Raw genomic sequence first — 57671 nt, forward strand, 5'->3', positions numbered from 1 at the left:
CCAATGGCACCATCGTGATCGACCTGTTTGAGGATGTGGCGCCACAGCACGCCGCGCGCATTGCGGATCTGGCCAGCAAAGGTGAATACGACAATGTGGCGTTTCACCGGGTGATCCAGGGCTTCATGGCGCAGACTGGCGACGTGCAGTTTGGCGATGTCTCTTCTGAAGATTACGACGCGCGCTACTCGGGCCGTGGTGGTTCCGATCAGCCGGATCTGCCAGCGGAGTTTTCCGACCTGAGCTTTGAGCGTGGTGTGGTTGGCATGGCGCGCAGCCAGAGCCCGGACAGTGCAAACAGCCAGTTCTTCATCATGTTTGACGAAGGCACTTTCCTCAATGGGCAGTATACCGTGGTGGGCAAAGTGACCGAAGGTATGGATGTGGTTGACGCAATCAAGCGCGGCCACCGCCAGAGCGGCGCCATCACCGGCGCGCCGGATGTGATGAAAAAGGTCACCGTAACCGAGTGATCTGCGAACAGATCTGCGATGGGGCTATCCGTTGCCGGTTCAGACATGACAACGCCGACCACAGAGGGCTCTGTGGTCGGCGTTTTTGTTGGGTCTGCAGCGGGCTCAGTGCGCGGTGACGGCGCGCATCTCGAGCTGTGGTTGCCAAGCGGTTTGGATGATCGGCTTGTCGCTGTTGTTGACGATGACATGGGGTTGCTCGTGCACGGAGATGCTGAGCTTGGTGGCATCGTGCTGGGCGGTGATGGTCAGGCGAGCCCCCTTGTGGGCGGGCACGGCGCGGTCCAGCAGGAAGGCGGTGCGGCCCCAGTGGCCGTCTGTATCATCGTCGGTGCCAAGCCCGTTGCTCACGGAGATGCCCGGTGCGAGCACCATTTCAAAGCTGAGGCAGACCGCGTGGATTGTGCCGGTGTCCGTGCTGGTGAGCTCGGTGGTCACGCAATCGGGATCAATGCTTGGGTTGGCAAAGTCAAAATGGAAGAGATCGGTGGTAGGGCCAAGAGGGCGCAGGCCGCAGGCGGTGAAGTCATTGGGGGTGACTTGGGCGACGGAGGCAAAATGGTGGAAGGCGCTGAGATCAAAGCCTTCGGCCTCCTGCGGACGCCAGAGGTTGACGAGTTTCTCGCTTTCCACGAGCTGCGCGCGGACGGTGCCGCTTTCGGGGATGGCGCGGGCGCCGGGTTTGGCGAGGGTGGCCATGGCATGGGCCAGTGTGGCCAATGCGCCTTCGCCCAGAAGGTTGCTGTCCACAATCTCAGACAGCACCACATCGGCGCGCTCCGGCATGTCTTCGCCAATGACGATGTTGTGGGACCATTTGGAGATCACGGTGATCTTGTGGCTGAGACCATTGGCGGCAATCACGCGCTTGGCGGCTTCGGCGATCATGGGCTGCTGTTCACAGGCGTAGACATGTTCTGCGCCAGCGCGCGCTGCCAGCATGGCGGTGAGGCCTGCGCCAGAGCCGATGTCGAGCACGATGTCGCCGGGTTTCACCTTGGCGGCGATGGCCTCGGCGTAGGCGGCGTTGCGGGTTTTGTCGGCCATCATGGGGAAATGCCAGCGCGGGACAAACATCTGGTGCAGCTGTTCGCGCAGAAGCTGGGCCTCGTGGTGGTGCGGATCAATCTCAAGCGCTTCAGACAGAAGCTTTGAGGCTGCAAGGCCGCCGTCGCCCAGCGGGGCGTTCTGGGCACGGGCCACAAGCGCGTCGGCCTGTTCTTTGGCAGTGTCCGGGGCGTGGAAGGGGGGCACATTCTGTGCGGTCGGGGCGGGCTGATTTTCCAGCAATTTTAGGATCCCTGATTTTCGTCAAAACTAAATCAAGGCTTAGAGATACGTGGTTAAGGAGAGGTGAAGTGAGGCAGGGCAAATGGCGCGCCAAAACCCTGCTCACAGCGATGTGTCTAAGGCGCTGAAATTTATCTCACCGCAGGTAGGAGTGGGGCGCGGGCCGGTGCGGCGGCGCACGCCACTATTTCACGTTTCGTTAGTCATCCGTGCTGGCGAGTTTCCAGAGCACCGCGCCAATTGCGGCCCCCACCAGCGGGGCCACCCAGAAGAGCCAGAGCTGGGCAAGGGCAGGGCCGTCTGCAAAGAGCGCAACGCCGGTGGAGCGGGCCGGATTGACGGAGGTGTTGGTCACCGGGATGGAGATCAGATGGATCAGGGTCAGGGCCAAGCCAATGGCGATGGGACCAAAGCCGATGGGCGCGCCGTGGGACGTGGCCCCGAGGATGATAAAGAGGAAGGCCGCTGTCATCACAATCTCGGTGATCAGCGCGGAGATCATGGAGTAGCCTTGGGGAGAGGCGTCGCCATAACCGTTAGAGGCAAAACCACCTGCGCCTGCGAAATCCGGTGCGCCGGAGATGATTAGATAGAGCACGAGGGCGGCGGCGATGGCGCCCACCACCTGTGCGATCCAGTAGGGGATCAGGTCTTTGCCCTCAAAGCGGCCCGCAATCATCAGGCCCAAGCTGACCGCGGGATTGAAATGCCCGCCGGAGATATGGCCCACCGCATAGGCCATGGTGAGTACGGTGAGGCCGAAGGCAAGGCTGACACCGAGCCAGCCGATGCCCACATCCGCGACGCCAGCGGCGAGGACCGCGCTGCCGCAGCCCCCAAGAACAAGCCAGAAGGTGCCAATAAATTCTGCAAATAATTTGTTGAACATAACGTACCTCATAAATCACATACGCGTGATGGTAGGAGGCGCGGGCGTTCAAAGGAAGCCTTTTGTCAGAGGCACTTGGGGCGTGAAATTGGTGCAGCGGCACCCGGCGCAAAGAAAAACCGCGGCTATAGGGCTTACGCCAATATTGGGTCGCTAAGAAAAATCGGCGCTCTTGTCTGGGAGGATTTCATATGTGAACAAAACCTCGTCCCGGTCATCTCCCTTGTTTTGGTTCAGAACATTCAAAATTTGTATACAAGCAAAATAGCCATTTTTGTTTTCAATACAGACAATTTCACCTTCTTTCGGTTGAACGTGACTGTTGCTGTAGTCCAGCTTGGCTGCGTCTTTGATTTCTGAAAATGTTCCAGTGTCAGTCGCTATTGCAACCCGCCTAATATTTTCTGGATATGAATAGAAGTGCACTGACTCTTTTCCTGCTTCAGAAAACTTAAGCGTAAATTTTGTGTCACCCTCGCCGATTTCAAAGTCACCGGCGTTCGAATTGTAGTTGAATGTGACACGGCCCTTTATTCGTCTGGAATAGTTTGTTGCTTTGAAAGGCCACCACACCCCTAAGAGGGTCGTTATTCCGCCAACCATGACGACTAAAGGTTCCATTTGGAAAGCGCAGTCTAAATTCTCAAGTATGAGCCAGAGGATAGACAATGCGATAAACAGAAATGCCAAGATAGTGAGGGCTTTTCGTTGATTTCGTTGGTAGCGATATAGGGTGTTGTGCAAGTCTTTCACCTCTGTATTTTGATGGGCGCCTAGTTCAAGCCAACCTTCCTGTGGCGATGAAACAACTTTGTGGAATTATCTGAATTGCAAAGAAAAACCGCCGCAGCCCGGAGGCAACGGCGGTCAATGTTTCCCAATGGGAAGATCTTTACTTGGCGCCTTTGGCGACCGGTGCGGCAGCAGGGGCTGCGGCGGCGACCGGAGCGGCTTTGCCGCCGGTCAGCGGGTCTTCCTGACGCTGCACGGAGCCTTCAAAATGCGCGCCGCTTTCGATGGCGATGGTCTTGTGGATGATGTCGCCTTCCACACGGGCGGTGGAGGTGAGGCGAACTTTCAGACCGCGCACGCGGCCCACGATGCGGCCGTTGATCACCACGTCATCAGCAATCACTTCACCTTTGATGGTGGCGGTTTCGCCAACGGTCAGCAGGTGGGCGCGGATGTCGCCTTCAACGGTGCCTTCGACCTGAATGTCACCGGTGGTTTTCAGATTGCCGGAGATGTGCAGATCAGAGGACAGCACGGAGGCTGGCGGCTTTGCCTTTGGCGCGGATTTGAAATCGCTCGCTTTGGCAGGGGCCGCAGGAATAGCGGATTCGGCAGCGGGGGAGGCCGGAGTGTCAGATTTCGGTGCGGGGTCGTTGATTTTGCTTTTAGAAAACATCTCTTCCAGCCTTGATAAATGTCATCGGGTTCACTGCACGGCCATTGACGCGCACCTCATAGTGTAGATGCGTGCCGGTCGAGCGTCCAGAGTTGCCCATATCACCAATGCGGTCTCCGCGCGAGATTCTTTGACCAACTTTTACGCGGATTTTCGCCAGATGCGCATAACGTGTCTCAATTCCGTGCTCGTGCCTGATTTTTACCAAGCGGCCGTAGCCGGATTGCCAGCCCGCATGCACCACCACGCCATCAGCGGTGGAGTGGATCGGGGTGCCATAGCGGGCGGCGAAATCGGTGCCTTTGTGCATCCGGCCCCAGCGCATGCCAAAACCTGAGGTGTAGCGGAAGGCGGACTTCACAGGGTTGGCAAAAGGCACGGTTTCGGCGGCGATGCGGTACATATTGAGCTGATCAAGCTGTTCTAGCAGCCGGTTGGCGCGCAGGGTTTCTGCGGTCAGCTCGCCACCTTTGGAGGAAAAGCTGAGAGGCAGCAATGGGCCGCCCTGACCGCTATAGCCGCGGCGGACTTCATCCATCAGGCTTTTGGGGTCGAGCCCTGCGGCGGTGAACATCTTATTCAGCGGCTCGACAGAAACGGTCATGGCATCTTCGAGCTGGCGGAAGATCTGGTCGTTCTTCTCTTCCATCAGGAGCAGCTCGCGCTCCATTTCATCTGCCGCTTCAGAGGCGGCGCGGGCGTCGGCCACCAACTGGTCACGCTCGGCCGCGGTTTCGGTCAGCGCGGTGGCGAGCACATCCAGCATGTCGTTGCCCAATGGCGAGGTGCCAATGAGCGCGGTCTGGGTTTCGGCTTCGGCCTGATCGCGGGCCACCACTTCGTCGCGCGCGGCCTCCCGTTCCTGCATGGTGCGGCGCAGGGTGGCCTGAATGACTTCGATGCCGGTTTCCAGCTCGCGGCGGCGGATTTCGGACTCAAGCAGCTGCGACTGCATCATGGAGACCTGCTCCAGCGCGGTGTTAAAACGCTCCTGTGCCGAGAGCGCCTCATCGGTGCGCGCGTCGCGTTCTGCGGAGAGATCATTGAGCCGCTGCTCATAGGTCATCTGATCGCGTTTGGCCTGCTCACGGAAATTGCCGGAGCCGATGCTGTCCATCAGCAGAATCGCGGTGGCGATGATGGTCCAGGCGACAATGGCAGAGGAGCCAAGAAAGGCGATCAGCTGGGTGCTGGGCCGCAGACGGATGAAGCGGGTGTCGTTGTCTGATCTGAGGAAAAGACGTCGTTCCGGAAAAAAGCGTTCAAGCACCGAATGCAATCGGATCGCGAGGCGTGTTCTCACGTTAGTACCCTTCGTATTGTCCCATCCCCGAACGCCTCACCCCCGAGACATTCATGTTCTGACATCTGTTAACCGATATCTTGCGGCAAAGTCTTAACGGCGCGATGGGGGCGCGGCAAGGATTTTGACCTTCTGATACAGGGCACGGCGCATATGCGCGTATTGATCGGCGAATTGTCGCCGAGATCGGAGGTGGCGCGTCCAAGCGTCGCGCCATTAACCATGTTTTCGAAGAGGTTAGCAGATTTGCTAGCGGGCGTAGGCCGGTGGTTCTTCGTCGGCGAGGGGCCAGTAGAAATCCGGCGGCAGACCGGCGTCGGCGCGTTTTTCCTCGTTAAACGGCGGCTTGAGCGCGCCGTGGAAATAGCGCTGCACGAGGGCGTGAAACTGCTCTTTGGGGTCAAGCGCGTGGCGGCCGCAGAGGAAGTTGAACCATTTGGAGCCATAGGCCACATGGCCGACCTCTTCGGCATAGATGATGCGCAGGGCTTCCAGCGTTTGCTCGTCTTTGGCGTTCTCAAAGATCTTGATCATGCCCGGCGTCACATCCAGCCCGCGCGCCTCAAGCACCATGGGCACAACGGCGAGGCGGCCCAGAAGATCATCGGCGGTGTCTTCGGCGGCGCGCCACATGCCCGCGTGAGCGGGCAGCGCCCCATAGAAGCTGTCTTTGGCTTCAAGGCTGTCGCATACCAGGTTGAAATGATTGGATTCTTCGGCGGCAGATTTCACCCAGTCGTCATAAAAGCCAAGCGGCATTTCGGTGTCGGTGAAGCGCGCGATGATGTCCCAATGCAGGTCCACCGCGTTCAGCTCGATATGGGCGACGGCGTGCAGCATGGCAATGCGCCCCTGCGGATTGCCGGGGCGGCGGCGCGGAACGTTACGCGGATCCAGCAGCGCAGGTTCTGCCGGACGGGCGGGTTGCATCGGCGGCGTGGCCTTGCCAATGGGCAGAGGCGCACCGGCCTCACGGGAGGCAAACCAGGTGGCGGCATGTTGTTTGGAAAGGGCCGTTTTGGCACGGCCGTCGGCGGTGGTGAGCACCTCCACCGCCATTTCTGCAAGAGATTGCACCATCAGAGCGCCTTCACCGCCTCAAGCACCTCTTCGGCGTGACCGGGCACTTTGACCTTGGGCCATGTGCGCGAGATCTTGCCGGTGCTGTCAATCAGAACGGTGCTGCGGACAATGCCCATGAAGGTTTTGCCGTACATCTTTTTCTCGGCCCAGACGCCAAAATCCTCGCAAACAGAGCCGTTTTCATCGCTCAAAAGAGGCACGGTAAGCTCTTGTTTGGCAACAAACTTATCGTGACTTGCCATGCTGTCCTTGGAGATGCCAAATACTTTCACCCCAGCGGCTTCAAATTCTGCCAGCAGGCCGGAGAAAGCGACGGCTTCCTTGGTGCAGCCAGAGGTGTTGTCACGGGGGTAGAAAAACAGCACAACCGGCGCAGGGCGCAAGGCAGAGAGAGTGACCTCTGCACCGCCTGTGGACGGCAAGGTGAAATCGGGGGCCATCTCATTGACATCAATCATGGTCACACTCCTTGTTATGGGCCGCCAGGGGGCATGTCTGCCGGGGTTGGGTCAAACAGCGCCAGGCGTTATAGTTTGTTGATACAGGCTTCCGAATATCAGAACACACAGAGGCATCAACCCTGACAAAGATCAGTCTGGATACTTCCCCGGAAGGGGACGCGCCTGTGCAGGCCGATGAGGACGCAGACGCCGCTCACCACGATGAGACCGCTCTGGAGGCGGAGACATCGGAGGATGCGGCGCGCGGACAGGATGCGGATGCGCCGCAAGTGGCTGTGTCTGATGCTGTGCCTGATACTGTGCCGGAAGAGGGCGCGCTGCGTGATCCGGAGACCTCAGCTGCCTCGGTGGAAGCCGATGAGGATGAAGATGAGGGTGAGCCAAAGGGCCGTGTGCGCCGGTTTGGCATTCTCGCGCTTTTGAGCCTTACGGTGCCTGCCCTTTTGATCGCGGCGGCGGCGGTGGTCCTTCTAAGCAGCGGGCCGATCATTGCGCCGGAATGGCTGCGCAGCAAGATTGAGACCGAGTTGAGCCGCCAGCTGGCCTCGATTGACGTGCGGATCGAGGATGTGGCGCTGGAGTTTGAGCAGGACTGGGATCCGAGTATCTTGATGCGCGGGGTGCAGGTTCTGCCGGAAACCGGCGGCGGCGCGGTGAATGTGGAGCGGATCAATGTGCGCCTTGCCTTTGCGCCGCTGATGGACCGGCAGGTCTCGTTCCGCGATGTGCGTGTGTCGGGCGTGACCCTCACCGGTGTGCGGCAGATGGATGGCCGCCTGCGGATTGTCTTGGGGCAGGTGGCTGGGCAGGGCGCGTTGCAGACCGATACAGATGTGTTCACCTTCGGAGAGCAGATAGAAGAGTTTCTGGAATTGCCGACGCTGGCGCATCTGGATGCCTTTGTGATCGAGGATGTCACCTTGCGGCTTGAGGATCTGCGCGCGCGCAAGGCGTGGACCGTGGATGGCGGGCATGTCACCCTGCGGCGTGAGGGCGAGACGGTCGAACTGTCATCGCAAATGACAGTGCTGGGCGGGCGCAGCTACGCCAGCACAATCGAGGCCTCACTGACCACGCGCTATGGCACGTTGGCCACGGATTTCGGGCTGAATTTTCAGGATATTCCAAGCGAGGATTTTGCCTCTCAGGCGGCGGCGCTGCGCTGGTTGCAGATTCTGCGGGCGCCGATTTCGGGCGCGCTGAGAGCGAGCCTTGATGAGCAAGGCAACCTTGGAGACGTCAACGCCACGCTGCAGCTCGACGAAGGGGTCCTGCAGCCCGGTGGTGAGGTGCGGCCGGTGCCGTTTGAGAGCATGCGCAGCTATCTGACCTATGAGCCTGCGCGCAGTGCAATCCGCTTTGACGAGCTGTCGCTGGCCAGCGATCTGGTGCGGGTGTCTGCCTTTGGGGAGGCGTTTTTGCGCGGCCCGGAAGGCAGCGTGCCGGATGAGTTTCTGGTGCAGCTGACGCTAAATGAGTTCCGCGCCAACCCGCGCAATCTGGACGATGACCCGATCGCGCTGGAGCGCAGTTTTGCGGATTTCCGTTTGAAGCTCGATCCGTTTGAGCTCGATCTGGGGCAGCTGGTTGTGCGTCAGTCGGGCAATCAGGTGGTGCTGGATGGGCGACTGGGCGTGGATGGGCCGCACTGGGATTATGCGCTGAATGGCAAGATGGATGAGGTGCAGGCCACCAATGTACTATCGGTCTGGCCCAAGAGTCTGGAGCCAAAGCCGCGCAAATGGGTGGCAGAGAACATCCGGCAGGCGCGGATCAAAAATGTGGATCTGGCGGTGCGGTCTCGCGGGGCGGAGCCACCCGATCTTTACGTCGGCTTCCAGTTTGAGGACGCGGTGGTGCGGGCGGTGAAAACCATGCCGCCGATTGAGGGCGGTGTGGGCTTTGGTATTGTCAAAGACAACAAGTTTCAGGTCGCCGTGGAAGAAGGCTATGTGGAAGCGGATCAGGGTGGCCGGATTGATGTGACCGGATCAAGCTTCACGGTGCTCGATATGCGGCTGAAACCCTCTCCGGGGCGGGCGGATGTGAAGGCCGAGGGGCCGATCACCGCGGTGCTTTCGCTTCTGGATCGCGAGCCGCTGAAGCTCTTTACCAAGGCCAAACTGCCGGTGGATTTTGCCCCCGGTCGTGCGGTGCTGGCCGGGCATGTGGAGATGCTGCTCAAGGATAAGCTGCCGGTTGAGGAAGTGCATTACGACATTTCCGGCGATTTGCTGGATGTGACCAGCACGCATTTCATTCCCGACAAGGAGATGAAGGGCAATTTCACGGTGCATGCGACACCGGAGCGGGTGGATGTGCAGGGAACCGGCACTCTGGCAGAGATCCCTGTCACCGCGCATTGGCATATGTTTGGCGGCAAGGAGAACGAAGGGCGCAGCTGGCTGACGGGGACGGCGGAGCTGAGCGAAGCGGCTCTGGAGGCATTTGAGGTTGGGCTGCCCAAGGGCACGGTGTCACAGGTCGGCACGCTGAATTATGACATGGAGATCATCCGCGATGTGCCGCCCAAGCTGACGTTGACCTCTGATCTGGTGGGCGTGCGCATGTCCGTGCCACCCATCGGCTGGCGCAAAGCGGCCAAGACGCCCGGCAGCCTGGCCATCGAGATGACAGTAAAGGAGCCGCCCACCATCGACAGCGTGCGCTTTGAAGCGCCGGGGCTGGCGGCGGAAGGCGATATCACCATTGCCCCAAGCGGCGGGCTGGGCGTGGCCACATTGGACAAGCTGACTGTTGGGCGCTGGCTGAGTGGCACGGGGCGGCTGCGCGGCCGCGGCACAGCGCCCCCTGCGCTTGAGCTGACCAGTGGTCGACTGGACATGCGCAATATGCACGACACCGGCGGGAGCGGTGCAGGTGGCGCGGCAGGGGCTGCCAATGCCAGCGGGCCGATCACCGCGCAGCTTGATGAGGTGGTGGTGACCGATGGCATCCGGCTTGCGCCGATGTCGGCTGAGCTGAGCACGCAGGGCGGGTTGTCCGGGCGGTTTTCCGGCAATTTCAACGGCGGACCTGCGGTGAGCGGGCTGCTGGCGCCCCACGCCAACGGCACGCAGGTGCAGGTAAAATCCAGTCAGGGCGGGCAGATAGCAGCCTCCATGGGAGTGATCAAAGCCGCCAAGAACGGCGACATGACCCTGGATTTGATCCCGCGCGGGGCCAAGGGCGAATATGATGGCCGGCTGAGCATCAAATCGGTGCGGGTGCAGCAGGTGCCTGCGATTGCGGCATTGCTGAATGCGATCAGCGTGGTGGGGCTGATTGATCAATTGAATGGGCCGGGGCTGTTTTTCTCAGATGTGTTTGCCAAATTCCGCATCACTCCTGCGCAGTTGATTGTGGGGGAAAGCAGTGCGGTTGGCCCCTCAATCGGTCTTTCGGCCAATGGCACCTACAGTTTTGCGCAGCAATGGTTTGATATGCAGGGCACGATTTCGCCGATTTACGCGGTGAATGTGGTGGGGCGGCCTTTTGCGCGGCGCGGGGAGGGGTTGATCGGGTTCAACTACCGGATGCGTGGTCCGGCCTCCGATACATCCATCTCGGTCAATCCACTCTCGGCCTTGACGCCGGGCTTCTTTAGAGAGATTTTCCGCCGTCCGCCTCCGGACCTGAGCAACTGACTCGCCAGCCCCTCCAACTGACACAGCATACGGCGCAAACTCTGATGCAGCTTTCTGATTTTGACTTCGACCTCCCGGAGGCTTTGATTGCCACACGCCCTGCGGAACCGCGCAGTTCGGCGCGGCTGTTGGTGGCCAAGGGTGATGAGATCATCGACGGGGTGGTGACTGACCTGCTGGACTGGCTGCAGCCCGGTGACCGGCTGGTGCTTAATGACACCAAGGTCATTCCGGCGCGCCTGTCAGGTTATCGTGTGCGCAGCGGGCCAGAGGGGGAGACCCAGGCGCGCATGGAGGTGACGCTTCTGGAGCCGCGCGCCGGTGGCGCTTGGGCGGCGCTGATCAAGCCGCTGAAGAAGATCCGCGAGGGCGAAGAGATCATCTTTGCCGCCGGTCTGAAGGGGCGGTTGCTGTCCAAGGAAGACGGGCAGGGCGTGGTGCAATTTGATCTGCAGGGCGATGATTTTGACGCCGCTTTGGAAACGGCGGGCAATATGCCGTTGCCCCCCTATATCGCCGCCAAACGCGCGGCGGATGACAAAGACAAGACAGACTATCAGACCGTTTGGGCAAAACACTCCGGTGCGGTGGCCGCGCCGACGGCCTCGCTGCATTTTGACGAGGCGCTTTTGGCGGTGCTGAAGGCGCGCGGTGTGCGCTTCACCCATGTGACCTTGCATGTGGGGGCGGGGACGTTTTTGCCGGTGAAGGTCGACAACGTCAAAGAGCATAAGATGCACGCAGAATGGGGCCGTGTGACCGAGGCGGCGGCGGCGGAGATTACTGCCACCAAAGCCGCTGGCGGGCGGGTGATCCCGGTGGGCACCACCGCGCTACGTCTGATTGAGAGTGCGGCGGCGGGCGGAGAGATTGCACCATGGGAAGGCAACACGGATATTTTCATCTATCCGGGGTTTGAGTTTCATGTGGCGGATGCGTTGATGACCAATTTCCACCTGCCGAAATCGACCTTGATGATGCTGGTCAGTGCGCTGCTGGGCCAAGACCGGATCCGCAATGTCTATGACCATGCGGTGAAAGAGGGCTATCGGTTCTTCTCTTACGGGGATGCGTCGCTGTTGATCCCCTAAAGAGGGGCGGCGCAGCGCTGATGGTGTAGGGGCCAGCCCCCACACGCAGGTTTAAGTTGGGGCCAGCCCCCACGCCCCCGGGATATTTCGGGAATGAGAAAACGGCTCTGGTGGCAGGGCAGGCGCAGGCGATGATGGTGCTGCGCTGATAAATAATTCAGGCTGCGTGCAAAACGACATCTGTTTGTCGTGATTGACAGCGATAGGGTGCACGCGGCATTTGCAAATGGATGCAAAGGTGAGAAGGTCTCAGAATGGTTGAGTTTTTTAAAGGCGCCTGGGCGTTGCTTCTGGGGATGTTGCTCTTGATGGTGGGCAACGGCATGCACGGCACGCTGCTGGGTATTCGCGGCGAGAGTGCGGGGTTCTCCACCTTTGAGATGTCGATGGTGATGTCGGCCTATTTTGTCGGCTTTCTGGGCGGCAGCCGGATGACCCCGGAGATGATCCGGCGGGTGGGGCATGTGCGGGTCTTTGCGGCGCTTGGCTCGATGATCTCGGCGGTATTGATTCTGTTCCCGACGCTGGAGCATCCGATTGCCTGGATTTTGGGTCGTGTGATCATGGGGTTCTGTTTCTCCGGCGTGTATGTGACCGCGGAAAGCTGGCTCAACAACGCCGCGAGCAATGAGACGCGGGGCAAGGCGCTGTCGCTTTATATGATGGTGCAGATGGTTGGGATTGTGACTGCGCAGGGGCTGATGACCGTGCCGGATGCCACAGGCTTTTTGCTGTTTGTGATCCCCTCGGTGCTGGTTTCGATTTCCTTTGCGCCGATTTTGCTGTCGATTTCGCCGACACCGGCGTTTGAGACCACCAAGCCGATGAGCCTGAAAGAGCTGTTTCACAACTCCCCGCTTGGGGTGGTGGGCATGTTCCTGCTGGGCGGGGTGTTCTCTGCGCAGTTTGGCATGTCGGCGGTATTTGCGACCCGTGCCGGGCTGACCCTGACGGAGCTCAGTGTGTTTATTGCGGCCTTTTATGTGGGGGCGACGATCTTCCAATATCCGCTGGGCTGGCTGAGTGACCGGATGGACCGCCGCCGCCTGATTATGATTGTCTCTGTGATTGGCGCAGCCGGGGGCGCGATCGGTTTTGTGGCGGGTGACAATTACTATCTGCTGTTGATCGCGGCGCTGGTGATTGGCGGGTTTTCCAACCCGCTCTATTCCATGCTGATCGCCCACGCCAATGACTTCCTTGACTATGAGGACATGGCAGCGGCCTCCGGTGGCTTGGTGTTTGTGAATGGGGTTGGTGCGATTGCCGGTCCGATGATCACCGGTACGGCGATGGATCTGGTGGGGCCAAGCGGCTTCTTCATCTATCTGGTGTTCCTGCTTGCCGCCCTTGCGGTTTACGCGCTTTATCGCACCACGCGCCGTCCGGCGGCGGCTGTGGAAGACACCGCCAGCTTCACGGCAGTGATGCCGCATGCCTCGCCGCTGGTTGTTGAGGTGGCACAGGAAGTGGCCATTGAGACCGCTATGGAAGAAGAGCAGGAGGCGGCTGCCGGATAAGGCGAGCGTGGCATTGGGGCACCTGTGTTGCCCCAATCGCGCCCTGTGTCGCACCGTTGCAATTTGTGACTGTTCAGCCCTCAAAGTTTGTGTGTAACGTTTTTATTACGAAGCTCCTTGGGGGGGAGCAATTTGAGAAGGAGTGGGGGCATGGTTCGTCCCGAAGAAGTTCTTTCGTTCTGGCTTGATGAGGTTGGTCCGAAGGGGTGGTATGAGGTCTCTGATGTGTTGGATGAGACCATTCGTAATAGGTTCATGAGCACATGGGAAAAGGCGCGTGATGGCGGGTTAGGGCAATGGCTGACCTATGCCAGCGGTACCTTGGCCTATCTGATTGTCACAGATCAGTTCCCGCGCAATATGTTCCGGGGCAGCGGCACCGCTTTTGCCACGGACCGGAAGGCGCTCTGTGCGGCGAAATCGGCGCTGCACAAGAAGTGGGATCAGAGGATTGACGGCCCCGCGCGGCAGTTTTTCTTTCTGCCGCTGATGCACTCAGAAAACCTGTGTGATCAGGAACAGTGTGTGCGGATGTTTGTGGACCGTATGAAAGACTGCGAGAGCAACCTTTTGCATGCACAGGCCCATCGCGAAGTGATCCGCCAGTTTGGCCGGTTCCCTTATCGCAACGCGGCGCTGGCGCGGCCCTCAACAGAGCTGGAAACCGCTTATGTTGAAAAAGGCGGCTATGGCCACACCGTGCGGCTTTTGCAGGCCGCACAGTAAGCCACAGCAGGCCTTATGAGCCTTCGTTGATCGGCGCGTCGTCGGTTTGCGGCAGGTGGCAGGCGGCAAGCTTGCCCAAGCCCGCGCTTGCCCGCGCCGACAGCTGTTCGACACCTGCGCTCATCAGGCGGTCTGGCGTGTCCGCCAGCGTGCGTAGGTTGCTGTTGATATCCTCCAACTGGGATTGCAGCGCGTTGGCGCGGGCCTGAAGGGCGGCGGAACCCGGCAGGTTTTGCACGGCCCCTTGCTCAGACAGGGCGGCGAGATCGCTGCGCAATCCGCTGACCTCTGCTTGCAGGTTTGCGACACGCTCCTGCATCGGTTTCACAATCTGCAGATTTTGCGCGAAGCTTTCGACCACACGTTCGGCGGTGCCTGACAGCTGCCAGAGCAGAAACAGGCACAGCGCCACAAGAATGAGGGTTGCGTTGAGCAGGGCAAGCAGCAGGTCTTTTATGGTTTTTTTCATGGGAGCGCTCCGGAGATTACGGGGGATTACGGGGAATTGCGGGACTATCTTTTGCGCGCAATGTGCGCCGAAAGCGACGCGATCTCTAGCGGAAATTTGCCCGTCATGCGCGCGGGCGGCTTTGTTGAAGCGGGGTGAGAATCCCAGTAGGCTCCGATCTTGAAGCAAGACTTGGCAGGCGAGGAGCAGCACCATGGCAGAGAAGACCTTTGATATGATCGTCATTGGTGCGGGGCCGGGCGGCTATGTTGCCGCGATCCGGGGCGCGCAGCTGGGGCTGAAAGTCGCCATTGTCGAGCGCGAACACATGGGCGGGATCTGCCTGAACTGGGGCTGTATTCCGACCAAGGCGATGCTGCGCTCAGCAGAAGTGTTTCACCTGATGGAGCGGGCCGCGGATTTTGGCCTGAAGGCCGAGGGCATCGGCTATGACATCGACGCGGTGGTCAAGCGCTCGCGCGGGGTGGCCAAACAACTGAGCAGCGGCGTGGCCTTCCTGATGAAGAAGAACAAGGTTGAGGTCTTTATGGGGGAGGCGACGCTGCCCGCCAAAGGCAAAGTCTCCGTGAAAACCGACAAGGGTGTTGAGGCGCTGAGTGCGAAGAACATCGTGCTGGCCACCGGCGCGCGGGCGCGGGAATTGTCGGGGCTTGAAGGGGATGGCAAGCGGGTCTGGACCTACAAGGACGCGCTGGTGCCGCCGCATATGCCCAAGAAACTGCTGGTGATTGGCTCTGGGGCGATTGGCATCGAGTTTGCGAGTTTTTACAACACGCTGGGCGCGGAGACCACGGTTGTCGAAGTCATGGATCGCGTTTTGCCAGTTGAAGATGCAGAGATAAGTGCCTTTGCCAAAAAGCAATTTGTCAAACAGGGCATGAAGATCCTTGAGAAATCCATGGTCAAGAAGCTGGACCGCGCGAAGGACAAGGTGACCGCGCATATCGAGACCGGTGGCAAACTCACGACGCAGGACTTTGACACGGTGATCTCTGCTGTGGGGATTGTCGGCAATGTGGAGAACCTCGGGCTGGAAGCGCTGGGGGTGAAGATTGACCGGACCCATGTGGTGACCGATCAATATTGCGCCACCGGTGTTGAGGGGCTTTATGCGATTGGCGATATCGCGGGGGCGCCGTGGCTGGCGCACAAGGCGAGCCATGAGGGCGTGATGGTGGCGGAGCTGATTGCAGGCGGCAAACCGCATCCGGTGAAACCTGAAAGCATTGCGGGCTGTACCTATTGCCATCCGCAGGTGGCGAGCGTGGGCTATACCGAGGCCAAGGCCAAAGAGCTTGGCTATGACGTGAAGGTCGGGCGTTTCCCCTTCATCGGCAACGGCAAGGCGATTGCGTTGGGCGAGCCTGAGGGCATGGTGAAGACGGTGTTTGACGCCAAGACCGGCGAGCTTCTGGGGGCCCATATGGTGGGCGCGGAAGTGACCGAGCTCATACAGGGTTATGTTGTCGGACGGCAGCTGGAGACCACGGAGGCGGAGCTGATGGAGACCGTCTTCCCGCATCCGACGCTGAGTGAGATGATGCATGAAAGCGTGCTGGATGCCTATGATCGTGTGATCCACATCTGATTGAAAGAAAAGAGAATTTGAGATGCGCCTCCGCTCTGGCGGAGGTGTTCAAAGGAGTGTTTGGGTGGCCGGAACACAATGGTATTGGCCGGTTGTGGTGATCTGGCTCGCGGGCATTGGCGCGGCGGGGCAGTTTGCCAAGATCAGTGTGACCTTTGATCAGATTGGTTTGCTCTATCCCGAAGCGGGGGCCAGTTTGGGCTTTGCGCTGTCGATCCTTGGAACGGCGGGGATTTTGTTGGGGGTGGTCTCTGGCGTTTTGGCAAGCCGCATCGGCATTCGTCGGACGTTGATTGGCGGTTTGGTGTTGAGCGCGGTGGTGTCTTTGGTGCAGGCCTTGGGATTGTCGTTTGATGCCTTCCTTGTGAGCCGTGTGATCGAAGGGTTGGCGCATCTGGCGATTGTGGTGGCGGCACCGACGTTGATTGCGCGGGTTGCGCCGGAGGAAAAGCGCGCCTTTTCGCTGACGCTGTGGGGCACGTTTTTTGGCGTGGCCTTTGCGCTGTTTGCCTGGGTCGGACGGCCCTTGGTGGCAAGCTATGGCGTGCAGGCGATGTTTCTGGTCCATGCGATCTGGATGGCGGGGAGCGTGGTAGCGGTGAGCCTGCTCAAGCTGCCGGAGGATGCGCCGGGTGCGCCGGGCGGATTGAGCCTTCGCGGGCTGTTGAGGCGACATTGGGAGATTTACCGCTCGCCGTTTTTGAATGCCGCTGCGGTGGGCTGGCTGTTTTACACCTTCTGTTTTGTGAGTCTGCTGACCCTGATCCCGCCCTTTATTGCGCCGGAGTGGCGGACCTTCACCGTGGGGGCGATGCCGTTTATGAGCATGGTGATCTCGATGACGCTGGGCGTGTGGTTGCTGCGCTATCTGTCTGTGTTGCAGGTGATTGTCTGTGGTTTTCTGGCCTCTGCGGGCGCGGCGGCCATATTGCTGATCCTGCCGGGCGCGCCTTTGGTGTGTTTGATCTTTGCCGGGGCGCTTGGCCTGATCCAAGGGGCGAGTTTTGCGCTGGTGCCTGTGCTAAACGAGACTGCCGCTGACCGGGCGGATGCCAATGGGGTGTTTGCGCAGGCGGGCAATCTGGGCAACACGATTGGCACGCCGATCCTTCTGGGTGTTCTGGCAGTTTCGGGTTATGGCGGGATGATTGCGGTGATCCTTGCGGCGCTTTTGGCGGGGGCGTTTGCGCATCTGGGATTGGCGCGCGCCCGTGCGCGAAAAAGCGTCATCCGGTGAGGGGTTCAAAACGTAATCATCCCTGATTATGTGTGGGCCTTGCGAACGGGCTTGGCGAATGGTTTTGTTCTCTGTATGTTCGCGATAACTGAGGGGCAGTGAGTCCGTGGGGCCGCTGTCTGCTGCCGCAGCCGTTGGGGGTATTGATGGCCGAGCTGAAAAATATCGAGGTGCGCGGGGCGCGCGAGCACAATCTGAAATCCATCGACGTGGATATTCCGCGCGATCAGCTGGTGGTGATCACCGGCCTGTCGGGCTCCGGCAAATCCTCGCTGGCCTTTGACACGATCTATGCCGAAGGGCAGCGGCGCTATGTCGAGAGCCTGAGCGCCTATGCGCGCCAGTTCCTTGATATGATGGAAAAGCCGGATGTGGATCACATCAGCGGGCTGTCCCCGGCGATTTCGATTGAGCAGAAGACGACCTCCAAGAACCCGCGCTCGACCGTGGGCACGGTGACGGAGATTTATGACTATCTGCGTCTGCTGTTTGCCCGTGTTGGCACGCCGTATTCGCCGGCCACAGGGCTGCCAATTGAGGCGCAGCAGGTGCAGGATATGGTGGATCGCATCATGGGCCTTGAGGAAGGCACACGCGGCTATCTGCTGGCGCCGATTGTGCGCGACCGCAAAGGCGAATATCGCAAGGAATTCCTTGAGCTGCGCAAGCAGGGCTTTCAGCGGGTGAAAGTGGATGGGGAGTTCTATGAGCTCGACACGCCGCCGACGCTGGATAAGAAATTCCGCCATGACATTGACGTGGTGGTGGACCGTCTGGTCGTGCGCGAGGGCATGGAGACCCGCCTGGCGGACAGCCTGCGCACTGCGCTGGATCTGGCCGATGGCATTGCCGTGCTGGAGACCGCCCCCAAAGAGGGCGATCCGGAGCGGATCACCTTCAGTGAGAAATTTGCCTGTCCGGTCAGTGGGTTCACCATCCCAGAGATTGAGCCGCGGCTGTTTTCCTTCAACGCGCCCTTTGGGGCCTGCCCGGATTGCGACGGGTTGGGCAAGGAGCTGTTCTTTGATGAGCGTCTGGTGGTGCCGGATGTGACGCTGAAGGTCTATGACGGGGCGCTGGCGCCGTGGCGGAAGGGCAAATCGCCTTACTTCCTGCAGACCATTGAAAGCCTCGCCAAGCATTACGGCTTTGACAAGAACACCCCGTGGAAGGATCTGGACAAAAAGGTCCAGCAGGTCTTCCTGTATGGCTCTGGCGATGAAGAGATCGAATTCCGCTATGACGAAGGCGGGCGCGTTTATCAGGTGTCGCGGGTGTTTGAGGGGGTGATCCCCAATATGGAACGCCGCTATCGCGAGACCGACAGCAACTGGATCCGCGAAGAGTTTGAGAACTATCAGAACAACCGTCCTTGCGGGGCCTGCCGCGGCCACCGTCTGCGCGAAGAGGCGCTGGCGGTGCGGATTGCGGAGAAACATGTGGGCCATGTGGTGCAGCTGTCGATCCGCGAGGCGCTGGCCTGGATTGAGAGCGTGCCTGCGAGCCTGACGCCGCAGCGCCAAGAGATTGCCCGCGCCATTGTGAAAGAGATCCAGGAGCGGCTTGGGTTCCTGAATAACGTGGGATTGGAATATCTTACGCTGTCTCGTTCAAGTGGCACATTGTCCGGTGGGGAGAGTCAGCGGATCCGTCTGGCCAGCCAGATCGGCTCTGGCCTGACCGGGGTTTTGTATGTGCTGGATGAGCCCTCCATCGGCCTGCACCAGCGCGACAATGACCGGCTTTTGACCACGCTCAAAAACCTGCGCGATCAGGGCAACACCGTGATTGTGGTGGAGCATGATGAAGAGGCGGTGCGCGAGGCGGATTATGTCTTTGACATCGGCCCGGGGGCCGGGGTGCATGGTGGGCAGGTGGTCTCCAAAGGCACGCCTGCGGATATCGCCGCCGATCCAAAATCGCTGACCGGGCAGTATCTGTCTGGCGCGCGCGAAATCGCGGTGCCCACGGAGCGGCGTGAAGGCAACGGCAAGACCGTGAGCGTGGTGAAGGCCACGGGCAACAACCTCAAGAAGGTCACGGCGGACTTCCCGCTGGGTAAATTTGTCTGTGTGACCGGGGTGTCTGGGGGCGGCAAATCCACGCTGACCATTGAGACCCTGTTTAAAACCGCTTCCATGCGCCTCAATGGCGCGCGCCAGACCCCTGCGCCTTGTGAGACCATCAAGGGCCTGGAGCATTTGGACAAGGTGATCGACATCGACCAGCGGCCGATTGGGCGCACGCCACGGTCAAACCCGGCCACTTACACTGGGGCATTCACGCCGATCCGGGACTGGTTTGCCGGGCTGCCTGAGGCCAAGGCGCGTGGTTACAAGCCGGGGCGGTTCAGTTTCAACGTGAAAGGCGGGCGCTGTGAGGCTTGTCAGGGCGACGGGGTCATCAAGATCGAGATGCACTTCCTGCCGGACGTTTATGTGGAATGTGAGACCTGCAAAGGCGCGCGCTACAACCGTGAGACGCTGGAGATCAAATTCAAAGGCAAGAGCATTGCCGATGTGCTGGATATGACCGTGGAAGAGGCGCAGGAGTTCTTCAAAGCGGTGCCAAGCATTCGCGACAAGATGGACGCGCTGATGCGGGTGGGTCTTGGTTATATCAAGGTGGGCCAGCAGGCGACCACCCTGTCAGGCGGTGAGGCCCAGCGGGTGAAGCTCTCCAAAGAATTGGCGAAGCGTTCTACAGGCCGCACGCTCTATATTCTGGATGAGCCGACCACCGGTCTGCATTTCGAGGATGTGCGCAAGCTCTTGGAAGTGCTGCATGAACTGGTGGATCAGGGCAATACGGTTGTGGTGATTGAGCACAATCTGGATGTGGTGAAGACCGCAGATCACATCATTGATATTGGCCCGGAAGGCGGTGACGGCGGGGGCAAGATTGTTGCCAAAGGCACGCCGGAAAAGGTCGCCAAGGTCGCGGCCAGCCACACCGGGCGTTATCTGAAAGACATGCTGGCTCCGAAGAAGAAGGTGGCGGCGGAGTAACGCTGGCGCTGAGGGAGGTCTGCAAAGTAAGGTAAGGGGGCGTTGCCCCCTCGGCCTGCGGCCTTCACCCCCAGGATATTTGACGAATGAGAAGAGGGCGGCCCTTGAGGGGGGGGGCGCGCCGGTCTGAAGCCTGCCTATGTTTGGGTCATATGCGAGAGGCGGCTTTGGGTGTGTTTGCTGTGGCCGCCAGCCGGAGTGGCAGGATGAACATCAGCAGGAAACCGAGGTTCAGCACTGCGTTGAACCAGGCGCCTGCGGCGATGGAGCCGAGGCTGTCGACAACAAACCAGCTCCAAATCCCGTAGGCGATGATTTTGCCGCCGGTTTGTGGGTCTTTGACATAGACCCGCGTGGTGACCTGCCAAAGGGTCACGCCGAGGCCGACGAGCACGCCGCCGCCGATGGCTGCAAGAACCTGATCTGTTTTGTCTGAAAAACGCTGCTGGCCATCCAGCGGCAGGTGGACCAGATCGCTGAACCAGCTGAGCAGGCCGAAGGATTGAGTGAGCAGCGCGAGCAGGGCGCCAAGCCCCATGGCGATGGAGAGGCCGCAGCCGCATTTGAGAGAGGTGATGACGCGATCCTGTGTCATTTGAAGTGCTCCTTTGTCTGATGACCGGAGGCTGCGCGTCTTCTTGCGGCAAAACAATTACCTCTGAGGTAAGTGCGTGGGCGCAGATCTGCGCTATGGTGATGGGAGAGCAGGGAGGCACGCTGTGGGGCTGGAGTTTGGAGCAACGTTGAAGGAATGGCGTCAGGCGCGGCGGGTGAGCCAGCTGGATCTGGGGCTGTCTGCCGGGGTGAGTGCGCGGCATATCTCGTTTCTGGAAACCGGGCGGTCGCGTCCGAGCCGGGGCATGGTGCTGCGGCTTTGTGAGCAGTTGGATGTGCCGATTGCGCAGCGCAACCGCCTGCTGATGGCGGCGGGATTGAGCCCGGCTTATGCCAAGCGTGACCTGAGTGTGGAAGAGATGGCGCCGGTGCAGGCGGCGGTGGATTGGACATTGCAGCGGCATGCGCCTTATCCGGCCATGGCGCTTGACCGGCATTGGCGTCTGGTGGCGGTGAATTCTGTGGCGGAGCAGATTCTGGCGGGGCTTGGGGTGGCCTGTGGCGACAGTCTGATTGAGATGATGATTGGTTCAGATGTGTTGCGTCAGGCGCTTGTAAATTATGAGGAAATCCTTGGGCATATGGTGGCGCGATTGCGGGTGGAAAGCGCGCATTTTGGGCAGGACGATGTGCTTGAGGATGCGATCACGCGGATGTCGGCGCTGTTGACACAGGAAGCGCGGGCTATGGAGGGGATGAAGCCTGCGATTATTCCGGCGATTTATGAGTTGGGCGGGGTGAGAATGTCTTTTTTCTCGACCATAACGCAGTTTGGCTCGACCGAGGACATTGCGCTGTCGGAGTTGCGTATCGAGATGCTGTTTCCGGTGGATGAAGAGACCCGGCTGGCGCTGGAGGCCATGGGGCCAGGGAGATGATTGGTGCTGGAGGCGCGTCAGGCTGCCATAAGGGCGCGGGCCTCGTAGCTGCGCAGGCTCAGGCGGGCAGAAATGTCGCTGAGGGCGATGCCGCGGCGGTTCATCACCGCGCGCAGGGAGCGGTTGGCGATCGGGTCAAAGCTGCGCAGGGTTTGCATGCCGGGTTGAAAGCTCTCGCTCCACTGGCCTTCGGACAGAAGCAGCTCATGCTGGGACATGAGGATGTGGAAATAGGTGACCGGAGATGTGCTCTCGCAGATGGTGACATCGCGCCCGTCCACGAGGTCTTTGGCTTTGACCAGAACCTCATCACAACCAAACAGCAGCTCGGCGCGCGCGCCGTAGATCAGCACGCGGTGTTGAGGGGAGACCACCAGATCGCGGTCATTGTCCAGCACACCAGCCTTGATGCGGATCGGCAGGGACTCCAGGCGCGGCGGCATTTCGGATTTACCAATCCAGACAATGGGTTGCAGGCCAGAGTCTAATGTTTCCACCAGCATACCTGCGCGCAGGTCTTCGACCAGAACATCGCCCGCTGCGGTGCGAATAAGGGTGCCGGGGGTGAAACAGGGCGGGCGCTGTTCGATCTCCACAAGCGCGGTGTCGGTTTCGCCTGCGGAATCCTCAATGGTGTAGTTGAAATAGACGGTTTCATTGTCGGTGTCGGCATCCACGGTGAGGGTGCCATCGGGGTTGAGGGTCACTTCCTGGCCGGTGTCGAGGATCACGCTGTTGGGCAGGCCGGTGCTGGGATCCGCGCTGACCGGAATGCCGTTAATATGGGTGATGGTCAGGGTGGGGCCAGCGGTGGAGTTGTCGTTGTCGAGCACGTCGAGGGTTTTGCTGCCGCCGAATTTGATGGAGACTTCGTCGTCCTGCGCCACAATGGCGGTCTGCACCGAGCCGCCCGCGATCAGAAGGTTGGAATCGTAGTTGCTGTCGGTTGCGTCCGCGATGCCGATGACCAGTTCGTTCACCCCATCCTGCAGAGGAGCCACGAAGGTCAAAGTGACGGTGAAGCCGTCCATTTCGGTGTTGAACTGATCATTGCTGTTGTCGACGTAGATGTTTTCATTGGCGTCGTTGATGTTGCCGATGGAGGCTGAGCCGTCACCGACGGAGATCTGGGCTTCCACCCCGTTCACCCAGACTCCGATGGCGTCGTTGTAGCTTAGAAATTCGGGATATTCTTCGGAGGAGAGTACGAAGTCGATGGTGAGCAGTTCCCCGGCGGAGCCGTTGAAATCAATCACCATATAAGAGGCGTCAAAGGTGTTGGTGCCAGCGGCGGCGTTGAACAGCGCGTTGTTGTTTTCGCCGGTGGTGTTGGTGGAGGTGTTGCCCCGCACATTGGTGTTGGTGGTGCCGCTGTTGTTGGTGAAATCGCGGGCGTAGCCGGTGGAGAGGATGACCCCGCTGTCCGCCGGGGCGACGCCGGGGCTGGTGCTGTCGGCGCCGGTGTAGATGCCCGAGCTGAGCGTGTCTCCGAAATATTGTGACGAGACGATGCGGGAAGGGTCGCCGAAGATTTCGGCGGCCATGGCATCGGCGGTGGCCGATGTGTTGATGTTCAGTTCTGTTGCGATCGCCATCTGATGCCCCTCTCAGCGGTCTGCTCTTGTGCCGTGCGGTTTTTGTTTCCGTTTTGGCAACAACAGCTATGCGGTCAAAAAAGGCGCAAAAGGGGCAATGGTTGGGAAAGATTAACCAATTTTGTGGGCAGGCACGGGATTTGGTAACCAAGAAACGGCCTGAAAAATAAGAAAAGCCGCGCCCTGAGAGGGCGCGGCTGTTAACTCTGGCTGATCGCTATGCTGGCGCTATGTTAACCGCGTCCGCGTTTCTCAAAGCGTGGCAGCATGGCGGAGAAATCGGTGCCAAGGCCGCCTTCCTTCTCCACGAACTGTTCATAGAGTGCGGCGGCGGCTTGGCCCATAGGCGTGTCTGCATCCGCGCTTTCAGCGGCCTGTTGGGACAGGCGCAGATCTTTGAGCATGAGCTCGGAGGCGAAACCGGGCTGATAGTCGTTGTCAGCCGGGGATTGCGGGCCAACGCCGGGGGCAGGGCAGTAGGCGTTCATGGTCCAGCTGTAACCCGAGGATGTGGAGACCACGTCAAACATGGATTGGCGGTCAAGCCCGAGCTTGTCGGCCAGCGCAAAGGCTTCGCAGGTGGCAATCATGGTCACGCCCAGGATCATGTTGTTGCAGATCTTGGCGGCCTGACCAGCGCCCGCGTCGCCGCAATGCACAGCCTTTTGCCCCATGACGTCAAACAGAGGATCGGCCTTGGCGAAGGCCTCTTTGGAGCCGCCCGCCATAAAAGTCAGCGTGCCGCCTGCGGCGCCGCCAACACCGCCGGACACCGGCGCGTCTACGGGCAGGAGGCCAGCGGCAACGGCGTGGCCTGCGACCGCACGGGCGCTGTCCACATCCACTGTGGAGCAATCCACAAAGCCTGAACCGGGGGACATCACCGGAATGATTTCCGCCGCCACAGCGCGCAGGATCGCGCCATTGGGCAGCATGGTGATGACCATATCAGCACCGGCAGCGGCTTCGGCACCGGAAGGGGCCATGGTGACGCCTTCGATTGCCACATCGGCCATGTCAAAGCCTGTGACCTCGTGGCCCGCCTTGGCCAGATTGGCTGCCATGGGGCCGCCCATGTTGCCAAGTCCAATAAATCCGATCTTCATGGCGATTGCCTCCCTTATTCAAACGTCAGCTTATCCGCGCCAAGTGGCAGCACCATATTGGTAACGGCCATGGGCGGGAGCGCTTGCAATGTGTATTTCCATTGCGGATTGCGGTCTTTGTCGATGATTTGTGCGCGGATGCCTTCCAGAAAATCGCCGTGTTCCATGGCGCGGAAGGTGAAGCGGTACTCTTGATCCAGCGCGAAGCGGATTTCAGGCAGGCCGCGCACGCGGTGAATGATCTCGAGCGCCGCCCCCATGGCGATGGGAGAGTTGCGCGAGAGTTTTTTGAGAGCGTCTTTGGCAAAGTCGCTGTCACTGTCTTGCAGTGAGGTGAGAATGTCGCTGAGGCGTTCGCCGCCGAATTGGGCGTTGATCTGATCGCTCTGTTGTTTCAGGGGGCCGGAGGCCACGGGCTGTGCGGCGGCGTCGATCAGCTCCCAATCGCCGGTGTCTTGCAGCCGGGAGATGAGATCAGGCCAGCTGTCTTCGGGGATGTAGTAATCGGCAAAGCCTGTGTAGATCGCGTCTGCCGCGCCCAGACGGGCTGCGGTGAGGCCGAGGTATTCGCCCAGACGCCCCGGAGCCTGCGCCAGAATGAGCGAGCCGCCCACATCAGGGACAAGGCCGATGCCAACCTCAGGCATGGCAATCTGGCTGCTGTCGCCCACAATGCGGTGAGAGCCGTGGCAGCCGACGCCAACGCCGCCGCCCATGGTGAAACCCTGCATGAAGCTGGCCACAGGTTTGGGGAACTCAAACAGCTTGGCGTTCATGCGGTATTCATCGGCCCAGAAGTTCTGGCCAAAGGCAAAATCGCCCTTGGTGCCGGTGTCATAAAGTTCGGCAATGTCGCCGCCCGCGCAGAAGGCTTTGTCGCCCTCTGCATCAATCACAACCATCTTGACCGCATCATCCGCGCGCCAAGTGTCCAACGCGGCCTCAATCGCGCGGCACATGTCATAGGACATCGCATTGAGCGCCTTGGTGCGGGTGAAGGTGATGCGGCCGGTCTGGCCCGCCTTGCGGATGTGGATGTCAGAAGTCACTTTGATAGCTCTTGCTGGAGTTCTTGAATTCTTTGACCGATGCGGGTGCTTGAACTGCGTTTTCCAACCCAAAGTACCTTAAAGTCGAGAAAGAAATTCGCCGCGATCAATGCCGTTAGAAGAAACTGAAGAGCTGGATACCAGCCTGTTTCTCCAACCAACGCTTTCAATAGAACGATAGGAGTCGCCAAAATTAGCGCGATCAAAAGTGCAGAAAAGATGAGTTTGAGTTCACCAGCTTGACCTGAAACGGACACAGATTCCAAATGCTTCAGCTCACGCTCTGTTCGGTAGTTTTGATAGACGCTGATCACGGGGGTTAGCTCTTAGGTTTGAAAAAGTGGTTACCTGTCTTTTACGCTGCGATCATCTGGCGGGAAATGATCAGGCGCATGATTTCATTGGTGCCTTCCAGAATCTGGTGCACGCGCAGGTCGCGCACGATTTTCTCGATGCCGTAATCCGCGAGATAGCCGTAGCCGCCGTGCAGTTGCAAACAGCCGTTGGCCACTTCAAATGCAGCGTCGGTCACCATGAGCTTGGCCATGGCGCAGAATTTGGTGGCCTCGTGGTCGCCGTTGTCGAGCTTCCATGCGGCTTGACGCAGGAAGGTGCGGGCGGCCTGAAGCTTGGTTTCATACTCCGCGAGGCGGAACTGAAGCGCCTGAAATTGGTTGATGGATTTGCCGAAGGCTTTGCGCTCAGACATGTATTGCACGGTCATATCGAGGGCCTTCTGCGCGCCGCCAAGGGCTGAGGCAGAGATGTTGAGCCGGCCACCGTCCAGACCGTTCATGGCGTAGCTGAAGCCTTTGCCTTCCTCGCCGATCAGATTGTCGGCGGGGACCTTGCAATCGTCAAACTGCACCTGAGAGGTGGGTTGGGCGAGCCAGCCCATTTTCTTTTCCAATGCCCCAAATGACAGGCCTTCGCTGCCGTCCTCAACCACCACGGTGGAGATGCCTTTGGGGCCGTCCTCGCCGGTGCGCACCATGCAGACGTAAGCATCGGAATAGGAGCCGCCGGATATGAAGGCTTTGGTGCCGTTGAGCACATAGCCTTCGTTGCTGCGCTCCGCGCGGGTTTTGAGGGCGGAGGCGTCAGATCCTGAGCCGGGTTCGGTGAGGCAATAGGAGAAGACTTTGTTCATGGCGCAGAGGTCGGGCAGCCATTTCTGTTTGGTCTCTTCAGAGCCGAATTTGTCGATCATGCCACCACACATGTTGTGGATCGACAGGAAGGAGCCAACGGAGGGGCAGGACATGGCGAGGGCTTCAAAAACCAATGTGGCGTCAAGGCGGGAGAGGCCGGAGCCGCCGTAGGCCTCTGACACATAGATGCCGCCAAGACCCAGTTCGGCGATCTGGGGCCAGAGGGTCTTGGGGATGGTGCCTGCGGCTTCCCAGTCTTGGGCAAAAGGCGCGATGTGCTCTTCGCCAAAGCCTTTGGCCATATCAAAGATCAGGGTCTGTTCTTCGGTCAGTGCAAAATCCATGTCTCTTCCTCTGGTCACAACCCGGGCGTATTCTGCGCCGGATGCGGTGCTGATGCTGGAAGAGACCGAAGCCGCCAAAAGCTGCGCGCTTCGCGGCCTCCCCTCCGCGAATTGAACAGTTGTTAAATTAACACCGATCCCGATGCATTGCAAAGGGAGAAAGCGGCAAAATACCAAGGATTGCGCGGCGAAAACGCAGAGTGGTTTTGCAAAAATGTAGGGGCGCGTTAGCTGGCCTTGGTCCAGCTTTGGCTGTGCTGTTCGACGTGCGCTGCTTCAATGTCAGAGTTGGCCTCAGAGGAGGTCTGCCGGTAGTGCAGACGCGCTTTCTGGGCGGTGGTCAGTGCATCAAAGCCCGCGATCATGCCGGTGCCGCAGGTCTGGGCGTGGTCCAGTGCCAGCTGGGCCTGTTGGACCAACTGATGGCAGTGGCCCTCGGCATTTGGCTCGGCGGTGGCGTGGCCAAAGCTGGCCTGCAGGCGCAGGTGGACACCGGCGTCGAGGGTGACTTCGTGCAATTTGATGCGGTGGCGCACGCGCTCGGCAACCTCACGGGCTTTGCTGCCGTTGGCACAGGGCAGCAGGAACATGAAGGAGGCCTCTTGGTAGCGGCAGATCCGGTCGGTTTTGCGCAGCAGTGAATGGCTGAGCAGCTCGGCAACGCTGCGTAGGGTCATGTCGGCGGCTTCTTGGCCGTGGGTGGCTGCGATGGCCTGAAACGACTCGATTTCCAGAACCACAAGGGAAAGGCCATCTTCGCAGCAGTCTTTTTCTTGCCAGGCCAGCAGCAGCTCATCGTCAAAGGCGTGGCGGTCCAAGAGGCCGGTGAGTTGGTCGTGACGCGCGGAGGCCATGGCGTTTTGGTGCAGCTCTGTGAGGTTCTTGCGGGCCTGACGCAGGAATTCTGCGCGGTTGAGTTCGGTGATCACGCGGTGACCGACTTTCCAGCTGTAGACCGAGATGAAAATCACAAACGCCGGATTGGCGAGATAGACGCCGCCAAATTGGTTGCTGGTGTAGATGTCATGCAGGCCAGCAGTCATCGGCAAAAGCCAACCGACAGAGTAGAACCATGCGTCCGGCTGTTTGAGCTTGATGGCGCGGGCGCTGGTGGCCAGGATCAGCACAAAGGTTGCGAAGCAATAGAGATGCACCAGATAGATGGCTTCTGTGACCTGCGGCAGGGGGGCTGTGAAGATGAAGGCCGCGCCGAGCATGCCCACCATGCCGATCAGGATCGGGCCTTTCAGATTGCTGAAGCGACGCCACAACAGGGCCTGATGCATGGCGTAGGTGGTCCAGGCAATGAGCAGGATGTCTGCGATTTCCAGCCGTGTCAGGAAGCTGCGCAGGTTCATGCCAAGGATGATCTCCAGTGTGCCGGTCATGGTGAGCGCGCGCAAAAACAGTGCGAAGCCACCCAGCGCGAGGATCAGTGTGGCCGGATCTTTGCGATAGAGTAGGAACAGGAACAGGTTGAAGATGGAGACAAAGAGCGTGATGCCCATGACCATGCCGTCACTGAGGCGCAGCATCTGCAGGTAGTTCTGATACGCGCCGGATTGCGCGATATAGGGCGCGCGGAGAATGCCGCCGTAGCTTTGCAGCTCTTTGCGCACATGTACCATGAGGTAGCCGTCACTAAAGTCTTCGAGGCTGTAGGCACGCATGGTGTGGGCGGGCACGATGGGGCCGCTGAGGGTGCCATCTTCGCCAAGTTCGCGCCAGTTCGCGGGATCATTCGCCGGGATCCAATAGACCACATAGGCATCGGCCACGCGGGGCAACACAAGGATCAAATGGTTGTGGGGATCTTCCGGCAGGGAGATGCGGCTGAGATAGGTGGCGATGCCATGGGAGAAGGGGTTGGTGTTGGCTTCTGTGAGTGTGTCGCGCCAGTCAGATGGCACCGCGATGGCGTCCAGATTTTCTGCTATGAAAGCATCATGGGCCTCTTCCGGTGTCAGGTGTGCGCCAAATTCAAACCACCAGTCGCCGTTGAGCATCGCATAAGGCGTTTCGTGAAAGTCACGCTCTCTCAGATCAAAATGCACGCCGGAAACGGCGTTTTGAGCCTGCGCGGACTGGGGCAGGCTGAACATGAGAGCAGAGAGCAGAAACGCCTGAAAGAGGGCTGTGACTGTGGAGAGGTTTGGGAGTGTCGCGCGCGCCATAGGGACTCTTCGTGTGGTGACGAACTGGCGATCACTACTGAGGTGGCGGGTTTAACGCCACCTTAAAACGCAGGGGTATGGGCGCTCCAATACGGACAAAATGTCTAAAAATTTAAGAGCTGGCGGGCGCTCAAACAGCGCGGCTCAACAGCTGGTTGATCGTGTCATATGGCAGGCCAAGGATCGACAAGGCGGGCTGCTCTTTTTCCTGCACCATGGGCACCACGGCGGGGAAAGGCTCCCAGCTGCGCAGGGCGATGCGGGCGAGTTTCTGGCCTGCGGGTGTGGGGGCGAGGTAGACGATCAGGGTCTGGGCGTTGTTGCCGGTGAAGGCGTCGGCCTTTTGGGCCTGAATTTTCATGAGTTCGAGAAAGTCTTCGTCCCATCCGGTGAGATGGGTGAGATCCACCAGTTGTTTTTGGCCGGGGCGGAACTCTGGATGTTGGGCGTATTCGGCAAAGGCGGTCAGCGTGTCAGACATATTCGCAAAGCCCTCATAGCGCACATAGACCACGCCCAGAGAGGACAGTATTTTGAAAGAGACCGACATTTTTGCCCCGTGTTACGCCAAAAAAAGGGGCAGCAATGCCGCCCCTTTCGGTACATCAACACAGTTTGGATTGTGGATCAATCCATCGCTTTGAAGTTCAGCGCAGCACCGTCCTTGATGCCGGAGAACCAGCGCGAGGTGACCTTTTTGGTCTGGGTGTAGAACTTGAACGCGTCGGGGCCGTATTGGTCCAGATCGCCAAAGCCAGATTTCTTCCAGCCGCCAAAGGAGAAGTAAGACAGCGGAACTGGGATCGGGAAGTTTACGCCAACCATGCCGACGTTCACGCGGTTCACGAAGTCGCGGGCCACGTCGCCGTCGCCGGTGTAGATCGCGGTGCCGTTGCCGTATTCATTGTCCATGACCAGCCGCAGGGCGTCCTCGTAGTTGTCCTGGCGCACCATGGACAGAACCGGGCCAAAGATCTCTTCTTTGTAGATCTCCATGTCCGGAGTCACGTTGTCAAACAAGGTCGGGCCAACAAAGTAACCTTCTTCATAGCCCTGAATGTTCAGGCCACGGCCGTCTGTCAGCAGTGTCGCGCCTTGATCAACACCTGAGGTGATCAGACCTTCGATGCGGTCTTTGGCCTGAGCGGTGATAACCGGGCCGTAGTCAACATCGTCGCCACCGGTGTATGGGGCTACTTTCAGGCTCTCGATTTTTGGAACCAGACGCTCGACCAGCGCGTCAGCAGTGCCTTTGCCAACTGGAACCGCAACAGAGATCGCCATGCAGCGTTCGCCAGCGGCGCCAAAGCCTGAGCCAACCAGCGCGTCTGCTGCTTTGTCCATGTCCGCGTCGGGCATGATGACCATGTGGTTCTTCGCGCCGCCAAAGCACTGAGCGCGCTTGCCGTTTGCGGCCGCACGACCATAGATGTACTGAGCGATTGGGGTCGAACCCACAAAGCCAACGGCCTGAATGGTTTCGTTGTCGAGGATCGCGTCAACGCACTCTTTGTCGCCGTGAACAACCTGAACCACGCCATCGGGCACGCCTGCTTCTTTGAACAGTTCGACCAGACGCATTGCGGTGTTTGGGGTGCGCTCGGAAGGTTTCAGGATGATTGCGTTACCGCAGGAAACAGCGGGTGCCATTTTCCACAGCGGGATCATCGCAGGGAAGTTGAACGGGGTAATGCCCGCAACAACGCCAAGAGGCTGACGGATGGAATACAGGTCGATGCCGGGGCCTGCGTCGCCGACGAACTCGCCTTTGTTCATGGCAGGTGCGCCCATGCAGACTTCGACAACTTCCAGACCGCGCTGGATATCGCCTTTGGCGTCGGGCAGGGTCTTACCGTGCTCTTTGGACAGGATTTCTGCCAGCTCGTCCATGTGCTCGTTGATCAGGGCACCGAACTTCATGAACACGCGTGCGCGACGCTGCGGGTTCACCTTGGCCCATTCCTTTTGCGCGACGGCCGCTTTTGCAACAGCTGCGTCCAGTTCAGCTTGGCTTGCCAGTGGCACCTGGCTGATGATTTCGCCAGTGGCCGGGTTACGGGCTTCGGCAAAACGGCCAGACGTGCCTTTCACGTGTTCGCCGTTAATGTAGTGAGTCAACTCTTTCATGGCATCCTCCATTGAACTTTGGCGTCACAATAGGCTTGCAAAAATGTCTGGAAAAGAGACAACTGTTCAAAACTGTTTTGCAAAAATTCAGAGGGGGCAGGGTGATGGTTCAGTGGGATGACATGCGGGTGTTTCTGGCGGTGGCGCGCGAAGAGAGCCTTTCGGCGGCCGGGCGGCGGCTGCAGGTGGATCCGGCAACGGTGGGGCGGCGTGTGGCGCGGCTTGAGACCGCGTTTGAGGCGCCGCTGTTTGTGAAATCGCCAACAGGCTATGCGTTGACCGATGCAGGTCAGCGCCTGATGAGCCACGCGCTTCGGGTGGAGCAGAGCCTTCAGGAAGCCACCGAGGAGATGGTGGGGCAAAGCACAGGGCTGTCCGGGCAGATCCGTATCGGGGCGCCTGACGGGGTGGCAAATTTTCTGTTGCCGCAGGTCTGTGCGCGGATAGCGGAGGACAACCCGGATCTCGATATCCAGATCGTGGCGCTGCCCCGTGTGGTGAGCCTGTCGCGCCGTGAGGCCGATCTGGTGGTCGCCGTAAGTGCGCCCACGGCCGGGCGGCTGACGGTGCAGAAGATCACCGACTACAAGCTGCATCTGGGGGCTGCGCGCTGGTATCTGCGCAATCACCCCAAGATCAATGAGGTGGCCGATCTCAAAGACCATCTGGTGACCGGCTATATTCCGGACATGATTTTTGACAAAGAGCTCGACTACCTCAGCGAGGTGGGTGTGGAGCGGGTGCGCCTTGCGTCAAACTCGGCCTCAGTGCAGTTCAACTGGGTGCGCACGGGATCGGGCATCGGGGTGGTGCATGACTTTGCCATTCCGTCTGCGCGGGGTGTGGTGAAGATATTGCCGGATCAGATTTCCCTGACCCGGAGCTTTTATCTCATACGGCATGCGGATGATCGGCGGCTGGAGCGGCTCAACCGCTTCTCTGAGGCGCTCTGTGAGGGCATGCGGCAAGAGGTGGCCCATCTGGAAGCGCAAGCTTGACATGCGTTTAAGGAGCGGCAACGCTTGACTTACTTATAGTTTATTTCGGAGGTCACTATGCTCGTTCATCAGATACTCAAGTCCAAAGGGTCCGAAGGTGTGCTGACGGTGAAGCCCGGAACCTTGGTGTCTGATGCGGCAAAAATCCTTTCCGATAAAGGCATTGGCACGGTGATCGTGTCAGAGGACGGTGTTGTGCCGCTGGGCATTCTGTCAGAGCGCGACATCGTGCGCCAGCTTGCCAAGCGCGGGGTGGGCTGTCTGTCCGACAAGATCGACGACTATATGACAACCGAGCTTGTCACCTGTGCGCGCAATGATGATGCGGTGAGCGTGCTTGAGAAGATGACCCAGGGGCGGTTCCGCCATATGCCGGTGATGGAAGACGGCGCACTGGTGGGGCTTATTTCGCTGGGCGATACGGTCAAGGCACGTCTCTCCGAACTGGCGATGGAAAAGGACGCATTGGAAGGCATGATCATGGGGCACTGAGGTGCCGCAACGTCTTAATCCCGCAGAAATACCTATCCTGAAAACAGGTCTTGCAAATGGCCGCGCAATAATGTTGCGTGCGCGCAGGACCACGGGAGGATGCCATGCGCACAGCGCTTTACCCAGGCACGTTTGACCCTATCACTTTGGGTCACATCGATATTATTCGCCGCGCCACACAATTGGTGGACCGGCTGGTGATTGGCGTTGCGATCAACCGCGACAAAGGCCCGCTGTTTTCGCTGGAAGAGCGTGTGGCCATGATCGAGGGGCAATGCGCCAAGCTGGCGGAAGAAACCGGCGTCGAAATACTGGTACATCCCTTTGAAAACCTGCTCATTGATTGTGCCAAAGAGGTGGGTGCTCAGATCATCGTGCGCGGCCTGCGAGCGGTCACGGATTTTGAGTATGAATATCAGATGGTCGGCATGAACCGCGCCTTGGATGCGAGCATCGAGACCGTCTTTCTGATGGCGGATCTGAAGCATCAGGCGATTGCCTCAAAGCTCGTGAAAGAGATTGCACGGCTGGATGGGGATGTGTCCAAATTTGTGCCGCCTGCGGTCAATGAGGCGCTATTGGACCGGCTCGGCAAACGCTGAGTTTGTCGGCGGGTTAACCTTTAAATTGATGCGGTTTTGGCCTGCGGTATCGCAGCTGTATCCCGTCGGTATTGCGTCGGTGCCGTTTCGGCTCTGCGCATAAAACACCTGTGTTAAGCGCACGGGCGTCGCAACGGGGGTCGGCGCAACACGCGGGAGGCCTCCTGTCTGCGCTGCGCAGGGTTGGCATCTTCGGGTCAGACTTCCCCCTAGGCAAATCTGCACAGATCAGGCATCTAGGATCAAACACCCGATAAGGGAACAGGGCGACAGGAGAGGTGCAGATGGCTGGCGGATTGCTTGCGTTGTTGGATGATGTGGCAGGCATTGCCAAAGTGGCGGCGGCCTCGATTGACGATGTTGCGGCAGGCGCGGCGAAGGCCAGTGCCAAGGCGGCGGGCGCGGTGATCGATGATGCGGCGGTCACACCGAAATACCTGCAAGGGTTTGAAGCCAAGCGCGAGCTGCCGATCATCTGGAAAATCGCCAAAGGCTCGATCCGCAACAAGCTGTTGATCCTGTTGCCGGCGGCGCTGTTGCTGGCCAACTTTGCCCCCTGGCTGATTTCGCCGCTGTTGATGCTGGGCGGGGCCTACCTGTGTTTTGAGGGTGCTGAAAAAGTGCTGCACGCCTTTGTGCCGCATGACACCCATCATGGCGCGGAAGACGAGGCTGAGGGCGATCCGGCGCATCTGGAAGAGAAAAAAGCCGCAGGCGCCATCAAGACGGATTTCATCCTGTCTGCGGAAATCATGACCATCATCCTCTCGGGCATTCCGGAGAGCAATTTCTGGATGGAAGCCTCCACATTGGCGCTGGCCGGGGTGGGCATCACCGTGGCGGTCTATGGCTCTGTGGCGCTGATCGTGAAGATGGATGATGTGGGGCTGGCGATGTATGCGGGCGGTGACTGGTCGCTGACCCGTGCGATTGGCCGTGGGCTGGTGCGGGGCATGCCCTATTTCATGAAGCTGCTGACCCTTGTTGGCACGGCGGCGATGCTGTGGGTTGGGGGCTCCATTGTGATCCATGGTCTGGAAGAGCTGGGCTTTGGCTGGCTTGGCCATCATATCCATGACTGGGCCTATGCGGCGGGTCATGCGGTTCCGGCGGCCTATGAGGGCTTTGTGGAGTGGACCAGCAAGGCGGCCATGGACGGGGCCTTCGGCCTTGTGCTTGGCGCGGCTTTGATCCCGGTGGCGACCAAAGTGATTGGCCCGATCTGGGGCGCGATCTTTGGCAAAGGGGAAGAGGCCGCGCATTAAGCATGATGCGCATTGGCGTAAGATCGCCGATCACGGCGTTTTTTAAACGCGCATTTCAGATTTTTGCAGGTGTGACACTTATTGGATTGGACATACCCGCAAACTAGCCCATACAGAGCAAATGCTTGCACGTCCTGTAAAATACATCTGGCAACATCTGCGCTATATTCCCTTGTGGACCGCGCTGACTTCGTCGAAATGGCGCAGGTATGACAAGCGGGCGCGCAGCCTTGGCAATATGATTGGCTGGGTCATGCGCTGGATCCCGATTGCGCGGCGGCGGTTTGACCGGGAGGTTCTGCGCATCTATCCAGATATGCCGCGGGCGGAGCGGTTGGCCCTGAGCCGGAAGATGGGGCAGAACATGGGGCGGACCCTGTTTGAAGTGTTCCACAACACCGAGTTTCAGGCAGGGCAGGAGCATTTCCACATCTCAGGTCCCGGTCTTGAGATATTGGAAAAAGCGCGTGCCGAGGGCAAAGGGGCGATCCTTGTGTCTGGCCATTTCGGGCAATGGGAAGCTGTGCGCGCGGTGCTGAAGCATCGCGGTATGGAGACCGCCGGGGTCTATCGGCGTCAGAGCAATCGGCATTATCAGCGGCTGTTGTCACGCGGCATTGAGCAGGGCGGACGGCCCGCGCTGACCACGGGGCCAAATGGCACCAAGGCGATGGTGCGCCATCTGCGTGCCGGTGGATTTGTGGCGATCCTGCTCGATGAGAAAACCGTGGACGGTGAGATGATGCCGTTTCTGGGGTTTGATGCGCTGACCTCGCTGGCGGCGGCACGGCTGGCGCTCAAATACGATGTGCCGTTTATGCCGGTGTTTGGCACGCGGCGGGAAAACAGCAGCGATATCGACGTGGAATTTGAAGCGCCGATTGAGCCCAGCGATCCGCGCACCATGACACAGGCGTTCAACGACAATCTGTCTGCCCGTATTCTGGAAAAGCCGGATCAGTGGTATTGGTTGCTGCGCCGCTGGAAAGACATGCGCCGCTAAACTGCGGCTCGGGGCGGCGTTTGCTCAGACCTCAGGCGTGGTTTCACCGGTTTGCGCGTCATAAGCGCGGGCCATTGCGCCGCGCAGTCGGGCGACCGCAGCGTCGGTGTTCTCATCATTGGCAAAGCTCATCTGATCGAGCACGTCGATATGAACGGTGCCTTTGAACGGGAGAAATTTGCCACGTGGCAGGAGCTTGTCGGAGTGGCTGATCACAAAGGGACGGATGGCGCGGCCGGTTTGCTGGGCGATCAGAACGGCGCCTGCTTTGAACGGTGCAAGCCCCGGCTTGGTGGAACGGGTGCCCTCGACAAAGAGGATCGGGGAGCGGCGTGCGGGCATCTCGGTGATCGCCCCGGTGAGCGAGGACAGCGCATCACGGCCCTTTTGGCGGTCAATCTTCAAAAGGCCCGCGCCCTCAAAACCACGCTTCAGAAGCGCGGCTTCGCAGAGCTCTTTCTTGGCCCCGAAAGTCACCCATTTTTCATCGGGGATCACATGTAGCATGGTGAACCCATCCAGATGGCTGCGGTGGTTGACCGCGATGATGGAGTTTTCATCGGTGCGCAGCGCCTCGCGGGCGGCGTCTGAGATCTCGACCTTCACATCCAGAAACCACAGCAGCAGGGAGCAGGCACGCGACACACGCCGCCAGTACCAGCCGCGAAAGCCTTTCCTAGTGCCGCAGACCGTAGGGGCAAAAGCCAGAAACAGAAAGATGGCTGGGCCGACGGGCAGCAGGAGGATCCGCTTGACAAGGGTGAGCAGCATGTTGGGGTCCTGAGCTGGGGCCTTGGCCCATTGGCGTTCCGCTGCTGATAGAGGGTTACGGTGCGGAAGGATAGGGGGAATGTGGAAACATGTGCTGTTAGGGCAAAAGCGCGCGCGATCTGTTTCGATGCACAAAGTCGCCTTAATCGTACCGTAGTGATGAAGGAAACCCGCATGAGTAGATTAACGGGTTTGGGAAATGGGCTTTATGGAAGACTTGATTTGGTATGCTTTTCTCATGGCGAGTTTTGCGCTGGGATTTTGTTTTGTCTGGGGGATGCTGGTTTTCGGTCTGACGCAGAGGCAGGCCAAAGAGGGCACGAAAGGCGGTGAGGCCGCTTTTGTCTTGAGAGGAAACAAGCGTAGCAAAATCTGCATCGCCCTGATCGTCGTAATGATGATCTATGTTGTTGTGACGGGGGCATTTGACAGCGTCTTCTTTGCGGCGCTCACACTCGGCTTTGGGCTGGGCGCTTCTGCCATCTGGAGCGTTACGAATGCTCTTGGGCGCGCCAGTTATTCATCCGAGGCATGGCAACAGCTGCGTCTTAAGACATACGGTCAGGCGCTGCTGCTTGTTTGTGTCATCTCTGGGATGCAAATGGTGACGTCCTACATTTGACGCCATAGGGCTTCCTCTTGCCACAAATATCCCCGCCGGAGGCATTAAGTTGTGCGCAGCACAAAAAAGGCGCCCTTAATGAGGCGCCTTTTCAATAGGTTATGATCCGCTCTTACAGCAGCGCTTTGGCTGTTTCCGCCACATTGGCTGCGGTGATGCCGAACTTTTCAAACAGCTCACCAGCCGGGGCAGAGGCACCGAAGCTCGACATGCCGACGAAGTCGGATTTGCCTGCGCGGGCGCGTTCACCCAGCAGCCACTGATCCCAGCCACCTGCGCGCACGGCGGCTTCGACGCCAACGCGCACGGCTGCGCCGGCTGGCAGAACCTTGCGGCGGTAGGCTTCGTCTTGCTGAGCGAAAAGCTCCATGCAGGGCATGGAGACCACGCGGGTGCCGATGCCTTCCGCTTCCAGAAGCGCCTTGGCTTCCATCGCGGTGGAGACTTCAGAGCCGGTGGCGATCAGGATCACCTGACGTTTGCCCTCGGCCTCTGCCAGCACATAAGCGCCTTTCTCGGTCAGGTTTGCCAGTTTGTGCTCGGTGCGCACGGTTGGCAGGTTCTGACGGGTCAGGGCCATCACGGAGGGGGTCTCTTTGCTGGTCAGCGCGATTTCCCAGGCCTCTGCGGTTTCCACGGAGTCTGCTGGACGGAACACATAGGTGTTCGGGGTCGCGCGGCAGATTGCGAGGTGCTCAACTGGCTGGTGGGTTGGGCCATCTTCGCCCACACCGATGGAATCGTGGGTCATCACGAAGACGGTGGGGATTTTGCTCAGAGCGGCCAGACGCATGGAGGGGCGTGCATAGTCAGTGAAGCAGAAGAAGGTGCCGCCGTAGGGGCGGATGCCGCCGTGCAGCGCCATACCGTTCATCGCAGCGGCCATGCCGTGTTCACGGATGCCCCAATACACATAACGACCCTTGCGGTTGTCGGTGTCAAACACGCCGAGATCGCCGGTCTTGGTGTTGTTGGAACCGGTCAGGTCAGCGGAGCCGCCCACGGTTTCCGGCATGATCGGGTTGATCGCTGCCAGCGCCATTTCGGAAGATTTCCGGGTCGCCACGGAAGGCTGATCCTCAGAGATCTGCTTTTTCAGCGCTTTCACGGTTGCGGAGAGCTTTTTCGGGGCTTCCAGCGCATAGGCGCGGTTGAAACGGTCCTGCTTCTGCTTGGAGGCTTCTGCAAAGCGGCCTTCCCATGCGGCGCGCTCTTCTGCACCGCGGGAGCCGATGGCTTCCCATTGGGATTTGATGTCTGCAGGCACTTCAAATGCCGCACCGGGCCAGCCGTAGACCTCTTTGGCGGCGGCGAGCTGCTCTGCGTCGGTCAGGGCGCCGTGGCCTTTGGAAGTGTCTTGAGCCGCGTGGCCGATTGCGATGTGTGTCTTGCACGCAATCATGGACGGTTTCTTGGTTTTCTTGGCAGCTTCGATCGCGGCGTCGATCGCTTCCGGATCGTGGCCGTCGATTTCCAGCACGTGCCAGCCGGAGGCTTTGAAACGCTTGACCTGATCGGTGCGGTCAGAGAGCTCAACGGTGCCATCGATGGTGATGTTGTTGTTGTCCCAGAGCACGATCAGATGGCCGAGGCTGTGGCGGCCGGCAAGGCCGATGGCCTCCTGGGAGATGCCTTCCATCAGGCAGCCGTCGCCTGCGATCACATAGGTGTAGTGATCCACCAGCTTGCGGCCGTATTGCGCGCGCTGGATCTCTTCGGCCATGGCAAAGCCCACAGCGTTGGAGATGCCCTGACCAAGCGGACCGGTGGTGGTTTCCACGGCGTCGATCAGGAAGTTTTCCGGGTGGCCCGCGGTGAGTGCGCCCATCTGGCGGAAGTTCTTCACCTGCTCCAGCGTGACCTGCTTGTCACCCATGAGATAGAGCAGCGAATAGATCAGCATGGAGCCGTGGCCAGCAGACAGGATGAAACGGTCGCGGTCCGGCCAGTTTGGCGCGGCAACGTCAAACTTCATGTGCTTTTCAAACAGCACTGTCGCCACATCCGCCATGCCCATCGGCATGCCAGAGTGACCGGAGTTTGCAGCGGCCACAGCGTCCAGTGTCAGAGCACGAATGGCGGTGGCTTTCATCCAATGTTCAGGGTTCTTTTCACGCAGGGCGGCGATGTCCACGTCTTGCGCTCCTCTGGGTTGGGGTTTTGGTTGCTGGGTCAATAGCAGGATTATGGCCAATAGCAACACGCCACGCCGCCGGAATGCCGTTTTTTAAAGGCTTTGCCGGGCTCAGAGCCGCTTTCGGAACCTGACGGGATTTCAGGCCTTGGGGGGGCGCATTTTGCCTGTCCATTAGATAAGATCGCGACATTATGCGCTTGGCGGCGATTCGCGACTGCGATAGCTGTATCGGCGCGATACACGGGTCAATAAGAACCGGACCAGAAAGGACGAGGCAAATGAGTGACATCAGCGAACTTGAAGGCAGGTTGAGCGCTGCGCTGGAGCGGATTGGACGCGGCGTGGATGCGATGCAGGCTGTGGTTGCTGAGCCTGATGAGGGTGAAGATGTTCAAGCCTTGCGGCGGGCGCTGGAAAATGAGGCGCTGGTCACCGCACAAATGGAAGAGCGCGTTCGGGCACTGACCGCGCGCCAATCGGATCTGGAAGCCGAGCTGGCTGCGGAGAAAGAAGCCCGCGCCGCCGCTGAGGATACCGTAAAGATTGCTGAAGCCGCACAGGAAGAGGCCTCTCAGTCGCTGATCGCCGCTGAGGCCCGCGCCGAAGCTGCAGAAACAGCGGCGGCCGCGGCAGCGGATGCAGCCGAAGAGGCGGCAGAGGCTGCGAGCGCGGCACCAAGTGCTGCGGATGCGGGGGGCGTGAGCCCTGAGGTCGAAGCCAACCGGGCCTTGCTTGACGAGCTTGCCAAACGTCTGCGCCGCTTGCGCCAGATGGCGCGCCGTGAGCGCACCACCAATCAGGTGCTGCGCGATCAGGTCGAGAAAGGTGAGATGGTCGATCCATCCGCTGTGAACGAGGCGCTGAAAGCCGATCTGGCGACGCTGACCGCTTTGCGCGAAGCTGAGGTGACCGAAACGGCGCTGATCCTCGCAGAGCTGCGCCCGCTGGTACAGGGCACCGCGGTAGAAGACGCAGCTGAGGCAGACGAGGCACAGGTGGAAGAGGCGGCTCCGGCCATGGCAGATGAGACAGGAGAAGCTTGATGCCTGAGGTACAGATTGAGATTGGCGGACGGGTTTTTGAGGTCGCCTGCCAGGATGGAGAACAGCATTTCTTGCGCGCAGCGGCGCAGATGCTGGATGAGCAGGCCAAGGTTCTGATCGAACAGGCGGGCCGCATTCCCGAAGCGCGGATGCTCTTGATGGCGGGGCTGATGCTGGCGGATAAGACCGCGGGTCTGGAAGATCAGCTGCGTGAGGCGGAAGCCAAGCTGGCGGCGCGTGACGAAGAGATCAAAGCGCTGAAAGACGCGCCAGCTCCAGAGCCAGAGCAGGTGGAAGTGCCTGTGATCCCTGAAGCTGTGACCCAAGCCATGGCCGAAATGGCCGCACGCGCAGAAGCGCTGGCTGATCTGGTGGAAGAGAAAGCGGCTGGGTGAGCCACCCATCCGTGCCGCAACTGGCCCCGGGTGATTTGATTTTCGCCGCTCTGGGCGAGGAGGACAATCTGATCTCTGCGGTGGTGGAAGGCCACCGTGGAGCACGGGTCAATCATGTTGGTATTGTTGTCGCCGAAGACGGGGCGCTGTCGGTTCTGGAGGCGATTGATCCGGCCGTCCGCGTGACCTCGCTGGCGGAGTATTCAGACCGGAGCCTCTGCAGTGAAGCGCGGCCACGCTTGATGTTTGCGAGGCTGCGCGCGCCTTATCGTCCGTTGATCCCGGCGGCGCTGACTTTTGGGCTGTCGCGCCTTGGCGTGCCTTATGATCCTTACTACACCAGCAGCCCCGAGGCGCTCTATTGCAGTGAGCTGATCCTTGAGATGTTTCGCCATGCCAACAATGGGGTGGCGGTGTTTCCCAACACGCCATTGAGTTTTCGCGATGTGCAGAGCGGTGCTTTGCTGGAAGACTGGGTGGCCCATTATGCTGAAGTGGGCCGCGAGGTGCCGGAAGGGGCTGCGGGCTCACATCCTGCCGGGCTGAGCCGTGATGCGCGGCTGGAGATCTATCACGTGGAAGGCCGCGTTCCCGGCTATGCAAGTGACATGCGCTGACGCGGATGACCTTTGAAGCACCGTCCTAAAAATCTGAAACGGACGGTCTCCACCAAACCTCAGGAGGCGTAGCCGAGCAGCCTCCGACCCTCCCCAAGGGAGGGGGCTTCACCCCCACCCAGGGTCGGGGGCTGGTCTAGATGACCCGATACGTTGTTGTAGATTTGTTGTGCGATAATCTGAATAACAAAAAAGCCCCGCCGATTTGGCAGGGCTTTTCAATAAGATATGTCCGGAAGTTTATGCGTTGGCTTCGCGGATTTTGTCTGCGGCGTCTTTGTCGTAGGTCACGCCGTTGTCGTCAAACATGGTGTCGAGCTCGCCGGACAGGGTCATCTCGGTGATGATGTCGCAGCCGCCCACGAACTCGCCTTTGACGTAGAGCTGCGGGATGGTTGGCCAGTCGGAGTAATCCTTGATGCCCTGACGCACGTCTTCGTCGGCCAGCACGTTCACGTCGGTGTAGTCCACACCCATGTAGTTCAGCACGCCAGCCACGCGGGAGGAGAAGCCGCACTGGGGCATGTCTTTGGTGCCTTTCATGAAGAGCACCACATCGCTGGCTTTGACGGTTTCGTCGATACGGTCTTTAACGTCGGTCATTTTGATTTCCTTTTGGCGTTGGCCGCGTTCCTGTTGCCTTACATATAGGTCAGGCACTTGCGAGATGCCAATGGGTAGCTTTTGTTTCGCAGGCTTTGACGCGGGGCTATTTAGGGCTGTTGCCGTCTGAGGTGTCCTTTGGGACAAACAAGCGGGCGTATTCCTGCGGGTCTTTGGGGACTTTCCACGTGCGGGTGTCGCCACCCCCAACTCCGGATTGGTATTCAGAGCGCAGGTGATGGTAGTCGGGATCTTCCTCGTCCTGCACAAGCGGGCTGCGGTTGCGGCTGAACCACGCGACCAATGCGCCAAGGGCGCAGACCGCAAAGATCAGCCCACCGGCCAGCCCACTGAGGGGCATTATTCCGGTGCCTTTGTGGTCAGGGCCAGGGCGTGCAACTCGCCCGACGGCCCGTCCATCTTGCCTTTGAGGGCGGCATAGACGGCGCGCTGTTGTTGCACGCGGTTCTTACCGCGGAAGCTTTCGTCAACCACCATGGCGGACATGTGCACACCGTCCGAGCCGCCGACTTGGATTTCGGCATCCGGAAAGGTCTCGCGCAGCAGTTCCTCAATTTGGTGAGCTGTCATTGGCATGGAGGCGTTCCTTTGTCTTGTTCAGAAAAAATGTAGGGCTTGGCCGAATGCTCCGCAAGTCGGTTTCGGCGGAAGCTTTTAAACAAACGGTGCGAGCGATTGCAGAAAGGCGGGCACATCGGCGAGGGCGTCCTGCACCTCCGGCTCCTCAAAGTCGTAGATGGACTTCGGATCCTCAGGGCAGAGCGCGGCGACAAGGGCTTCGCGCTGTGCGGCAACGCTGGCGGGCACAGGGATCTGGGCGGCCTGCTGCAGAAGCAGGAGCGCTTCGTGGATCGGGCGCACGACGCGCAGGGCATAGGTCATATGGCCCAGAAGGTCGGGATCTTCGCGCCAGTGCTCTCCGTCAAATAGCTCTTGGGTGACACGCTGGCCAGCCCCCGCGCAGGAATAGGCGACGCAACCGCCAAAGCCGCGCGGGATCAGATCGGCGTGGATCGTACAGTTGAAACAGCTGTCGGAGAGATTGGGGCAGGGATCGTCTGCGCGTTTGATGAGGGCGAAATCCTCATCCGCATCAAATGGATAAGCCACGCAGCAAAGCGCTGCGCAGCTTGCACAGTCATCCGTGAGGGGCGGAAGCGTGGGGCGCCCGCCCTCCATGAGATCAGGCAACGGCGGCAGCGAAGCTGCTGCGGAAAGTGTCGGACAGTTCCGCCAGCGTGGCTTCAGAGCCGCCGAATTTCACGGTGTCGCCGCCAAATTTGCCAACGGTGGTGATGGTGATACCAGCTTTGGAGGCGTTAATCATCAGCGCTTCGGCCTGATCGAAGTTACAGGCCACCAGATAGCGCGCCTGATCCTCGCCAAAGAGGGTTGGGGTGTCGTCCACATCAAGTTGAACACCGACGCCAGCACCTTCGGCCAGTTCAAAGGCGGCCAGCGCGAGGCCGCCGTCTGCGAGGTCGGTGCAGGCTTTGATCCAGTCGCGGTTTTCGCGGATGAATTCGCCGTTTTTGCGCTCGGCTGCCAGATCCACATGTGGGGCATCGCCGTCTTCGCGGTTGAAGACTTCGGCAAGCAAGGCGGATTGGCCGAGGTGACCGGTGGTGTCCCCGATCAGAAGCGCCACGTGACCGTCGCGTACTTCGCCAAGGATCGGCTCTTCGTTTGCCGCGATGAGACCAACCGCACCGATGGTGGGTGTTGGCAGGATCGCGGAGCCGTCGGTCTCGTTATAGAGGCTGACGTTGCCGGACACGATGGGCATATCCAGCGCAGCCACAGCCTCGCCGATGCCTTTGATCGCGCCGACAAACTGGCCCATGATCTCTGGCTTTTCGGGGTTGCCGAAGTTCAGATTGTCTGTTGTTGCCAGAGGCTTGGCGCCCACAGCTGAGAGGTTGCGGAAGGCTTCGGCCACCGCCTGTTTGCCACCTTCAACCGGGTTGGCTTTCACGTAGCGTGGGGTCACGTCAGAGGTGAAGGCCAGCTTCTTGTCGGTGCCGTGCACGCGGATCACGCCGGAGCCCATGCCGGGACGCTGTGCGGTGTCGCCCATGACGGTGGTGTCATATTGCTCATAGACCCACTGTTTGCCGGCGTAGTTTGGCGAGGAGATCAGCGCCTTAAGGCCATCGATGCCGTCGATCTGCGGCACCTCGGCCAGCTCTTCGGCGGCTGGGGTTTCCACCCATGGGCGGTCATATTCCGGCGCGCGGCCAGAGAGTGGAGACAGCGGCAGGTCGGCTTTGACTTCGCCGTTGTGCAGGATCAGGAAGCGGTCTTCTGCGATGGTTTCGCCAACGATGGCGAAGTCGAGATCCCATTTCTCAAACACGGCGCGTGCCTCAGACTCAAGCTCTGGCTTGAGCACCATGAGCATGCGTTCCTGAGACTCAGACAGCATCATTTCATAGGCGGTCATGTTGTCTTCGCGCTGTGGCACGTCCTCCAAGTTGAGCTTCACGCCAAGCTGACCTTTGTCGCCCATTTCCACGGCGGAGCAAGTGAGGCCTGCGGCGCCCATGTCCTGAATGGAGATCACGGCGCCGGTTTGCATCAGCTCCAGCGTGGCTTCCATCAGGCGCTTTTCGGTGAAGGGGTCGCCAACCTGAACGGTGGGGCGCTTTTCTTCGATGGTGTCGTCAAATTCCGCAGACGCCATGGTTGCGCCGCCAACGCCGTCACGGCCGGTTTTTGCGCCCAGATAGACAACCGGCATGCCGACGCCAGAGGCTGCGGAATAAAAAATGCCGTCGGTCTTGGCGAGACCGGCGGCGAACGCATTCACAAGACAGTTGCCGTTATAGGCCGGGTGGAAGCGCACTTCGCCGCCCACGGTTGGCACGCCGAAACAGTTGCCGTAGCCGCCGACACCTTCGACCACGCCGTTCACAAGCTGTTTGGTCTTGTGGTGGCCGGTTTCGCCAAAGGAAAGGGAATTCATCGCCGCGATGGGGCGGGCACCCATTGTAAAGACGTCACGCAGAATGCCACCCACGCCGGTCGCCGCGCCCTGATAAGGCTCGATGTAGGACGGGTGGTTGTGGCTTTCCATTTTGAAAACAACCGCGTCGCCGTCGCCGATGTCGACGATGCCCGCGTTTTCGCCGGGGCCGCAGATGACCTGAGGGCCATCGGTGGGCAGGGTGCGCAGCCATTTCTTGGAGGATTTGTAAGAGCAGTGCTCGTTCCACATCGCCGAGAAGATGCCCAGCTCGGTGAATGTGGGTTCGCGGCCAATGATCTCTAGGATCAGCTCGTATTCGTCAGGTTTCAGTCCATGGGCTTCGATGAGATCGGTGGTGATGGCCGGTTCCTGCATGGTGCGTGCTTCCCCCAAAAAGTAGCGTTTGAAGGGCTTTTAGGGCAGGCGGGCGCAAAGGGGAAGAGGGTTTGACGTTATCGGTATCATGGTGTGTTTCTGGCGCGGCCTGTACCGCCGCTTTGAGCAGGTGAAATACGGATCAGAGCGTGCGCCAAAGAAAAGAGCCGCCCCGAAATGAGGGCGGCTCTTTGTCTGTTTGCTGTGCCTTGGGCTAAGCCTTAGCCGTCTGGGCCTTTGGGCGCGGCGGCGGGGGCTTGTTGCTCCTGCTGCTGGGCGGCGGCGGCCCCGGCGGCGGTGAGCGCGGCTTGCTCTGCTGCGGGCAGCTCTTTGGCGGCCTCGGGCAGGGCAACACGCACCTCGCGGCGGGCAAAATCGATGCCGTTTTCAGCAAAGGCGGATTTGACGCGGTTGTAGATCTCTTTGCGGATCATGAACTGCTTGCCCGGCTTGGCCATGAATTTGCCGCGGATGATCATGCCAACATCATCGATGTCCAGCACGCCCTGAGATTTGAACGGCTGCAAGAAATCATCCTTGTAGAGCTCTTCGGTGAGCATCTCCTGACCGATCTTTTTGAAGATCTTTTTGACCTTGTTGGGATCTGTGTCAAACGGCACTGTGAATTTGAGCTTCATGATCACCCAATCACGCGAGTAGTTGGTGAGCTTGGGGATTTCGCCGTAAGGGATGGTGTGGACCGGGCCGAGGTGGTGGCGCAGCTGCATGGAGCGGATCGAGATTTTCTCTACCGCGCCCATGGTGCCGTCGATCTCGACATATTCGCCAACGCGGAAGGCGTCATCCACAAGGAAGAACACGCCGGAGACCACGTCTGTGACCAGTTTCTGGGCACCAAAGCCGATGGCCAGACCGGCGATACCGGCACCAGCCAGAAGCGGTGTGATGTCGATGCCGAGGTTGCCAATGGACAGGAGGCCGAAGATCACGATGATCACGCCCTGTGCGGTCACCAGAAGCAGTGGCAGCACCGTGGAGAGGCGTGTGGCACCGCCGCCGCCCATTTCGTTGTCAGCATCTTCCTGGCTCATGCCAAGCGCGGTCATCTCTGCCGCAAGGCGGCGGTTGATATAAAGGCTGACACCTTCATAGACGACATAGCCGACGATCACGGTCATGGCGAAGCTGAAGAGGTTGTCTGCGATGCCGGCGCGGTCCTGCAGCAGGCTGAGCAGAGACACATTCCATGCGCTGGTGATCAGCGCGAGCACGGCGCCCACGGCAACCACGCGGCCGATGCGTACATAGCTGCGCTTGGTGGCCATATAGGCCTCCTCGGCGGTGGCGCCTTCGCCCTGCATCGGTGGCACAAGGTGACGGACAAGGCCGCGGATGCCGGTGTCGATGACCGGCACCATCAGGAGCCAGAACATGGTGGTGTAATGCGCGCCACCCAGCAGCAGTTTGACCTGTTGCAGACCAATCAGCGTGGAGACCAGTACCCATGTGAGGCCCGCCACGGCCAGCGCATAATAGGGGTAGATGCGCGCCAGAGCTTCGTCAAATTCGGTGCGGTCCGGATCATCGCCGCGCATCATCTCGCTCAGGCCTTCGCGTGCGGTCCATGCGATGAAGGCGATGTAGAGATAGACCATGGAGTCGATCCAGAAGCCGATGCGGGTTGTCACCGGCGGGACGCCGTTGGTGGCGTTGAAATCCACCACAAAGATGGTTGCGCCACCGAGGATCACAACGCCGATGATGTGGCGGTGAATGAAGCGGGCCCAGCGGTCGCTGATGTGCACGAGGCGCAGGTCGGGACGGTTGGGGGCCATAAGGAAGCGGGAGAAGGCTGCCGCGATGCGGGGCATCCAGATCATGTAGCCAATAAACGGCGCCACAAAGGTCACCTGCTGCGGGTCCAGCAGAGTGCGGCCCATAATGCGCACGGTGATATAGAAGATCACCAACCCAAAGATCTCGCGCAGGAAGCGCTTGAACAGGAAGGTCAGGGACCCACGGAGTGTGGCCTCGCCTTGTGTGGCTTCGGGGTTGCGGATCTTGATGAGCCAGGTGCGCACGCCGTATTCCACGGCCAGTGCGACGGTCAGGATCAGCGCGACAAGGCCAAAGAGGCCCATCACGCCGCCAACTCCGCCATAAGAGGCGGTGAAGTTGGAGAAGGCCTGAAACTGCGACGGCACAAGCACAGGCAGTTTGCGCAGCGCATCAAGCAGCGGCGTGGAGAAGGCGGCCCAAAGCGCGGCACCGCGGTCGATCAGCGATTGCGGTGCTTCGCCAGAAGTGCTGCCGGTGGCGACCGCGTCCAGACGGTCCAGCAGGACAGCGCGCACCTGATCGTCGGACATGCGGGCCACCATCGAGGTGATGGCCTCCGGCGACATCTCGGACGGATCGATTTCCGGAGCTTCGGCGCTGGTTGATGATATTGTGGTGGTTGGCAGCGTCTGCGCCTGCGCCACCGCGCTTAATCCAATGCTTAAAAGCAGCACGGATGCTATGGACAAAATGAGTTGTCTCATGGGGAACCCTGAAGTGATCAAAAAGTTGTGAACAGCAGATGCGCTTTGTCTGCAGAGGTCAAGGACCGACCTGTAAATGAAAGGTTAATTTCAGAAGGTGAAATCTGAAAGGCACATTACCCGCAAAAAGCGTGTAGAAAATGTGTTGGTAGAAATGATCCCGAAATTGGGTTTGGCCAAAAAAAAGGGCCGAGCATGAAAGCTCGGCCTTAGTCCAACAGGGAGGTGAAGATGATGCGCATCTAAGCAATCATCGTCTTCGAGTGTTCAATTAGTAGTCAGTTTATAAACCTTCAAGGTTTTTTATGTCGCAGGTTAATCATTGCTGCTATGCGCAATCTGCATAGCTTAGCGATTTTCCTTATCCCGCAATTGCTTGCGGTGTGAAATGATCTCTTCCTGAACGAAATCACGGAAGGCTGCGATGCGCTTGGATTGGCGCAATTCCTCTGGATAGGCCAAGTATACTGGCACTTCGCTGGATTCCACGTCGTCCAGAATCCGCACCAGATCAGGGAAATCCTGCATCAAATAATTGGGCAGAACGCCGATCCCGAGATCGTTGCGCACGGCCTGCAGCACACCATAGTAGTTGTTGACGTAGAGCATCTTGGTCACGTCATTCGCCAGCAGGCTGGTGACAAAGCTTGCCCCGGCGCCGACTTGTTCGGAGTTGACGTTTTGGCAAATCAGGCGGTGCGCGGACAGTTCGCTGAGCGATGTGGGCTCGCCATGTGCCTCGATATACTTGCGCGACGCATAAAGGCGCATGCGCACGCTCATCAAGCGTTTGCGGATCAGATCGGCCTGACTCGGCTCTTTCATGCGAATGGCCACGTCGGCTTCGCGCATGGGCAGGTCGAGCACGCGCTCTTCCAGCATCAGGTCGATGTTGAGATCGGGATATTGTTCGTAGAGCTTGGCCAGACGCGGGGCTAGCCAGAGCGTGCCAAAGCCGATGGCCGTGGTCACGCGCAGTTCGCCAAAGACCTCTTCTTCGCTGTCGCGGATGCGTGCGGCGGCGGCATCAAGCCGTTTGTTCATCGCAGCCGTTGCATCAAACAACAGCTCGCCTTGCTCTGTCAGGATCAGACCGCGGGCGTGGCGGTGAAACAGGGTGGTGTTCAGAGATTCTTCTAGCGCGCGGATCTGGCGGGACACAGCGGACTGCGACAGGTGCAGCACATCACCGGCATGCGTCAGGCTGCCGGCATCGGCAACTGCGTGAAAAATCCTGAGTTTGTCCCAATCCATGACGGCTCCATTTTGTTGTTTTGTGTCATGTGGTTAGTTGTCAGTCAAAACATTTCGACCTGTTCGGACCCAACGGAAGCTGCCAGATACGCCGTCAGGCCCCATATGAAAAGCACAGTTTTCCCTTGTTTCATAGCTTTACAGGTGATTGATGCTGTTCTTGGGCGCGTAGTGCGGATCACCCCGATGTTTGGCGGTTCCCCAAGCTGCTCAAATTTTCGCCTTTGCTTTCACCCTGCGTCTTTTAATTGAATTAAATGTAAGAGGTTACAATTTTAAATACGCCTGTTACGGTGTGCGCACAGCATTTAGTGAATAGATCGACATAAATATCCGATCCTTTTGGTGAGAGGCGTTGAGCCAACTTAACATGCGGTACTTTTCTACGTTACGAGCGCAGTTTGCGCCTCATTACTGGATCTACATCGGATTTTTTCTGTCGGCGCTGATCACCTGGCCGATACTGGCCCGGCTTGAGGCATTTGAATGGTTTTATGACTACAGCCGCGCGCATGAAGACTGGGATCTTGATGAGCTTGTGATGCTGATCATCAACCTGACGCTGGCTCTGTTGTTCTCGGCCGTTTACCAAGCACGGCGATTGAAGCGGCTGTGGCGCGAGCGGGAAGCCTTGCGCGCGCAGGCGGAGATTTCCGCGCGGTACGACCCGCTCACCGGGGTCTTTAACCGGCGCGCCTTCAAAGAGGTTTTGGGAGAGGCCATTCAGGAGCAAGCAGCAGAGGGCGAGGCAGAAGACGGCGTGCGCTTTCTGGCGCTGTTGGATCTGGACCGGTTCAAGCCTGTCAACGAGCTGCATGGCCATTCGGTTGGGGATGCGACGCTTGTGGCGGTCAAGGAGCGGCTGGTGCGCGAGATCGGCAACGCCGGTGTGGTGGCCCGTTTGGGTAGCGATGAATTTGTGATGCTGTTTGATGAAATCAGCGATGCGCGCAAGGTGGAGCGGGCGACGCAGCGGCTGGTTTATGATCTGGCGCAGCCGATCCAGATCGGTGAGGTGATGGTGCATGTGGGGGTCAGCGCGGGCCTGGTGCAAATCCAATCGAATGACGATGTGACGGAGGTGCTGCGGCGGGCGGATAAGGCACTTTTTCAGGCGCGCTCACAGGGGCGCGGGCTTTATGCCTGGTATGATGAGACGCAGGATCAGCAATCACGTAACCGCACGCAGATCACCGCTGATCTGCGCGAGGCGATTGCCAATGGTGACATCAAACCATGGTTTCAACCTATTGTTTGCACAAATAAAAATAAGGTTCGTGGGCTGGAGATTTTGGCGCGCTGGCAGCATCCCGTGCGTGGGTTTGTGCCGCCTGATGTGTTTGTCGAACTGGCAGAGGATTGCGGGCTGATTGGCGCCATGGGGCAAAGCATACTGCGTCGTGCCTGTCTGGATGCGCGGGATTGGGACGAAAACCTGACGTTGTCGTTCAATGTGTCCGGTCTGCAGTTCAATGACCCAAACCTGATCCCCTCGATCCAAGAGATTCTTGTGGAAACAGGGTTTCCAGCGGCGCGGCTGATCCTTGAGGTGACAGAGCGCTCGGTGATTGATGATTTTGAGGAGGCCGAGCGCAAAATTGTGGAGCTTAAGGACATTGGCGTGTCGATTGCGCTCGATGATTTTGGCACCGGCCATTCCAGTTTGGCCTGTCTGCAGAGGTTGCCTTTTGACGGGCTGAAGATTGATCGCAGCTTTGTGACCGACATTTCTGAGCAGACCCAGAACCAGAGCATCGTTGCGGGCATTGTGACATTGGCGCGGGGGCTAGCGCTTGAGGTAACTGCCGAAGGGATCGAGACGCCTGAGGATCTGGCTTTTGTGCGGGAACTGGCCTGTGAGAAAGCGCAGGGTTTCCTTTTTGCAAAAGCCGTTCCGGCAGAGCAGGTTACAGCGTTTTTGCAATCTGACTGGGCGGCTTTTGGGCAGGATGCGGAGACCGCGCAGGGCGTCTGACATTCGCGGGGATTTTGCCGCCGGATCGGGTCAGGAAATTTCCTCTGCGCCGAACAGCTTGAGCTGTGAAAAATTTTCTTTGATCCAAAGTCGTTGCTTTGCGTACTATCTTCCATAGGGAAGAAGAAAAGAACGCTTGTTCAAAAAAATGTTTACATAGGTCAGCAATTGCGACTTATTATAGCACCTATATTGGAAGAGACCGTCCAGCGAGGGGAGCGCAAGATGAGTATCCAAAAAGTATCCTTAAACGACCGGTTTGACCTGTCCAAAGACAGTGTGATGCTCAATGGCACGCAGGCGTTGGTGCGTTTGATGCTGATGCAGAAGGCGCGTGACGCGGAGGCGGGGCTGAACACGGCCGGGCATGTGACCGGGTATCGGGGCTCGCCGCTTGGGGCGGTCGACAGCCAGATGACCAAGGCTGAGAAGGTGCTGCGGGAGTCCGATGTGCTGTTTCAGGCCGGGTTGAACGAGGATCTGGCGGCCACCGCGCTGTGGGGGAGCCAGCAGGCTGAGCTGCGCGGGGAAGGCAAATTCGACGGGGTTTATGGCCTTTGGTACGGCAAGGGGCCGGGGGTGGATCGCACCGGCGATGTGATGCGCCACGCCAATATGGCGGGCACCTCCAAACACGGCGGCGTGCTGATGGCGATGGGGGATGACCACACGGGCGAGAGCTCGACCGTGCTGCACCAGTCGGAATGGGCGATGGTGGATGCCTATATGCCGGTTGTGTCCCCGGCGGGTGTGCAGGAGATCATGGATTTTGGCCTCTACGGCATTGCCCTAAGCCGCTTTGCCGGGGTCTGGGTTGGCCTGAAAACCATGAAAGACACGATTGAGGCCACCGCTGTTGTAAACGGTGATCCGCATCGTTTGAGCTTTGTAGAGCCTGAATTTGATATGCCCGAGGGAGGGCTGAACATCCGGCTTGCAGACACGCCACACGCGCAGGAAGCGCGGATGATCGACTACAAACGCTTTGCCGCGGAGGCCTTTAGTCGGGCCAACCGTATGGATAAGCGCGTTTGGGGCAAGCCAGGTGCGAAGATCGGCTTTGTTGCGGCGGGTAAGAACTGGCTCGACCTGGTGCATGCGCTCCAGCTTCTGGGCATAAACGAGGAGGAGGCCGCGCGGCTGGGGATCACCACCTATAAGGTGGGACAGACCTTCCCGATGGATATGACCACCTTTAACGAATGGGCCGAAGGTCTCGATCTGATTGTGGTTGTGGAAGAAAAGCGCAAACTGATTGAGATCCAGATCAAGGAGGCGATCTTTGATGATCGGCGCGGGCGTCGGGTCTATGGCTGGTACAAAGGCGGTGCGGGGCTGATGGGGCGCGAAGAGCTGTTCCCGACACGCGGCGCGCTGGACCCGATCATGATTGCCGAAAAGCTGGGTGAGATCCTGATTGAGGAAGGGCGCGGCACCGATGCGGTGAAGGCTGGGATGAACACGCTGCTGGAGGCCAAGCGCTCTGACAATGCTGAGGATATTGCGGTGCGCACGCCGTGGTTCTGTTCGGGCTGTCCGCACAACACCTCCACGAAAGTGCCGGAGGGCAGCCGCGCCTATGCAGGGATTGGCTGTCACTATATGGTGCAGTGGATGGATCGGGAAACCACCGGCTACACCCATATGGGGGGCGAAGGTGCGAACTGGGTAGGCGAAGCGCCGTTTTCCAAAACCAAACATGTGTTCCAGAACCTTGGGGATGGCACCTATAACCACTCCGGCATTCAGGCGATCCGCGCGGCCATGGCGGCGGGCACCAACATCACCTACAAAATCCTGTTCAACGACGCGGTGGCGATGACCGGTGGGCAGACCAATGAGGGCGATTTGAGCCCGCAGAGGATTGCCAGTGAACTGCGCGCCATCGGGGTGCAGGATCTGGCTGTGGTCTATGATGAAAAGGAAGAGGTGGATCAGAGCCTGTTCCCAAGCGGCATCAGCTTTCATGAGCGCGCCAACCTTAAGTCGGTTGAAAAGAAGTTTCGTGATATCAATGGTGTAACGGCGATTGTTTACGTGCAGACCTGCGCCAGTGAAAAGCGTCGCCGCCGCAAACGGGGCGCGTTCCCGGATCCGGATCGGCGGGTGTTCATCAACACCGATGTCTGCGAAGGCTGCGGGGATTGCGGGGTGCAATCCAACTGTATCTCGATTGAGCCGGTGGAAACCGAGCTGGGGCGCAAGCGCAAGATCAATCAATCCAGCTGCAACAAAGATTTCAGCTGTCTCAATGGGTTCTGCCCGTCTTTTGTGACCGTGGAAGGCGCAAAAATCCGCAAGGCGGCAACCACGGCGGTGGATCTGCCGGAGATGCCGACGCCAAAGCTCGCTCAGATCAACGGCACCCATAATGTGGTGATCACCGGTGTTGGCGGCACGGGGGTGGTGACCATCGGTGCGATCCTGTCTCAGGCAGCACAGATCGACGGCAAGGCTGCCGCGATGATGGAAATGGCGGGGCTGGCCCAGAAGGGTGGCGCGGTGCATATCCATTGCCGGATTGCTGAAAGCAGCGATGACATCAGCGCGGTGCGTGTGGCCACGGGGGAATGCGATGCGCTGATCGGCGGTGATCTGGTGGTGAGTGCCGGGGCAAAAACTCTTGGTCTGACCAGCACCGGACGCACCGGGGCTGTGGTCAACAGCCATGAGATCATCACCGGCGATTTCACGCAGAATACCGAATTCAAACTGCCCAGCGGGCGGCTTGAGGTGGCGCTTCAGGCGCGGCTGCGGGAACAGCTGAGTATGTTTGATGCCTCAGAACTGGCGCGGGTCGTGCTGGGGGATGGGATCTTCTCCAACATGATGATTTTTGGCGCGGCCTGGCAGCAGGGTCTTGTGCCGCTAAGCCATGAGGCGATTACGTCCGCGATTGAGCTGAACGGGGCGGCAGTTGAGAAAAACCAACGCGCCTTTGAAGTGGGTCGCTGGGCGGTGCTCTATCCGGAGGATGCAGAGGCTTTGCTAACCCCGAAAGTGGTGCAGATGCCCAAGAGTCTTGAGGAAAAAATCTCCTTACGTGCGGATCATCTGGTGAAATACCAGAACAAGCGCCTTGCGAAGCGATACCGCAAGCTGGTGGACAGCGTGTCTGACAAGCGTCTGAAGGAAGCGGTGGCAAAAGGCTATCATAAGCTGTTGTCTTATAAGGATGAATATGAGGTGGCGCGCCTGCATCTGGAGAGCCGTGCCAAGGCTGAAGAGGTGTTTGAGGGGGATTTCACCATGAAATTCCACCTGTCACCGCCCACACGGGCGAAGATGGGTGCCAATGGCCGGCCGGAAAAATCGGAGTTTGGCCCCAAAACTCTGCGTCTCTTTAAGCTGCTTGCGAAACTCAAAGGCTTGCGCGGCACGCCGCTGGATCTGTTTGGCCGTACAGAAGAACGCAAGATGGAGCGCGCGCTGATCAAGCAATATGAATCGGATATGGCGATGGTGATCGCGGAGCACGGCGAAAACCCGCATGAGGCGGCTGTGGCGCTGGCGGCATTGCCGCTGCAAATCCGCGGCTTTGGTCCGGTGAAGCAGGAAAACGAGGCCAAGGCAGCGAAACGGCGCGAGGAGCTTTTGGCGGCGCTGCGGGATGGCGATGAGATGAAAGCGGCGGCGGAATAGGATCGCGATCCATCACTTTAGGAAATGAGACGCCTGCCGCTTTTGCGGTGGGCGTTTTTTGTGGCTGCGCCAATTTTCGCAAGGCTCAAGCAAAGGGGTTAAAAAACTGTCGCATATCTGACATATGATGCGCGGACACAGAGACCAGAGAAGACCCATGCCGTCCAAACGCCAAGTTGCCCGCGACATCAGTTATGCTTACTCCGCACAGACCCGCAGCGGTCGTGCGATGATCCGTGTGATGGAGAACGCCACGGGGCGGCTGCGCCTGATTAAGCGCGCTGAGGGTTATGAGACGGAAGTGGCTGCGGGGCGGGATTTCTGGGCGGTGATGCGCGAGCGCTATGGGCTGTCGCTGGATGTGGTGGGCGGGAGCCTCACCAATATTCCCAAAACCGGCCCGCTGATCATGATCGCCAACCACCCTTACGGGATTCTTGACGGGCTGATGATGGGCAATATCCTCAGCCAGACGCGCGGCGATTTCCGCATTCTGGCGCATCAGGTGTTTCTCAAGGCCGAAGACCTCAACCGCGTCATTCTGCCGGTCAGCTTTGATGAGACCAAAGAGGCGGTGAAACAGAATCTGGAAACCCGCAAGACCGCGCTGAATTACCTGAAAGAGGGCGGGGCCATCGGGATTTTCCCCGGCGGTACGGTCAGCACGGCAGAGACACCTTTTGGCACGCCGCTTGATCCCGGCTGGCGCGGGTTTACCGCGCGGATGGTGGCGAAATCGGAGGCCACCGTGGTGCCTGTGTTCTTTGACGGGCACACCAGCCGCCTGTTTCAGATCGCCAGCCATCTGCATTACACGCTGCGCATGGGCTTTCTGATCCGGGAGTTCAAAAAGCGGGTGGATACGCCGGTGCGCGTGGTGATTGGTGAACCGATTGACCGTAATGCGATCAACAGCCGCGCCAAAGACACTAAGGCGCTCATGGACTTTCTGCGAGACAGCACTTATTCTCTTTCTCCCAAGCCCATTGCCAATTTTGGCTATGGATTTGAGTTTGAAGAAAAATACCGCGCCTGATCGCGGATAGAGGTGTGTTGTGGCAGTTGGGATTTTTGACAGTGGTCTGGGCGGTCTGACCGTTTATGACGCGGTGAGCAAGCGCTTGCCGGAGGTGCCGATTGTGTATTTCGGCGATAATGCGCATGCGCCTTACGGGGTGCGCGATGCAGATGATGTGTATGATCTGACCACCAAGGCGGTGGAGCGGATGTGGGAAGCGGGCTGCGATCTGGTGATCCTCGCCTGTAACACCGCAAGCGCGGCCGCGTTGCGCCGTATGCAGGAAAGCTGGGTGCCGACGGACAAGCGGGTGCTGGGCGTTTTTGTGCCGCTGATTGAGGCGTTGACCGAGCGCAGCTGGGGCGACAACTCTCCGCCGCGCGAAGTGGATGTGCAGCATGTGGCATTGTTTGCGACACCGGCCACCGTGGCAAGCCGCGCGTTTCAGCGCGAGCTGGCGTTCCGCGCGATTGGCGTGGATGTGGAGGCACAGGCCTGTGGCGGCGTGGTGGATGCCATTGAAGACGGAGATATGATCCTGGCCGAGGCGCTGGTGCGCAGTCACGTTGATGCTCTGAAGCGCAAAATGCCCGAGCCGCAGGCGGCGATCCTGGGCTGCACCCATTACCCGATCATGCATGACACCTTCCAAGATGCTTTGGGCGCAGGGGTAAAAGTGTATAGTCAGGCCAATCTGGTGGCAGAATCACTGGCGGATTATCTGGAGCGGCACCCAACCATGATCGGGACGGGCGAAAAAAATATGTTCCTGACCACAGGCGACGTGCGCAAGGTCTCTGACCGGGCGACGCAGTTTTTGCGACGACGAATTACCTTTGAATCGGCCTAACACCCGATCGTGAAGAGAGCCACATGCGACCTGCGGGCGCAGGCTCTCGCAAAACCCCCGATTTTTGATTATTTACCCCGCAGGTGACGGGGTGGCCGGCTGAACAGCTGTGGCCAACAACAGGAAAGAGGTCTTTGAGATGACCCATAAAATCGCAATTCTTGGCGCCAGTGGCTATACCGGAGCCGAATTGGTGCGTTTGATCGCCACCCATCCGAGCATGGAGATTGTGGCCCTGTCCGCAGATCGCAAGGCAGGTATGGAGATGTCTGCGGTGTTCCCGCATCTGCGCCATCTGGAGTTGCCGACCCTGTGCAAGATCGACGAGATTGATTTTGCTGATGTGGATCTGTGTTTCTGCGCCTTGCCGCACGCGACTTCTCAGAAGGTTATCAAGGCTTTGCCTTCTGGAGTTAAGGTTGTGGATCTGAGCGCGGATTTCCGTCTGCGCGACCCGGAAGAATACGCCAAATGGTATGGCGGCCAGCATGATGCGCTCGAAATACAGCAAGAGGCTGTCTATGGCCTCACCGAATTTTACCGCGAAGAGATCAAGGCGGCGCGGATTGTGGCCGGTACCGGCTGCAACGCGGCAACCGGACAGTTTGCGCTGCGCCCGCTGATTGAAGCGGGTGTGATTGATCTCGATCAGATCATTCTGGACCTGAAATGTGCAGTATCCGGCGCAGGGCGGTCCTTGAAAGAGAACCTGCTGCATGCGGAGCTGAGCGAAGGCTACCATGCCTATGCCATTGGCGGCACGCACCGGCATCTGGGCGAGTTCGATCAGGAATTCTCCAAGATTGCGGGGCGCGAGGTGAAGGTACAGTTCACCCCGCATCTGGTGCCTGCAAACCGGGGCATTCTGGCGACGGTGTACGTGCAGGGGGATCCGGCGGAGATCCATGCGACCCTCGCGGCGGCCTATGGCGATGAGCCGTTCATCGAGGTTCTGCCCTTTGGCGAAGCGCCGAGCACGCGCCATGTGCGGGGCTCCAACTTCTGCCATATCGGCGTGACCGGAGACCGGATCGAGGGGCGCGCGATTGTGATTGCGGCGTTGGACAACCTGACCAAAGGGTCCAGCGGGCAGGCGTTGCAAAACGCCAACCTGATGTTGGGAGAAGAGGAAACCGCCGGCCTGATGCTGGCGCCTTGCTTCCCGTAAAATGCGCTGTGGCGCGGGAGACTAAAAATGAAGAGCCTGAAAAAGCAACGTCGGATCCAGGTGATCATCCTGACCTTCGTAGCCATGATCGTATCCACCGCTTTGATCGGCTATGC

50 protein-coding genes (2 of these 50 running past the window's edge) are annotated in these 57671 nt (G+C 59.2%); 24 read left to right on the forward strand and 26 right to left on the reverse strand.

Annotated elements, in window-relative coordinates:
- A protein-coding gene (locus J7399_RS11565; protein ID WP_209086320.1) for a peptidylprolyl isomerase crosses the window boundary here: on the forward strand, positions 1 to 473 show its 3' portion. The gene continues 91 nt to the left of window position 1, outside the view; 473 of the gene's 564 nt are visible here — the last part of the coding sequence; the start codon falls outside the window, past its left edge; the stop codon is at positions 471 to 473.
- Between the two features lie 105 nt (positions 474 to 578).
- Here J7399_RS11565 and J7399_RS11570 read toward each other — a convergent pair whose 3' ends face one another.
- The 7 genes from J7399_RS11570 to J7399_RS11600 all read right to left on the reverse strand — a co-directional run bounded on the left by J7399_RS11570 (position 579) and on the right by J7399_RS11600 (position 6904).
- Complete coding sequence (locus tag J7399_RS11570; RefSeq protein WP_348539469.1) at positions 579 to 1727, reverse strand: 50S ribosomal protein L11 methyltransferase; 1149 nt, start codon at positions 1725 to 1727, stop codon at positions 579 to 581.
- A 235-nt stretch (positions 1728 to 1962) separates the two neighbouring features.
- Positions 1963 to 2652 (reverse strand): aquaporin Z, encoded by a 690-nt coding sequence (aqpZ, locus tag J7399_RS11575; protein WP_209086325.1) that lies wholly within the window; start codon positions 2650 to 2652, stop codon positions 1963 to 1965.
- Positions 2653 to 2805: 153 nt separating this feature from the next.
- Positions 2806 to 3396: a hypothetical protein gene (locus tag J7399_RS11580; protein ID WP_209086328.1), complete on the reverse strand. Its 591-nt coding sequence runs from the start codon at positions 3394 to 3396 to the stop codon at positions 2806 to 2808.
- Positions 3397 to 3544: 148 nt separating this feature from the next.
- The gene (locus J7399_RS11585; protein ID WP_209062286.1) at positions 3545 to 4060 is read right to left on the reverse strand and encodes a polymer-forming cytoskeletal protein; all 516 of its coding nucleotides are present in this window, start codon (positions 4058 to 4060) and stop codon (positions 3545 to 3547) included.
- Positions 4050 to 5363 (reverse strand): M23 family metallopeptidase, encoded by a 1314-nt coding sequence (locus J7399_RS11590; protein ID WP_209086330.1) that lies wholly within the window; start codon positions 5361 to 5363, stop codon positions 4050 to 4052. Before J7399_RS11590 ends, J7399_RS11585 begins: the two co-directional genes overlap by 11 nt.
- Positions 5364 to 5612: 249 nt before the next feature.
- On the reverse strand, positions 5613 to 6443 hold the full coding sequence (locus J7399_RS11595) for a ferritin-like domain-containing protein (RefSeq protein ID WP_209086332.1): 831 nt from the start codon (positions 6441 to 6443) through the stop codon (positions 5613 to 5615).
- The gene (locus J7399_RS11600; RefSeq protein WP_209062292.1) at positions 6443 to 6904 is read right to left on the reverse strand and encodes a peroxiredoxin; all 462 of its coding nucleotides are present in this window, start codon (positions 6902 to 6904) and stop codon (positions 6443 to 6445) included. Before J7399_RS11600 ends, J7399_RS11595 begins: the two co-directional genes overlap by 1 nt.
- Positions 6905 to 7071: 167 nt before the next feature.
- Between J7399_RS11600 and J7399_RS21195 the strand changes: the two genes are divergently transcribed.
- The 4 genes from J7399_RS21195 (at position 7072) to J7399_RS11620 (ending at position 13891) form a co-directional block, all read left to right on the forward strand.
- On the forward strand, positions 7072 to 10554 hold the full coding sequence (locus J7399_RS21195) for an AsmA-like C-terminal region-containing protein (protein ID WP_209086334.1): 3483 nt from the start codon (positions 7072 to 7074) through the stop codon (positions 10552 to 10554).
- 44 nt (positions 10555 to 10598) lie between these two features.
- Positions 10599 to 11645 (forward strand): tRNA preQ1(34) S-adenosylmethionine ribosyltransferase-isomerase QueA, encoded by a 1047-nt coding sequence (gene queA / locus J7399_RS11610; protein ID WP_209086336.1) that lies wholly within the window; start codon positions 10599 to 10601, stop codon positions 11643 to 11645.
- 254 nt (positions 11646 to 11899) lie between these two features.
- Positions 11900 to 13165, forward strand: coding sequence for an MFS transporter (locus tag J7399_RS11615; protein ID WP_209062298.1), 1266 nt, complete (start codon positions 11900 to 11902; stop codon positions 13163 to 13165).
- A 150-nt stretch (positions 13166 to 13315) separates the two neighbouring features.
- Positions 13316 to 13891: a DUF924 family protein gene (locus tag J7399_RS11620; protein ID WP_209062299.1), complete on the forward strand. Its 576-nt coding sequence runs from the start codon at positions 13316 to 13318 to the stop codon at positions 13889 to 13891.
- A 13-nt stretch (positions 13892 to 13904) separates the two neighbouring features.
- On the opposite strand, the gene J7399_RS11625 is transcribed toward J7399_RS11620, so the two are convergent.
- Positions 13905 to 14360, reverse strand: a complete 456-nt coding sequence (locus J7399_RS11625) for a hypothetical protein (protein WP_209086338.1) — start codon at positions 14358 to 14360, stop codon at positions 13905 to 13907.
- A gap of 193 nt (positions 14361 to 14553) precedes the next feature.
- Between J7399_RS11625 and lpdA the strand changes: the two genes are divergently transcribed.
- The 3 genes from lpdA (at position 14554) to uvrA (ending at position 20193) form a co-directional block, all read left to right on the forward strand.
- Positions 14554 to 15948: a dihydrolipoyl dehydrogenase gene (gene lpdA / locus J7399_RS11630; protein ID WP_209086340.1), complete on the forward strand. Its 1395-nt coding sequence runs from the start codon at positions 14554 to 14556 to the stop codon at positions 15946 to 15948.
- 64 nt (positions 15949 to 16012) lie between these two features.
- Positions 16013 to 17185 (forward strand): MFS transporter, encoded by a 1173-nt coding sequence (locus J7399_RS11635; protein WP_348539459.1) that lies wholly within the window; start codon positions 16013 to 16015, stop codon positions 17183 to 17185.
- 146 nt (positions 17186 to 17331) lie between these two features.
- Positions 17332 to 20193: an excinuclease ABC subunit UvrA gene (gene uvrA, locus J7399_RS11640; protein ID WP_209086346.1), complete on the forward strand. Its 2862-nt coding sequence runs from the start codon at positions 17332 to 17334 to the stop codon at positions 20191 to 20193.
- Positions 20194 to 20341: 148 nt separating this feature from the next.
- Here the strand turns inward: uvrA and J7399_RS11645 are convergent, their stop codons facing one another.
- A complete protein-coding gene (locus tag J7399_RS11645; RefSeq protein WP_209086349.1) occupies positions 20342 to 20788 on the reverse strand; it encodes an excinuclease ABC subunit A in 447 nt (148 codons plus the stop codon).
- Positions 20789 to 20912: 124 nt separating this feature from the next.
- Between J7399_RS11645 and J7399_RS11650 the strand changes: the two genes are divergently transcribed.
- Entirely contained in the window at positions 20913 to 21686 is a 774-nt protein-coding gene (locus J7399_RS11650; RefSeq protein ID WP_209086351.1) for a helix-turn-helix transcriptional regulator, read from the forward strand.
- A gap of 17 nt (positions 21687 to 21703) precedes the next feature.
- On the opposite strand, the gene J7399_RS11655 is transcribed toward J7399_RS11650, so the two are convergent.
- The 8 genes from J7399_RS11655 to J7399_RS11690 form a co-directional block, all read right to left on the reverse strand.
- The gene (locus J7399_RS11655) at positions 21704 to 23281 is read right to left on the reverse strand and encodes a Hint domain-containing protein (protein ID WP_209086354.1); all 1578 of its coding nucleotides are present in this window, start codon (positions 23279 to 23281) and stop codon (positions 21704 to 21706) included.
- Positions 23282 to 23514: 233 nt separating this feature from the next.
- Positions 23515 to 24387: a 3-hydroxyisobutyrate dehydrogenase gene (mmsB, locus tag J7399_RS11660; RefSeq protein WP_209086356.1), complete on the reverse strand. Its 873-nt coding sequence runs from the start codon at positions 24385 to 24387 to the stop codon at positions 23515 to 23517.
- A gap of 14 nt (positions 24388 to 24401) precedes the next feature.
- Positions 24402 to 25436: an enoyl-CoA hydratase/isomerase family protein gene (locus tag J7399_RS11665; RefSeq protein WP_209086358.1), complete on the reverse strand. Its 1035-nt coding sequence runs from the start codon at positions 25434 to 25436 to the stop codon at positions 24402 to 24404.
- The gene (locus J7399_RS11670; protein ID WP_209086360.1) at positions 25433 to 25750 is read right to left on the reverse strand and encodes a hypothetical protein; all 318 of its coding nucleotides are present in this window, start codon (positions 25748 to 25750) and stop codon (positions 25433 to 25435) included. The genes J7399_RS11665 and J7399_RS11670 overlap by 4 nt, the downstream gene beginning before the upstream one ends.
- A 41-nt stretch (positions 25751 to 25791) precedes the next feature.
- Positions 25792 to 26931, reverse strand: coding sequence for an acyl-CoA dehydrogenase family protein (locus tag J7399_RS11675; protein WP_209086362.1), 1140 nt, complete (start codon positions 26929 to 26931; stop codon positions 25792 to 25794).
- A gap of 227 nt (positions 26932 to 27158) precedes the next feature.
- Positions 27159 to 29105, reverse strand: coding sequence for a diguanylate cyclase (locus J7399_RS11680; protein WP_209086364.1), 1947 nt, complete (start codon positions 29103 to 29105; stop codon positions 27159 to 27161).
- A 130-nt stretch (positions 29106 to 29235) separates the two neighbouring features.
- On the reverse strand, positions 29236 to 29655 hold the full coding sequence (locus J7399_RS11685) for a hypothetical protein (RefSeq protein WP_209062330.1): 420 nt from the start codon (positions 29653 to 29655) through the stop codon (positions 29236 to 29238).
- A gap of 77 nt (positions 29656 to 29732) precedes the next feature.
- Positions 29733 to 31232, reverse strand: a complete 1500-nt coding sequence (locus J7399_RS11690; protein WP_209086367.1) for a CoA-acylating methylmalonate-semialdehyde dehydrogenase — start codon at positions 31230 to 31232, stop codon at positions 29733 to 29735.
- 101 nt (positions 31233 to 31333) lie between these two features.
- Here J7399_RS11690 and J7399_RS11695 point away from each other — a divergent pair, with 101 nt between their 5' ends.
- The 5 genes from J7399_RS11695 to J7399_RS11715 all read left to right on the forward strand — a co-directional run bounded on the left by J7399_RS11695 (position 31334) and on the right by J7399_RS11715 (position 35592).
- Positions 31334 to 32230 carry a LysR family transcriptional regulator gene (locus J7399_RS11695; RefSeq protein WP_209062334.1) on the forward strand — a complete coding sequence of 299 codons (897 nt, stop codon included), beginning with the start codon at positions 31334 to 31336 and terminating at the stop codon, positions 32228 to 32230.
- A gap of 57 nt (positions 32231 to 32287) precedes the next feature.
- The gene (locus tag J7399_RS11700; protein ID WP_209062336.1) at positions 32288 to 32722 is read left to right on the forward strand and encodes a CBS domain-containing protein; all 435 of its coding nucleotides are present in this window, start codon (positions 32288 to 32290) and stop codon (positions 32720 to 32722) included.
- A gap of 104 nt (positions 32723 to 32826) precedes the next feature.
- Positions 32827 to 33324, forward strand: a complete 498-nt coding sequence (coaD, locus tag J7399_RS11705) for a pantetheine-phosphate adenylyltransferase (protein WP_209062338.1) — start codon at positions 32827 to 32829, stop codon at positions 33322 to 33324.
- Between the two features lie 284 nt (positions 33325 to 33608).
- Positions 33609 to 34589 (forward strand): DUF808 domain-containing protein, encoded by a 981-nt coding sequence (locus J7399_RS11710; protein WP_209086369.1) that lies wholly within the window; start codon positions 33609 to 33611, stop codon positions 34587 to 34589.
- 121 nt (positions 34590 to 34710) lie between these two features.
- Entirely contained in the window at positions 34711 to 35592 is an 882-nt protein-coding gene (locus J7399_RS11715) for a lysophospholipid acyltransferase family protein (RefSeq protein WP_209086371.1), read from the forward strand.
- 24 nt (positions 35593 to 35616) lie between these two features.
- On the opposite strand, the gene J7399_RS11720 is transcribed toward J7399_RS11715, so the two are convergent.
- Positions 35617 to 36363: a lysophospholipid acyltransferase family protein gene (locus J7399_RS11720; protein ID WP_209086373.1), complete on the reverse strand. Its 747-nt coding sequence runs from the start codon at positions 36361 to 36363 to the stop codon at positions 35617 to 35619.
- Between the two features lie 208 nt (positions 36364 to 36571).
- Between J7399_RS11720 and J7399_RS11725 the strand changes: the two genes are divergently transcribed.
- On the forward strand, positions 36572 to 36985 hold the full coding sequence (locus J7399_RS11725) for a hypothetical protein (protein ID WP_209086375.1): 414 nt from the start codon (positions 36572 to 36574) through the stop codon (positions 36983 to 36985).
- A 112-nt stretch (positions 36986 to 37097) separates the two neighbouring features.
- On the opposite strand, the gene tkt is transcribed toward J7399_RS11725, so the two are convergent.
- Positions 37098 to 39119: a transketolase gene (gene tkt, locus J7399_RS11730; RefSeq protein ID WP_209086377.1), complete on the reverse strand. Its 2022-nt coding sequence runs from the start codon at positions 39117 to 39119 to the stop codon at positions 37098 to 37100.
- Positions 39120 to 39400: 281 nt separating this feature from the next.
- Between tkt and J7399_RS11735 the strand changes: the two genes are divergently transcribed.
- Genes J7399_RS11735 through J7399_RS11745 form a run of 3 tightly spaced genes read left to right on the forward strand, consistent with a single transcriptional unit; the run spans position 39401 to position 41177 of the window.
- Positions 39401 to 40165 (forward strand): hypothetical protein, encoded by a 765-nt coding sequence (locus J7399_RS11735; RefSeq protein WP_209086379.1) that lies wholly within the window; start codon positions 39401 to 39403, stop codon positions 40163 to 40165.
- Entirely contained in the window at positions 40165 to 40560 is a 396-nt protein-coding gene (locus tag J7399_RS11740) for a cell division protein ZapA (protein ID WP_209062353.1), read from the forward strand. The genes J7399_RS11735 and J7399_RS11740 overlap by 1 nt, the downstream gene beginning before the upstream one ends.
- Complete coding sequence (locus J7399_RS11745; protein ID WP_209086382.1) at positions 40557 to 41177, forward strand: YiiX/YebB-like N1pC/P60 family cysteine hydrolase; 621 nt, start codon at positions 40557 to 40559, stop codon at positions 41175 to 41177. Before J7399_RS11740 ends, J7399_RS11745 begins: the two co-directional genes overlap by 4 nt.
- 240 nt (positions 41178 to 41417) lie before the next feature.
- Here the strand turns inward: J7399_RS11745 and grxD are convergent, their stop codons facing one another.
- From grxD to J7399_RS11780, 7 genes are all read right to left on the reverse strand, one after another.
- Positions 41418 to 41780, reverse strand: coding sequence for a Grx4 family monothiol glutaredoxin (gene grxD / locus J7399_RS11750; RefSeq protein ID WP_209062357.1), 363 nt, complete (start codon positions 41778 to 41780; stop codon positions 41418 to 41420).
- 106 nt (positions 41781 to 41886) lie between these two features.
- The gene (locus J7399_RS11755; RefSeq protein WP_209086384.1) at positions 41887 to 42141 is read right to left on the reverse strand and encodes a hypothetical protein; all 255 of its coding nucleotides are present in this window, start codon (positions 42139 to 42141) and stop codon (positions 41887 to 41889) included.
- A complete protein-coding gene (locus tag J7399_RS11760) occupies positions 42141 to 42377 on the reverse strand; it encodes a BolA/IbaG family iron-sulfur metabolism protein (RefSeq protein ID WP_209062359.1) in 237 nt (78 codons plus the stop codon). The genes J7399_RS11755 and J7399_RS11760 overlap by 1 nt, the downstream gene beginning before the upstream one ends.
- A gap of 78 nt (positions 42378 to 42455) precedes the next feature.
- On the reverse strand, positions 42456 to 42911 hold the full coding sequence (locus J7399_RS11765) for a hypothetical protein (RefSeq protein ID WP_209062361.1): 456 nt from the start codon (positions 42909 to 42911) through the stop codon (positions 42456 to 42458).
- A gap of 73 nt (positions 42912 to 42984) precedes the next feature.
- Entirely contained in the window at positions 42985 to 45144 is a 2160-nt protein-coding gene (gene purL / locus J7399_RS11770; RefSeq protein ID WP_209086386.1) for a phosphoribosylformylglycinamidine synthase subunit PurL, read from the reverse strand.
- A 221-nt stretch (positions 45145 to 45365) separates the two neighbouring features.
- Positions 45366 to 47648 (reverse strand): mechanosensitive ion channel family protein, encoded by a 2283-nt coding sequence (locus J7399_RS11775; RefSeq protein ID WP_209086388.1) that lies wholly within the window; start codon positions 47646 to 47648, stop codon positions 45366 to 45368.
- 348 nt (positions 47649 to 47996) lie between these two features.
- Positions 47997 to 48902 carry a LysR family transcriptional regulator gene (locus J7399_RS11780; protein WP_209062367.1) on the reverse strand — a complete coding sequence of 302 codons (906 nt, stop codon included), beginning with the start codon at positions 48900 to 48902 and terminating at the stop codon, positions 47997 to 47999.
- Positions 48903 to 49272: 370 nt separating this feature from the next.
- Between J7399_RS11780 and J7399_RS11785 the strand changes: the two genes are divergently transcribed.
- The 6 genes from J7399_RS11785 to ccmE all read left to right on the forward strand — a co-directional run.
- Positions 49273 to 50877: an EAL domain-containing protein gene (locus J7399_RS11785; RefSeq protein ID WP_209086390.1), complete on the forward strand. Its 1605-nt coding sequence runs from the start codon at positions 49273 to 49275 to the stop codon at positions 50875 to 50877.
- A gap of 225 nt (positions 50878 to 51102) precedes the next feature.
- Positions 51103 to 54519 (forward strand): indolepyruvate ferredoxin oxidoreductase family protein, encoded by a 3417-nt coding sequence (locus tag J7399_RS11790; RefSeq protein ID WP_209086392.1) that lies wholly within the window; start codon positions 51103 to 51105, stop codon positions 54517 to 54519.
- A gap of 157 nt (positions 54520 to 54676) precedes the next feature.
- A complete protein-coding gene (locus tag J7399_RS11795) occupies positions 54677 to 55555 on the forward strand; it encodes a lysophospholipid acyltransferase family protein (RefSeq protein ID WP_209086394.1) in 879 nt (292 codons plus the stop codon).
- Between the two features lie 19 nt (positions 55556 to 55574).
- Positions 55575 to 56387 carry a glutamate racemase gene (murI, locus tag J7399_RS11800; protein ID WP_209086396.1) on the forward strand — a complete coding sequence of 271 codons (813 nt, stop codon included), beginning with the start codon at positions 55575 to 55577 and terminating at the stop codon, positions 56385 to 56387.
- A gap of 139 nt (positions 56388 to 56526) precedes the next feature.
- Positions 56527 to 57555, forward strand: a complete 1029-nt coding sequence (gene argC / locus J7399_RS11805; protein WP_209086399.1) for an N-acetyl-gamma-glutamyl-phosphate reductase — start codon at positions 56527 to 56529, stop codon at positions 57553 to 57555.
- 27 nt (positions 57556 to 57582) lie between these two features.
- A protein-coding gene (ccmE, locus tag J7399_RS11810) for a cytochrome c maturation protein CcmE (protein WP_209062379.1) crosses the window boundary here: on the forward strand, positions 57583 to 57671 show its 5' portion. 361 nt of this gene lie beyond the right edge of the window; the window shows 89 of its 450 coding nt (coding positions 1–89); it begins with the start codon at positions 57583 to 57585; its stop codon lies off the right edge, out of view.

It is taken from the genome of Shimia sp. R9_1, from assembly GCF_017743775.1.
Classification (GTDB): domain Bacteria; phylum Pseudomonadota; class Alphaproteobacteria; order Rhodobacterales; family Rhodobacteraceae; genus Shimia.

Bases quoted from the DNA above. Each gene is read 5' to 3' on its own strand.
- J7399_RS11655 (WP_209086354.1), bottom strand. From the start codon at position 23,281: ATGGCGATCGCAACAGAACTGAACATCAACACATCGGCCACCGCCGAT.
- J7399_RS11780 (WP_209062367.1), bottom strand. From the start codon at position 48,902: ATGGATTGGGACAAACTCAGGATTTTTCACGCAGTTGCCGATGCCGGC.
- J7399_RS11755 (WP_209086384.1), bottom strand. From the start codon at position 42,141: ATGCCCCTCAGTGGGCTGGCCGGTGGGCTGATCTTTGCGGTCTGCGCC.
- J7399_RS11725 (WP_209086375.1), top strand. From the start codon at position 36,572: ATGGAAGACTTGATTTGGTATGCTTTTCTCATGGCGAGTTTTGCGCTG.
- J7399_RS11680 (WP_209086364.1), bottom strand. From the start codon at position 29,105: ATGGCGCGCGCGACACTCCCAAACCTCTCCACAGTCACAGCCCTCTTT.
- lpdA (WP_209086340.1), top strand. From the start codon at position 14,554: ATGGCAGAGAAGACCTTTGATATGATCGTCATTGGTGCGGGGCCGGGC.
- J7399_RS11625 (WP_209086338.1), bottom strand. From the start codon at position 14,360: ATGAAAAAAACCATAAAAGACCTGCTGCTTGCCCTGCTCAACGCAACC.
- J7399_RS11740 (WP_209062353.1), top strand. From the start codon at position 40,165: ATGCCTGAGGTACAGATTGAGATTGGCGGACGGGTTTTTGAGGTCGCC.
- J7399_RS11675 (WP_209086362.1), bottom strand. From the start codon at position 26,931: ATGGATTTTGCACTGACCGAAGAACAGACCCTGATCTTTGATATGGCC.
- coaD (WP_209062338.1), top strand. From the start codon at position 32,827: ATGCGCACAGCGCTTTACCCAGGCACGTTTGACCCTATCACTTTGGGT.
- purL (WP_209086386.1), bottom strand. From the start codon at position 45,144: ATGCAGGAACCGGCCATCACCACCGATCTCATCGAAGCCCATGGACTG.
- J7399_RS11785 (WP_209086390.1), top strand. From the start codon at position 49,273: ATGCGGTACTTTTCTACGTTACGAGCGCAGTTTGCGCCTCATTACTGG.
- J7399_RS11795 (WP_209086394.1), top strand. From the start codon at position 54,677: ATGCCGTCCAAACGCCAAGTTGCCCGCGACATCAGTTATGCTTACTCC.
- argC (WP_209086399.1), top strand. From the start codon at position 56,527: ATGACCCATAAAATCGCAATTCTTGGCGCCAGTGGCTATACCGGAGCC.
- J7399_RS11790 (WP_209086392.1), top strand. From the start codon at position 51,103: ATGAGTATCCAAAAAGTATCCTTAAACGACCGGTTTGACCTGTCCAAA.
- J7399_RS11715 (WP_209086371.1), top strand. From the start codon at position 34,711: ATGCTTGCACGTCCTGTAAAATACATCTGGCAACATCTGCGCTATATT.
- J7399_RS11690 (WP_209086367.1), bottom strand. From the start codon at position 31,232: ATGAAAGAGTTGACTCACTACATTAACGGCGAACACGTGAAAGGCACG.
- J7399_RS11685 (WP_209062330.1), bottom strand. From the start codon at position 29,655: ATGTCGGTCTCTTTCAAAATACTGTCCTCTCTGGGCGTGGTCTATGTG.
- J7399_RS11595 (WP_209086332.1), bottom strand. From the start codon at position 6,443: ATGGTGCAATCTCTTGCAGAAATGGCGGTGGAGGTGCTCACCACCGCC.
- J7399_RS11585 (WP_209062286.1), bottom strand. From the start codon at position 4,060: ATGTTTTCTAAAAGCAAAATCAACGACCCCGCACCGAAATCTGACACT.
- J7399_RS11620 (WP_209062299.1), top strand. From the start codon at position 13,316: ATGGTTCGTCCCGAAGAAGTTCTTTCGTTCTGGCTTGATGAGGTTGGT.
- grxD (WP_209062357.1), bottom strand. From the start codon at position 41,780: ATGACCGACGTTAAAGACCGTATCGACGAAACCGTCAAAGCCAGCGAT.
- uvrA (WP_209086346.1), top strand. From the start codon at position 17,332: ATGGCCGAGCTGAAAAATATCGAGGTGCGCGGGGCGCGCGAGCACAAT.
- J7399_RS11700 (WP_209062336.1), top strand. From the start codon at position 32,288: ATGCTCGTTCATCAGATACTCAAGTCCAAAGGGTCCGAAGGTGTGCTG.
- J7399_RS11760 (WP_209062359.1), bottom strand. From the start codon at position 42,377: ATGCCAATGACAGCTCACCAAATTGAGGAACTGCTGCGCGAGACCTTT.
- J7399_RS11735 (WP_209086379.1), top strand. From the start codon at position 39,401: ATGAGTGACATCAGCGAACTTGAAGGCAGGTTGAGCGCTGCGCTGGAG.
- J7399_RS11720 (WP_209086373.1), bottom strand. From the start codon at position 36,363: ATGCTGCTCACCCTTGTCAAGCGGATCCTCCTGCTGCCCGTCGGCCCA.
- J7399_RS11615 (WP_209062298.1), top strand. From the start codon at position 11,900: ATGGTTGAGTTTTTTAAAGGCGCCTGGGCGTTGCTTCTGGGGATGTTG.
- aqpZ (WP_209086325.1), bottom strand. From the start codon at position 2,652: ATGTTCAACAAATTATTTGCAGAATTTATTGGCACCTTCTGGCTTGTT.
- J7399_RS11710 (WP_209086369.1), top strand. From the start codon at position 33,609: ATGGCTGGCGGATTGCTTGCGTTGTTGGATGATGTGGCAGGCATTGCC.
- queA (WP_209086336.1), top strand. From the start codon at position 10,599: ATGCAGCTTTCTGATTTTGACTTCGACCTCCCGGAGGCTTTGATTGCC.
- J7399_RS11775 (WP_209086388.1), bottom strand. From the start codon at position 47,648: ATGAGACAACTCATTTTGTCCATAGCATCCGTGCTGCTTTTAAGCATT.
- J7399_RS11600 (WP_209062292.1), bottom strand. From the start codon at position 6,904: ATGATTGATGTCAATGAGATGGCCCCCGATTTCACCTTGCCGTCCACA.
- J7399_RS11645 (WP_209086349.1), bottom strand. From the start codon at position 20,788: ATGACACAGGATCGCGTCATCACCTCTCTCAAATGCGGCTGCGGCCTC.
- mmsB (WP_209086356.1), bottom strand. From the start codon at position 24,387: ATGAAGATCGGATTTATTGGACTTGGCAACATGGGCGGCCCCATGGCA.